Origin of the sequence: Duganella radicis (genome assembly GCF_009720825.1) — a bacterium.
In the GTDB taxonomy this organism is placed as follows: domain Bacteria; phylum Pseudomonadota; class Gammaproteobacteria; order Burkholderiales; family Burkholderiaceae_D; genus Rugamonas; species Rugamonas radicis.
The window spans coordinates 172573-230243 of the sequence record NZ_WNKY01000004.1 but is presented as its reverse complement, the minus strand read 5'-3'; the positions used below and the strand labels follow the sequence as shown (position 1 = coordinate 230243).

Genomic DNA, 57671 nt, shown 5'->3' with positions numbered 1-57671 from the left:
ACAACGGCGGATGCACCACCGCGAAGATGGCCGCGCTCATCACCATGGCCGGCAAGGCGCGCATTGAGCGCCGCAAGCCGCCGTAGATCAGGCCACGGAAGATGAATTCTTCACACAGCGGCGCAGCTACCACGGACAATGCCAGTATCCAGAGGCGCGAGCCGGAAGTGGCTGCCGCGGCCTTCTGGATTTCCGCCCACATCGCGGTGTGCTGTATCGCCGCCATGTAGCCCACACCGGCGGCGCAGGCCACCAGTGCCGCGATGGCGGCGCTGCGCAGCGACACGGCCCAGTCTACGCCACGCAGCATCGCCGGCACGCCGGCCGCCTTGCTGCGCCAGTACACCAGCCGCATCAGGCCATACACGGTCAGCCCGGCGATGCCAAAGGCGATGGTGATGGCTTGCGTGCTCACTTTGTCGAAGAACATCAGCACCAGCGCTTGCAGGATGAAGAAGGCGGTGGCGGCGATCAGGCCGTCGGCAGTGGAGACGCGCGCCGGCGGCGCGGCGGCCGGATCGAGCAGGTAGGGCAGCGAGTCGCGCGCCTTTTGCCACAAGGCCAGCGCCATCGATGCGGTCAGCACCAGCACCACCAGTTTCTGCGACCACACGCTGGTGTAGATCGACCAGGTGTAGAAGCTGGCCAGCAGCATGTAGAGGTAGACGTAGGTGGGCCGCACGCGGGTGCGCACGTCCACCGCTTGCGGATCGCAGGCGAACACGCCCAGTGAGACGGCGATCATGGAGTAGATCGGAATGCCGGCCGCCACACTCAGCGCCAGCACCAGCATGTCCCATTCGAATTCCGTGCTGTACCAGGCGGCGATGCCCAGCACGGCGGCAGGATAGATCAGAGTCAGTGTGCCCCACAGCTGCGCCTTTTCCTTCAACACGCTTTCGATCGAGCGCGGCACGGTGTACAGCAGCCACAGGACCTGGCCTTCGTTGTTCAGTGTCTGGAAGGCCGACAGCATCAGCATGTAGACGCCCAGGCCAAAGGCGATGGCGGCGGCCAGCGTGTGATGCTCGCCCAGTTCTGCAAGGCTATTCAGTTTGCCGTTGAAGACCATCTGGCTGCCGATGATGATCACCGGTAGCAGCAAAGTCTGGAACATGAAGTTGCGATCGCGGCTCAGCAGGCGCAGTTCGCGGCGTTTGATGGGTGACAGGAGGGCGGCCAGCAAGGCGCGCAGGCCGCGCGCGGGGACAGGCAGGGCGTCGGCGCGCGGCGCGGCGGTTTGCTGCTTGCCGCGCACGGTTTCGCGCGCGCCGGAATTGACCACGCCATGACGCAGCTGATGGCGCAGCAGTGCCATGCCGCCCCACATCAGCAAGATGACTTGCGCCAGCAGCAGGGCGGCACGCGCGGCAAATTGCGCCAGGTCCTGTGCCTGTATCGCTTGCAGCACCAGGCCGGGGGGCGTCCAGCCCACCCACGTCGGAAAGCCGCGTGCCCAGTCCATCGCGAAGCCACTCGCTTGTGGCATGCCCAGCGCCATGACGAAGTAGATCAGCGGCAGGTTGACCAGGCCCGCCACGGCTTGCATGTTGCGCAGTTGGGAGGCGGGGAGCCACATGCGCAGGCCGGTGTCGGCCAGCGTGTACAGCATGGCCGCCAACGGCAGCAGCACGGCTGCGGCCAGCAAGGCCACTGGCAGCGCGGTCCAGGTGTGGCCGGAATGCCAGGCGATCACGCCGAAGGCCGGCATCAGCGCAAAGTAGCCAAGGAAGTTGCTGGCGCTGCGTTCCAGCACCCGTCCCCAGAGCAGCGTGGCGCGCTCCACCGGCATGGTCACCAGCCATTCCAGATCCCAGTCCGGCTGGGTGATTTCCTTGTTCCCGAGCGGCATAACGACGGCGATGAGGAACAGGATGGTCACCTCCATCGTCAGTCCGTGCATCAGCGGCGCGGAGAAGGGCGCGGTGGCCAGTTCATCGAACGCCGCGTGCTGATCGATCTGTTGGTTGCCTTCCTTGTCCACATAACGGCATGCGCTGGCCGGGTCGAGCTGGCACTGCATGTTGAGCACCACGTTGTTGGACATGGTGGTGAACGAGAACGCCATCAATAGCGTCATCAGCGCGGTCAGTATCCACAGGTTGCTACGCTTGCCCGCGATGCCGTCGCGCGGTTTTTTCTTCTTGAAGAATATGCCGCTGTTGAACAACAGGTTGCGCTGGCGCGTCAGGCGCATCCTGGTCATCAACCAGATGGTACGCACCGCGCTCATTGCGCCGTCTCTTCAGCGGCTTCGTCGGTGATCTTCAGGAACACATCTTCCAGCGAGCCGCTGGCGGAGGATTCGGCGCGGATTTCATCCAGCGTGCCGGTGGCCACCAGCTCGCCGCGATGGATGATGCCGACGCGGTCGCACAGCTTCTCGGCCATGTCCAGCAAGTGGGTCGACACAAAAATGGTGACGCCGCGCGTGGCCGCCGCCAGCAGGCGTTCCTGCACATCGCGCGAGGCGCGCGGATCGAGGCCGTTGATCGGCTCATCGAGGATCAGCACCGCCGGATCGTGGATCAGCGCGCAGGCCAGGCCGAGGCGCTTCTTCATGCCGAGCGAGTAGTTGACGGCGTAGTCCTCGCCCGCTTCCTGCAAGCCGAATTCCGCCAGCAGGCGCGCGCTGCGCCCGGCCGCTTCGGCACGTGAAAAGCCGTGCATCTCGCCGACGAATTGCAGGATCTCGCGCCCGCGCAGGTAGTCGTAGAAGATGGGCGTGTCGGGCAGGTAGCCGACGCGGCGCTTCACTTCGGCCGGCTCGGCGTGGCAATCGAGTCCGTCGATCAGCACATGGCCACCGCTCGGCACCAGGATGCCCATCATCATGCGGATGGTGGTGGTCTTGCCGGCGCCGTTGGGACCGAGGAAGCCGAACACTTCGCCGCGCCGCACGGTCAGTGATAGCGGCTTGACAGCGTGGAAATCGCCGTAGACTTTGGACAGGCTTTGAAACTCGATCATGAGGACACCAGCAATGTTATGAATTTACTACATCATCATAACACCGCCGGCGCGCGGGCTATTGCTTTGGGTAGAGGCTCATGCCGAAGCGTTCGGTGCGCGGCATCCAGTTGCCGGTGATGTCGGCCGACGCCAGCACGCGTTCCGCGCGGCCGATCAGCAGGGCGCGCGGCACCAGGCCGATGTAGCGCGAGTCTTCGCTGTTGTCGCGGTTATCGCCCAGCATCATGTACTGGCCGGGCGGCACGACGATGGCGTCGAAATCGCGGCGCGCCTTTACCTGCGGGAGAAACTGGATGGCATGGCTGCGCTGGCCTAGCGATTCGTCGACGCGCACGGCGGCGATGTCGCCGATGCCTTTGATGCTTTCGGTGGTTTGGCCGATGGTGCTGTAGCCGGCCGGCTGGCCGTTGATGATGAGCTGCTCGTTGCGCATTTCAACGCGGTCGCCGGGCAGGGCGATCACGCGCTTGATCAGGCGCGTGCCGTTGACCGGCGAGGAGAAGGTGACGATGTCGCCGCGCTGCGGTTCGCCGGTCGGGCTGATGACGATGTCGGTCAGCGGCACTTTGACGTTGTAGGCCAGGCGGTTGACGAACACCACATCGCCTTCCAGCAGGTTGGGATGCATGGAGGCCGAGGGAATCGGATTCCAGTCGGCGACGGCGGTGCGGAAGATCCCGAACAGCATCAGGAACAGCAGAAACCCCTTGTTGGCGCGCACCCAGTTTTTCATGTCTTCTCCCAAGTGGTTGATGGCGAGTCAATAGAACGAGCGCTAATATTGTGGCCAGATTCTTAATCATGGCTTAGCTGCCGGAGCGATTATGAAACCCAACGATCTGCCATTCCCGCACGCGCTGGCCGCCGTCACGCACGCCAACCCTTACCCCTATTATGACGCGCTGGCGGCATCGCAGGACTGGCATTTCGATCCTTGTCTGGAGATGTGGGTAGCCGCCAGCGCGCCGCGTGTGGATGAGGTGATGGCGCACGCGGATTGCGCCGCGCCTTCGCCGGCCGCCATCGCCAGCGCCGATCCGCGTGTGGCGCGCGAGCGCGCGGAATTGATCGGCCGCCGCTTGTGGCGCGCGGACAAACTGTCGCAATGGATGACTTGCGTGCCGGAGCTGGCGATGGTCAGCGCGAGCGGCGGCGCGCACTTGCCGGCATTGGCTTACGAAGCGGCGGCTGGCCTGATCGGCAATGCCATACTGGCGCTGTTGCGCGAACCGGAAGAAGAGCGTAGCGGCATTGAGGAGATGGAGGCGTTGGTGTGCGCCGTCAGCCGCTTCGATCCACCGGTGCAGAACGCGCGCCGCATGGTTACGCGCGATTGCGAGATCGGTGGTGTGACGTTGAAAGCAGGGCAGAAGATTTTGCTGCTATTGGCCGCCGCCAGCCGCGATGCGCGCGGCGGCTGCGGCGGCTATGGTCTTGGCTTCGGCGTGGAGGATTGTCCGCATCACGCGCTGGCCTGTGCGCTGGCGGCGGGTGCCTTGCAGGGCATGCTGGGCGCCCTGCGAGGCCCGTCGTTGCAGGCGTGGTTGCAATCGCTGCGGTGGACCTATCGTGCTTCGTCCAGCCTGCGCATCCCGCAATTCATTTAGTGCGCGCTCTTTTGCACCAGCGCGCTGCCGACGCCGTGGCGATGGCCTTCGCTCACCGCCGTCACGGTGCCGTCGGGATTGAACACCAGCGCGTTGGCGGCGCCGATTTCTTCCGTTTCCTTGCTCCAGTGCTGGCCGGTTTTCTCCAGCGCCTGCGCCTGCGCGCTGCCGGCGAAGCCCGGTTCCACGTCGGTCGCCATGCCGTTGCGCTCCGACAGGCGCGGTGCGTTCACCGCATCCGGCATCGACATGCCCAGGTCGACGTAATTGAAAATGGTTTGCAGCACCGTGGTGATGATGGTGGCGCCGCCCGGACTGCCGATCGAGAACGCCGGCTTGCCATCCTTGAAGGCGATGGTCGGCGACATGCTGCTGCGTGGGCGCTTGCCCGCTTCCGGCACGTTGGGCGCGGGACCGGAGAAATCGAAGTCGGTCATCTCGTTATTCAGCAGGAAGCCGTAACCCGGCACCACGATGCCGCTGCCTCCCCACGATTCAATGGTGTAGGTGTAGGAGACGATATTGCCGTCCTTGTCGGACACGGTGAGGTGGGTGGTGTGCGCGCCTTCGGCAATCAGCTTGTTGGCGTTGGGGCGCAGCGGCACGCTCACGTCATTCTGGAATGGATAGGGATCGCCGGCCGGTGCCTGCACGCTGGCTTGCGCGGGATTGATCAGTTCACGGCGGCGCGCGGCGTAGTCCTTGCTCAGCAAGCCCGCCACCGGTGCATCGACAAATTCCGGGTCGGCCAGATAGGCATTGCGGTCGGCGAAGGCGAGGCGGCTGGCTTCAAGGTACAGGTGTTCGGCTTTGGCGCGCGGCAGCGACTTGAGGTCGTAGCCTTCCAGGATATTCAAAGCTTCGGCCACCGCCACGCCGCCGCTGCTCGGCAGCGGCATACCGTATAAATCATAGCCGCGATAAGTGCTGCGCACCGGCTGGCGCAGGCGCGCTTCGTAGTTGGACAGATCGGCCAGCGTGATGCTGCCGCCGTTGTTGTTGACCGCATCGGCAATCGCGCGCGCCATTTTGCCGGTGTAGAAAACCTTGACGCCGCCGGCCGCCAGTTCGCGGTAGGCCTTGGCCAGGTCCGGATTGCGTAGCGTGCTGCCGGCCGGTATGGCTTTGCCGTTGCGCAGGTACAGCGCGGCGGTGGCAGGGAACTTGGCGAATTTGCTTTCGTTGCCCTGTGCGAGATGCGCGAAGTTTTCGCTGACCTTGAAGCCTTGCGTGGCCACGTTGATGGCCGGCGCCAGCACCTGCTTGAACGACATCGAGCCGTAGCGGTCCAGCGCCTCGTGCCAGCCGCGCACCGTGCCCGGCACGCCGACCGAGCGGCCGCTGGCCACCACCGCTTCGAAATCGAGTTCCTTGCCGTCCTTGAGGAACACGGTCGGCGTAAAGCTGGCTGGCGCCGTTTCGCGGTGGTCGACGGTGATCACGCGCTTTTCCTTGGCCAGATAAATCACCATGAAACCGCCGCCGCCGATGCCGCAACTGAACGGATCGGTCACACCCAGTGTGGCGGCCGCCGCCACCGCCGCGTCAACCGCGTTGCCGCCCTGGTTGAGGATGGCGATCGCCGCTTGCGAGGCTGGCTCGCTGATGGTGGCGACGGCGCCGCCGGTGCCGGTGGCCACCGAGGTCTTGGCGGTGGCTGGCAAGGCCAGCGCAATCAGAATGGAGGAAACGAGGACGGTGCGGGAGAGCGTGGTGGTCATGTGGGCAAGGTTTAAGGTGAGTTAATGTTGCTCACCTTTAAGCTTACCTGATAATCGGGCGTGGTTTCATTTTTCGCCGGCACTTGCTGCGGCGTGAAGCCGGCCAGCGTGAAGCTGAGGCCGTTGCGCGTGACGCTGGGCGTGCCGTTCGGCATATTGTCCGACAGGACGAAGTTGCTGGCGCTGCCATCCGCCTGCTGGAGCGCGAAGCTGAAGCTGATATAGCCGGCCCAGACGCACACCACGCCGGTGCGGCAGCGGCTGTCGTTGACGCGCTCCAGCCGCAACACCGGAGCGGCCGCGGCCACGCTGGCGCCGCGCCCGGCCGCCGCGTTGGCGGCCGGCGTAATCACCACGCTGGCGCCCTGGCGCAGCACGTAGGTGGTGGTGAACGGCGCCGGCGCGGCCGCGCGCGGCGTGGCGGCGGTGCTGCCGCATGCATGCAGAACGGCCATGGCGGCCGCCAGCAAAGGCAGTACGATGAGCTGCCGCAAGATTGTGGTTTTCATCAGAGGGCTCCTGCATCCTTTGATGACAAGCTTAACAAAAAGACCACGAATGTGGCGCACGAACGGCACGCGGTCAGCGCCATGTCAAAGGACGGGCAAAAAAAATGCCGCGCGGCGCGGGCGCCGGCGGCATTCCGGGGACAGTGGCGATGCTTACACGTAAGCGGCCAGCGCGCCCTTCATTTTTTTCAGCGCGGCCGCTTCGATCTGGCGGATGCGCTCGGCCGAGACGCCGAATTCGTCCGCCAGCGTGTGCAGCGTGGCGCCCGAACCGTCGTCGTTGGCCAGCCAGCGCGCTTCAATGATGCGGCGCGAGCGGGCGTCCAGCTTGCCCAGCGCTTCTTCCAGGCCTTCCGATTGCAGGCGGGTCACCTGTTCGGCTTCCAGCACGCGGGTCGGTTCCGAGGCTTCGGACGACAGATAGGCGATCGGCGCGAACTTGTCATCTTCGTCATCGGTGGGCGATTCCAGCGCGATGTCGCGGCCGCTCAGGCGGGTTTCCATCTCGATCACTTCCTCGCGCTTGACGTCCAGCGTCTTGGCCAGCTGGTCGATCTGGGCCGGCGTCATGGCGTCCAGGCCTTGCTTGTGGCTGCGCAGGTTGAAGAACAGCTTGCGCTGGGCCTTGGTGGTGGCCACTTTGACCAGGCGCCAGTTTTTCAGGATGTACTCGTGCATCTCGGCCTTGATCCAGTGCATGGCGTACGACACCAGGCGCACACCCTGATCCGGGTCGAAGCGTTTCACGGCTTTCATCAGGCCGATATTGCCTTCCTGGATCAGATCGCCGTGCGGCAGGCCGTAGCCCAGATAGCCGCGCGCGATCGACACCACCAGGCGCAGGTGGGACATCACCAGTTGCTGGGCGGCGCCAAGGTCGGCTTGATCCTTGAGACGTTTCGCCAGCGAGATTTCTTCTTCGTGCGTCAGCATCGGCAGGCGATTAACGGCCGAAATGTAGGCATCCAGGTTCCCCAGGTTGCCACTGAACCCGAGTCCCAGAGCACTGTTTTTTGCAGGTACCACGGACATCATAGTCATTTTCGTTTCCTTCGCTTGAGATTGCTTACGAGCACTTTTGTACTCTGTCGAACATATATTAGCACTCTCCGTCGATGAGTGCCAATCATCCGAAATAAATGGGCCTGATAGCAATTCGCTATGGGGAGTGCTGTTGTATTTAGGATGCTCGATGGATCTTAGGGCTGGCTTAACCATGCTAAGCCCGGCAGATGCGCCATTCCGTGCGCGGACGCACGGAATGGGCGGATGGATTAGTTCAGGCGGGCGGTGTGGCGCTTGACCGAGAGGCGGGCGCCGATCAGGCCCAAGCCGGCGGACAGCGCCAGCAGGGCGGCCACGGCCAGTGGCGGCAGCGGCGCCAGCTGGAATTCCGAGGCGTACAGTTTTGCAAATTCGGCAATCGCGGTGTTCAGCGGGCGCAGCGCCAGCATCACCGCGCCCAGGGCGACGCCGCCCGCGCACAGGCCCAGCAGGGCGCCGGTGTAGTAGAACGGACGGTGGATGAAGCTGTCGGTGGCGCCGATCAGCTTGGACACCAGGATTTCCTCGCGCTGGGTCAGCACTTGCAGGCGGATGGTGTTGAAGATCACCGCCACCACCACCGTGCCCAGCGTGGCCGCCAGCAGCAGCAGGGCCAGGCGCAGGATGTTGAGCAGGGCGGCCAGGCGCTTGACCCAGGCGGAGTCGACCTGCACGGTATCGACACCCGGCAGCTGGCGGATCTGTTCGGCCAGCTGGTCGACATCGCCGCCAGCCTGGGCGTTGCGGAAGGCGTCCAGCTTCAGCACGTAGCTGTCCGGCAGCGGATTGTCGCCCAGGGTGGCCAGCACGTCGGCCAGGCCGTTCTTGTCCTTCAGATTCTCCAGCGCTTTTTCGCGCGGGGTGAAGATGATCTTGGCCTGCTTGTCCTTGACAGCCTGGCGCAGCGACACGGCCAGCCCTTCGGCCTGCTCGCGCGGCGCGTCCTGCTTGAGGAACACGCTGATTTCCGGATCGACCGACAGCGATTCCGACATCGGCCGCACGTTGTCGAGCAGGGTCACGCCCATGAAGGGCAGGGCCAGCGCGATTGCCACCACTAATATATTGAACAGGAAGCCGCCCGGCGAGCGGCGCAGGTGCACCAGCGCGGCGGCCAGCGCGTAGCGGTGTTGGCGCAACCAGTACGTCATGGCTGCACCCCCACCTGGCCCTGGTTGAGATGGATGACGCGGGCGGCGGCGTCCAGCATCACCTCGTCGTGGCTGGAGATCAGGCAGGTAACGCCGACCGAGTTGAAGGCTTTCAGCGCGTCCAGCACCTGGTTGGCGCTGGCGCGGTCGAGGTTGGCGGTCGGCTCGTCGGCCAGAATCACTTGCGGCCGGTTGACGATGGCGCGCGCGATCGACACCCGCTGCTGCTCGCCGCCGGACAGGGCCAGCGGCTGCGCCGCGGCGCGGTCGCCCAGGCCGACCTTGTCGAGGGCGGCGCGGGCGCGCTGCTCGGCCTGGCCGTGCGAGGCGCCGGTCACCAGCAGCGGCAGCATGACGTTGGCCAGCACCGTACGGTCGGTCAGCAGGCGCTGTTGCTGGAAGATCAGGCCGAGGTTGCGGCGCAGGAAGGGCACGGCCACCGGCTTGATGCGGCTGATGTCCTGGCCGTTGACGATCACCTGCCCGGAACTGGGGCGCTCCATGGCCGCGATCATCTTCATCAGGGTGGATTTGCCAGCGCCCGACGGGCCGGCGAGGAAAACCAGTTCGCCTTTGTTGACTGTCAATGACACGTCGCGCAGCGCCGTCACATCGGCAGAGTATTGTTTGGAGACGTTCCGGAATTCGATCATAGAGGTCTGATTATCCAAGCAGTGCTTCTACAAATTCGGCAGCCACGAAAGGCTGCAAGTCTTCGATCTTTTCGCCCACGCCGATGAAGTACACCGGCACCGGCCGCACGCGCGCGATGGCGGCCAGCACGCCGCCCTTGGCGGTGCCGTCCAGCTTGGTGATCACCAGGCCGGTCAGCTTGAGGGCGTCGTCGAAGGCTTTCACTTGCGCCAGCGCATTTTGCCCGGTATTGCCGTCGATCACCAGCAGCGTTTCGTGCGGTGCGCCGTCCATGCCCTTGCCGATCACGCGCTGGACCTTTTTCAATTCCTCCATCAGATGCAGCTGGGTCGGCAGGCGGCCGGCGGTGTCGACCATGACCACGTCCACGCCCTTGGCCTTGCCGGACTGCACGGCGTCAAACGAGACGGCGGCCGGGTCGCCCGAGGCCTGCGAAATCACGGTGATGTTGTTGCGCTGGCCCCAGACCATCAGTTGTTCGCGGGCGGCGGCGCGGAAGGTGTCGCCGGCGGCCAGCAGCACCGACTGGCCATGGGTCTGCATGTGCTTGGCCAGCTTGCCGATGGTGGTGGTCTTGCCGGCGCCGTTGACGCCGGAAATCATCATCACGGTCGGGGTGTGGCGGCCCAGCTCGAACGGGCGTTGCAGCGGGGTCAGCAGTTCGATCATCAGCTGCTTGAGCGCGACCTTGACGGCGGCGGCGTCCAGCAGCTTGTCTTCCTTGACCTTGCGCTTGAGGGCGTCCAGCAGGTAAGTGGTGGCGTCGACGCCGGCGTCGGACATCAGCAGCGCCGCTTCCAGCTCATCGTACAGATCGTCGTCGATCCTGGCGCCGACGAACAGGATGGACAGGTTGTTGGAGGTCTTGGACAGGCCGGCCTTCAGGCGCGACATCCACGATTGCTTCTGCGCCGGCTCTTCGATCGGCAGCAGGTCGGGCAGGGTGGCGGTTTCGGCGGGCGCGGCCGGGGCGGCGGGAACCGGGGCGACGACAGGCGCCGCAGGCGCTTCGGGAGCGACAGGTTTTTTCTTGAAGAAACTAAACATGGATATGTGTTTGGGTGTGCTGGCCAGCACGGAGTTTGCTTATTTTACCAGAGCGCCACGGCGGGCAGCTCTCCTCAGCCAGCCGACAGCACCGCATTGCGCGCGCGCCATTCGGCAATCGCGCCGGCCAGGTCGGCCAGTTCGAACACCCGCACATAGGACGGGCGGCGGCGCTTGAGGGCGGAATTGCTGCCGCCGGCCCACAGTTCGGCGCAACCGGCCAGGCGGGTGTGCAGCTCGGCCAGCCCATCCAGCGCCTGGCGCGGATTCATGGCCACCGAGAACGACAGCGCAATGATGTCCACCCGCTGCACGCGCGCCGCCTCGACAATATCGAGCAGCGGCGTCTGCACGCCCAGCGAAATGCAGTGCGCGCCTTCGGCCACGCACATGGCCTCGGCCATCAGCAGGCCCAGCCCGTGACGCTCCTGCGGCAGGGTGGTCAGCAGGATGCGCGGCGCGCCGACATTGCTGGCGTTGGCCTGCGGCATGGCGAAGATGGCGCTGCGCATCACCACCGTCAGCGACTCGGTATATAAGTGTTCCTCAAACGTGGCCAGCTGGCCGCTGGCCCAGGCCTCGCCGATCAGGGTGGTCAGCGGCGCCACCAGTTCGATCACAAAGCTCTTCAGGCCCATCATCAGCAGCGCCTGCGACAGCTTGCGGCGCAGCGCCTCCATCTGATGACTCTTGCACAGGTCCAGATAGGTTTGCAATTCCGGCGCCGGCGCCATGGCGCCGGTCTTGCCGGTGGCCTTACCGGTCAGCGCCTGCAACTCGTCGGTGCTGAACTGGATCACCTTGCCCGGACGGAAGCCGAGGTCGATCAGGCGCTTGACCAGCCGTAGCTTGTGCACCTGCTCGATCGGATACACGCGCTCGCCGTGGGGATCGCGCAAGGGTTGCGGGAAATCGTAACGGCGTTCCCACACGCGCAGGGTCTCCTTGGCCACGCCGGTGTCGCGTTCGACGTCGCTGATGGTGCTGGATGCAGATTGTGGGGGAACGATATTTGTCATCATGCATCTTCTGCCGCGACCGGTACCGCGGTCGCGTGGGTTGGCACAGGTTCGAGGTGCACAGGCATCCGGGCCTGGGCCCGCTGCGACCTGCATTTTACATTCGTTTTCCCTGCGAAAACACCGCGCCCGTGTGCCGTGATAACACGATCAACTTACCGCAAAGTGCTTGTCCACGACACACAGTTGACATCCAGAACTATTTCCCTGATTGCCGGATTTCCTCGTTAATTGTCCAAGACAAAATATTTTGACAACTTGAAAAAAATTGAAACACGGCTGTTGTACGCAACGGAATTTGTTGTCAGTGCAACCATTGCAGCAACTGCGGGCTCAGTGGCACGGTCAACGCCGCCAGCAAGGTTTGCAGCGTGATCAGCGCCGCCATCAGGCGCGTGTCGCCGCCCATCTGCCTGGCCATGATGTAGGCGTTGGGCGCGGTCGGCAGCGCGCAGTAGAAGCAGGCCGCCAGCGCCACCGGCGCCGACACGGCGAACAGCAGGCAGACCTTGGCCGCCAGCAGCGGCAGCAGCAGCAGCTTGAGCGCCGAGGTCAGGCCCAGCGCCACCGGCCGCAAACCCTGGAGCGAAAACACCAGGCCGCTGCCGACGCAGACCAATCCCAGGCACAGCGCCGCGCGGCCGAGAATGTCGAGCGTGTTGAACAGCATCGCCGGCAGCGGCAGGCCGGACAGGCTCCACAGCGCGCCGGCCAGGGTCGACAGGATGATCGGATTGGCCGCCAGCGCCCGCACGATGCGGCCGCCGTCGGCCCGCGTGCCGCTCCACCAGGACAGGGCGATGACCGAGATCACATTCACCGCCGGCAGGCACAGCGCCAGGGACAGCATCACCAGCGAGGCCGTGTGCTGGTCGAAGAACAGGGCCGAGACGGCGATGCCGAAATAGGTGTTGGGCCGGATCGCGCCCTGCACCACCGACGAGCGCGTCGGCGCCGGCAGGCCGCGCGCCGGCAACAGGGCCAGCAGCGTTGCCGCCACCGCCAGCGCGGTCGGCAGCAGCGTGGCCAGCGCCAGCTCGCCCACCTGCCCCGAGTGAAAGCTCAGCCTGGCGGTGCCGCTGAACAGCAGCGCCGGGAAGCAGATGTTGTAGGTGAACTTTTCAATCGACGGGAAGAAAGCGTCCGGCAACCAGCCGTAGCGGCGTATCGCCACCCCGAGCAGGATAATCAGGAACACTGGCAGGATGGCGTTCAGCATGCTCAATCCGCCGAAATGCCCGACGGGCCGACGCGTTCGGCGTTGGCGAGGTCGGAGATGCGGATGCGGATCAGGTGGCGCGCCGGGTCGGTGTAGACGCCGCGGCCGTGCAGCGCGTGGCGGTTGTCGGCCCACAGCAGCGTGTCGTCCGGCAATTGCTGGCAAAAGCGCGGCGCGCGGAACTCGATCACCTCGTTCAGCAGTTCCAGCGCCGCGCGCACGGCCGGCGTGTCGTGCTGCGGCCGCGCCGCCAGGCCCTTGACGATGGAGTCGTGGCGCCAGCGCATGGCCAGCATGCCATCGTGGCGCTGGAACACCGGCGCCAGATGGACTTCGACGCCGTCGTCGCTGGCGGCGTACACCGAGGGCACGCGGAACGGCAGCGGCGTCGCGCACAGCAGCGCGAAGGCGGCGCGGCCGGCTTCGCTGCGTTGCAGCTCGGCGTGGATATCGTCGACGTCGACCAGCAGCGTCTCGCCGCCATTGCAGCCGGCCGCGCTCACCACGTACAGCATGAACTGCTCCTCAGGCATCGGATAAAACGAAGAGTCGGTATGCATGTCGGCGTTGCCGACGCGCTCGGAGAAGGTGACGTAGCGGCTGTTCTGGCCGCTTTCCGGGCGGGCGCGGATGTCCCATGCCACGCGGTGGGTGCGCTGGTCGGTGGAGGTGGGGAAGCCCTGGCACAGCGCGATGGCGTACAGGATGGCGTTGCGTTGCGCCTCGCCGAGGCCGGTCAGGCCGAGGCCGGTGATGGCCAGGCCGCGCGCCTCGGCGTGGCCGATCAACTGGCTCAGGCGCTGTAGCGTGGGCACGGCGCGCAGCTCGCGCTGGAGCGCCGTCTCGTCGGGGTGCGGGTAAAAGCCGTTGTCGTTGAAGTCGCTGAAATAGCGGCGGACGATGGCCAGAATGGTGGCCTGATCGTCGCCCCAATCGCCCTCGTGCGCGGCGATCAGGAAGCGTTGCGGTTGCTGGAATGCTGCGCCCATCGTGAACCTCCTATGCAAAGAAAAAATTCCACACGGAAACATATTGACGCATAGTACGATGGAAAATGCTGCTGCGCAACAGCCGCGAATGTCTGCCGTGCCGGGGGGGCTGACGCGGCCCCGATGGTTCTCTTGGGAAACTATGTCTCGTATATTCCACCGTGGTTATTTTGATATTCCAAACAAATATATGTGGAAACTACGTAGACGCCGGTCAATATACGGTTAATTTGCCATTGAGAAATGTTGGTGATTTTTTGTGAATTTTCTAGGAGAATGCTGGTTTGGCGTTTGCCGGCCGACGTGCCGACATCAAGGCGGGCTTGCACCATTGCGGTGCAATATTATTCGCCTAGCTTAACTTTACTTAACGCAGAAGAATTTAAGGACCAAGATAATGAAATGGCTACATGACCTGAAGCTGGCCACAAAGCTGGGGGTGGCGTTTGCGGCGGTGCTGCTGCTGACGGCCGCGGTGGATGTGTTTGCGATCGTCAAGCTGGCGCAGGTGAACAACACCTCGACCGAGCTGTCGGCGCGCTGGATGCCGGCGATGCGCGTGGTGCAGGACCTGAAGGCGCAGATCGCCCGCATCCGCACCCGTGAATTCCAGTACATCATTTCCACCGAGCAGACCGAAATGGACAAGTACGACAAGGTCATCGCCAAGGATCTGGAAGACCTGGCCGGGATGCAAAAAGAATACGCCGGGCTGATCTCCACGCCGGAGGAAACCGCGCTGTACGGCGAGTTCCTGTCGATGTGGGATCGCTACATGGCGGAGGACCTCAAGATCCGCGCCGCCGCCCGCGTCAATGACGACGCCCAGGCCATCCTGCTGATCCGCGGCGAATCGAACAAGCTGATCGTCGCGCTGCGCGGACAGGTCGACAAACTGGTCAAGCTGTACGGCGAAGGCGCCGCCGCCGCCTCGCAGCACGGCGACGCGCTGTACGCGTCGGCGCGCTTCTGGATCATCACCTTGCTGATCGGCAGCGTGCTGCTGGGCGCGCTGGGCGCGGCGCTGATCACCCGCTGGCTGGTGCGGCGCCTGGGCGGCGAGCCGGATTACGCGGTCGCCATCGCCGGGCAAATCGCCGCCGGCCACCTGGCGGTGGAGGTCGACACCCGCCCGGGCGACGACCGCAGCCTGTTGTTTGCTATGAAATCGATGCGTGACAGTCTGGCCGACCTGGTCGGCCAGGTGCGCAGCGGCGCCGACACCATCGCCACCGCCTCGGCCCAGATCGCGGCGGGCAACAGCGACCTGTCGGCGCGTACCGAGCAGCAGGCGGCCACGCTGGAGGAGACCTCCGCCTCCATGGATGAGCTCAACAACGCGGTGCACCAGAACGCCGGCAGCGCCGCCGAGGCCAACCGGCTGGCGCTGAGCGCGTCCGCCGTGGCGCAGCAGGGCGGCGCCGTGGTGTCGAAAGTGGTGCAGACCATGGGCTCGATCAATGATTCGTCGCGCAAGATCGTCGACATCATCGGCGTGATCGACGGCATCGCCTTCCAGACCAATATCCTGGCGCTGAACGCGGCGGTCGAGGCGGCGCGGGCGGGCGAGCAGGGCCGCGGCTTCGCGGTGGTGGCCACCGAGGTGCGCAACCTGGCCCAGCGTTCGGCCGCCGCCGCCAAGGAAATCAAGGAATTGATCGGCGATTCGGTGGAGCAGGTCGAGGCCGGCAGCAAGCTGGTCGAGCAGGCCGGCGCCACCATGGAGGAAGTGGTGGTCAGCGTGCGCCGCGTGACCGAGATCATGACCGAGATTACCCGCGCCGGCGACCAGCAGCGTGCCGGGATCGAGCAGGTCCACGCCGCGATCGCCGGCATGGACGCCGTTACCCAGCAGAACGCGGCGCTGGTGGAGGAGGCCGCCGCCGCGTCGCACAGCATGCGGGAACAGACCTCGTCGCTGGCACAACTGGTGGCGGTGTTCCGCCTGGAAGGCGGCCACCACGGCACGCAACTGGCGCTGTCAGCGCCGCGCCGGCGTGCATGATTGAATCGGATTCATGGCCGCAGTGCACCAAAATGTCTCTAATCCGCAACAGGTAGCAATTTCTTACAAATCGGTACCCACATGCAACTTACGCCGCTTTTGACAGAATTTACTACACAACTAAAGCTGTAATACTAGGAGCAAAGTTGGTTTTGAGGCTATTTCGGTGGATAAAACTGCCGAACAAACGCCGGAGTTGTTAGCTTATTACCATTGGGTAGAGGCGAGCGTGGGGGGCGTTCAGTATAAAATAGCGTCAGAAATAGCAATGTGGCTATTTTTACTTGGTCCGACGAGCAGTGGTAACCCCACCGTGTTCATCGTGCGCAAACCCAGCCTGTTTCGCTTGATCGGCAGGAAATATTGCGATGCGGTAAAATACCGCTGCTTTGAAAAATGACAAGCTGTACTACGATTCAGTATGAATGGTTTTACACTTGTTGAAGTTTCTAAGCATCAGTATAGTGCCGCCTCCGGCGCTCCACGAGAGCGCCGCGACAAAGCCGGCGTAGATTTTATCGGCCGCAACACAGTGAACGCACCCCTAGACCGGGTGCACAGTGGCAGCTGGGGAGTTTGCCCTCACGCACAAACGGCTCAAGCCGAGAAGCACCGAACACGCCGTACTACTGGCTTATTTTTACAGCAACACAACTGAAGGAAACACGTAATGAAAAAATCCCTTATCGCTATCGCCGTACTGGCAGCTACCAGCTCCGCAGCATTTGCTCAATCGAACGTCACCATCTACGGTATCCTGGATGCAGGCATCACCGCGGAACGCGGCGGCGCAGCTGGCAGCGTCAGCAAAGTCACCAGCGGCGCCGCTTCGGCCTCGCGTATTGGCTTCAAAGGCACCGAAGATCTGGGTGGCGGTCTGAGCGCGATCTTCAAACTGGAAACCGGCGCGCGTATCGACGACGGCACCCTGGACAACACCACCAGCACCCTGTTCAACCGTGAAGCCTACGTTGGCCTGTCGTCGAAAACCGCCGGCAGCCTGACCCTGGGCCGTCAGTACACCCCGTACTACGAAACCCTGCGCGACGTTGGCGATCCATTCGCCATGGGCTACGCTGGCACCGCTAAAAACCTGTTCCCAGTTGCCAGCTTCATGACCCGCAACTCGAACGCCGTGGTGTACAAATCGCCTAACCTGGAAGGCTTCACCGCCGCTGTTTCGTACAGCCTGGGCGAAGTTGCTGGCGACGCATCGGCTACCCGTCAAGTTGGCGGCTCGCTGGGCTACAACAACGGTCCTCTGAACGTTGCCGTTGCTTACAACAGCAAAAACAACGACACCGCCACCGTGAAAACCGCCGGCGTGGGCCACAACGCCCTGATCGCTGCCAACTACGACTTCAAAGTCGTGAAAGTCTTCGGCGCCTTCTCGAAAGACAAAGGCCTGAACAGCGCTCCTCTGAACGGCCCGGCTACCGCCTACGGCTACACCTTCACCGCTTCGCAAGACAGCAGCGACGCCCTGATCGGTCTGAGCGCGCCAGTGTCGGCCGCCGGCACCGTGATGGCTTCGTACATCCGCAAGAACGACAAGGAAGTGGCTAACCGTGACGCCGACCAGTGGGCAATCGGCTACAACTACGCTCTGTCGAAGCGCACCAGCACCTACGTTGCGTACGCCAAGATCAAGAACAAGAACGGCGCTGGCTACACCGTTGGTAACAACAGCGAAGCCGGTTCGGGCGACAAAGCCTTCAACCTGGGCCTGCGTCACTCGTTCTAATCTGATTTTTAATCAGGTTTGAATCCACAACGGCTGCCTGGTGCAGCCGTTGTTCTTTTCTGAAAGCGATCATGACTCGACGAGCCATATTTGCCGGCGTCATCCTGCTGGTGTCGTGCGCGGTGCTGGCGGCCCCGAAAAAGCCGGCCAAACCGGGCGCGCTGCCACGCTACGGCATGCTGGTGTTTTCAGATTTATGCATGCACCCCGACAGCGGCGAGTTCGGCGGCCAGCGCATCACCTTGCAGCGCTTTGCCGAAGTCGATACCGTGCTGTACGAATTTACCGCCGGCGGCCTGAGCTGGCCGGTGGTGGCCAGCGACGTGACCATCGATCCGCGCGGCCAGCAGTTTTATTTCACGGTGCAGCCACCGGACGAGGATGAGCGCACCATCAGCGGCCATTTGGCCGACAACGGCAAGACGCTGGTACTGGACGGCGGCTATTGCGAAGACCAGTCGGTGCCGATGCGCCTGCCGCTGGTGACAGATTTCAGCCGCAAGGCCGGCACCTGCCGCGCCTGCCCCGCGCCGAAAGTGAAGCAGCCGCCTGAAGAAGAAAAGCCGGTGATCGACACCGGCTCCACGGTCACCGCCAGCCGGTGATTAGCCGGCGGCCTTGGCCGCCTCGGCCGTCTTGCGGATGGTCTCCAGCGTCGCGCCCGGCGTGATCAGGTTGCCGTCGTAGCGCAGCTCGATCACGGCCGGCAGCTGCTTGTCGCGCGTGAAGGCGAGGGCGCGCTCCAGCGCCGGCGCGAACGCCTCGGTGTTGTCGACCACCTCGCCGGCGCCGCCGTACGCCACGGCCAGCGCGGCGAAGTCCGGATTGTGCAGCGTGGTGCCGGACACCCGGCCTGGATACGCGCGCTCCTGGTGCATGCGGATGGTGCCGAACATGGCGTTGTTGAACACGATGATGATCACGCCCGCCTGGTACTGCACGGCGGTGGCGAGTTCCTGGCCGTTCATCATGTACTCGCCGTCGCCGGCAAAGGTGATCACGGTGCGGGCCGGATCGATGATCTTGGCGGCCACGCCGGCCGGCACGCTGTAGCCCATGGCGCCACTGGTCGGCGCCAGCTGGGTGCGCATGCCGCCATAGCTGTGGAAGCGGTGCGCCCAGGTGGCGTAATTGCCGGCGCCGTTGGTGATGATGACATCGTGCGGCGCCAGCTTGTCGATCTGCCGCACCACTTGCCACAAGTCGAGCGGCGCCTTGCCGTCCTTGAAAATGGCCGGCTGTTGCTGCCATGCGGCGTAGTCGGCGCGCGCTTCCGCCACGCTGCCTTGCCAGGCGCTGGCATCCACCGGCGCCATGGCCGCCAGCATGGACGCCACTTGCGGCATGCCGCTGTTGATCATCAATTCCGCCTGATAGACGCTGCCCAGTTCCTCCGCATCGGCGTGCACGTGGATCAGGCGCTGTGCCGGCACCGGCGCTTGCAGCAGGGCGTAGCCGCTGGTGGTCATCTCGCCGAGGCGCGGGCCGATGGCGAGGATGACGTCTGCCTCGCGCACGCGTGCCGCCAGTTTCGGGTTGATGCCGATGCCGACGTCGCCCACATAATGAGGATGCGCATTGTCCAGCAGATCCTGGAAGCGGAAAGCGCACGACACCGGCAGATGATTGGCTTCGGCGAAGCGCTGCATGTCGGCGCAGGCCTGCTCGTTCCAGCCGCCGCCGCCCAGCAGGACCAGCGGCTTTTTGGCGCCGGCCAGCATGCTGCGCACGGTGTCGATCTGCGCGGCCGATGGCGAGGCTTGCACCGGCTGGTAGCGGCGGGTGTCGGCCACGCTGGCTTTGGTGACCAGCATGTCCTCCGGCAGGGCCAGCACCACCGGGCCGGGGCGGCCGCTGGTGGCGATCTGGAAGGCGCGCGCGATGTATTCCGGGATGCGGTCGGCGCGGTCGATCTGGGTCACCCACTTGGCCATCTGGCCATACATGCGGCGGTAGTCGATTTCCTGGAAGGCTTCGCGGTCGATAAAGTCGCCGCCGACCTGGCCGATAAACAGAATCATCGGAGTCGAGTCCTGGAAAGCCGTGTGCACGCCGATCGAGGCATTGGTGGCGCCGGGGCCGCGGGTGACGAAGCAGATGCCCGGCTTGCCGGTCATTTTGCCGTAGGCGTCGGCCATGAACGCGGCGCCGCCTTCCTGGCGGTTGATGATGAAGCGGATAGCGGAATCGTGCAAGGCGTCGAGCACGTCCAGATAGCTTTCGCCGGGTACGCCGAAAGCGGTGTCCACGCCGTGGATCTTCAGGGCGTCGACCAGGATCTGGCCGCCGGTGCGGGATGGTTGCGTCATTATTGTGGGCCTCGTGGGTGAATTATCCGAGCATTCTACGGCGGTGCGCGGGGGGCGGCTTTTGGAATGGCGACACCAAATTTCAGATTTGGAGGCGCGGGCTGGTACAATAGCGGCCGATGCAAGCCAGACAGCCGCTGGCCAGCGCGTAATGCCTGGCGGGAGGAAGGTCCGGACTCCATAGAGCGGGGTGACGGTTAACGGCCGTCCGTCGAAAGGCCTTCGGGCTATAAGGCGAGGAATAGGGCCACAGAGACGAGCGTATTAAGTTACGGTGAAACGCGGTAACCTCCACCTGGTGCAATTCCAAATAGGCACGCGATGATGTTGCTCGCGGAGCGTGCGGGTAGGAAGCTTGAGCGCTGGAGCAATCCAGCGCCTAGAGGAATGGCTGTCATAGCGCAGGTTCGCCTGCGCCGTAACAAAATCCGGCCTATCGGCTTGCTTCAACTAATTACACGAGATGAAAAAATTCATACTCGCCCTCGATCAGGGTACGACCAGTTCCCGCGCCATCCTGTTTGACCATCGGGGGCAGATCTGCGGCAGCGCGGCGCAGGAATTTCCCCAGCATTTCCCCCATCCCGGCTGGGTCGAGCACGACCCGATGGATATCTGGCACAGCCAGCTCAACGTCGCCCGCAAGGTCTTGCACGACAACCAGATCGATCCGCACCATGTGCTGGCGATCGGCGTCACCAACCAGCGTGAAACCACCGTGGTGTGGGACCGCAAGACCGGCGAGCCGATCGCCCCGGCCATCGTCTGGCAGGACCGCCGCACGGCCGAGTTGTGCGACGCCCTGCGCGCCGACGGCAAGGCCAAAAAGATCAGCGACAGCTCCGGGCTGGAGCTGGACGCCTATTTTTCCGCCACCAAGCTGAAATGGCTGCTCGATAACGTGCCTGGCGCGCGCGCGAAGGCCGAGCAGGGCGGGCTGGCGTTTGGCACGGTCGACAGCTGGCTGGTGTACAAACTGACCGGCAAGCACGTGACCGACGTCAGCAACGCCGCCCGCACCATGCTGTTCAACATCCACCTGATGCGCTGGGACTACGACCTGCTGCACCTGTTCGGCATACCGGAGGCGGTGCTGCCGCAGATCGTCTCGTCGAGCGAAGAGGTGGGCAATACCCATCACAGCCTGTTCGGCGCGGCGATTCCGGTGGCCGGCATCGCCGGCGACCAGCAGGCCGCGACCTTCGGCCAGGCCTGCCACCAGCCGGGCATGGTGAAAAATACCTACGGCACCGGCTGCTTCATGCTGATGCACCTCGGCCGCCATCCGGTGGCCTCCCACAACCGCCTGCTGACCACGGTGGGCTGGCGCGTCGACGGCGAGACCGACTACCTGCTGGAAGGCAGCGTCTTCATGGGCGGCGCCACGGTGCAGTGGCTGCGCGACGGCTTGGGCATCATCCAATCCTCGGCCGAGGTGGAGGCGCTGGCGGCCAGCGTGCCGGACAGCGATGGCGTGTTCATGGTGCCGGCCTTCGTCGGCTTGGGGGCGCCGCACTGGGACGCGTATGCGCGCGGCGCGTTGTTCGGATTAAGCCGCGGCAGCACCCGCGCCCACATCGCCCGCGCCGCGCTGGAAGCCATCGCCTACCAGAGCGCCGAGCTGATGGCGGCGATGCAAAAAGACGCCTCGACGCCGTTGGTGGAGGTGCGCGCCGATGGCGGCGCCGCCCGCAACGACCTGCTGATGCAATTCCAGGCCGACCTGCTGGGCGTGCCGGTGGTCCGTCCGGAAGTCACCGAAACCACCGCCTTGGGCGCCGCCTACCTGGCGGGGCTGGCGGTCGGCTTCTGGGACAGCCAGGAAGAAATCGCCGCCCAATGGAGTTGCGAACGCCGCTTCGACCCCACCATGTCCGCCGACCGCCGCGCCGAACTCCTGGCCAAATGGTCGCGCGCCGTTGAGCGTTCTAAAACCTGGGAAATCTAAATTCAGGGTCAGCTCTGTCATTTGGACAGTCGCGCTATTTATTTGATCTTTCTCAATACGCAAATTAAGGGCTTTTAGCGTATTGATTTGGATCAAAGGACGTAAGCCTGTGTCCAAATGACAGAGCTGACCCTGAATTCGGGTTTTGGAGCGCGTATAATGCCGTGTGAAGGCCCGCGATGCAGTGCAAAATTTGTATAGACAATTTGTGCGGCTGGCGTTGTACCGAAGTAAACATTGAAGTTCGTTGTGGCTGTTTTGTGAAGGTTCCTCATTCCTCTTGAGCGCGCTGCTGGTGCGCCATCTGGCATTTCTCCTCTCGATTACCCGCGTTTTCCACCTTCCATCCCCTGTTGTCGATTTAATACTGCAATGTTGGTCCTTTGCAACTTTATGCTTTTAATTCAATTTTTTTATCGTGGCCTTTTCAGCGCCAAACACATGGGTACAACTGAGGTTACACCTTCACAACCTTTCATAAGTGCTTAATTTATTGGGTTATTTTATTTCTAGCTGGCTTCAAGGAATCGCGCTAAGTCCTTAATTTCATTACTAAAATCCCCGTTTCGATTGGCTGAAACCGCTTGACCACTATTCTTGCATCCTCTAAAGTGGGCATCTGTGTGAAAAAGTGTCTTTTTGTGGGAAATTTTGCCTGACTTAGCGGACAGGGAAGATGAAAACAACGAGCCAGTTTTTTATGCTCCGCTAACCATACAGAGGTAAAAGGTCCTAACGTGTTTCAAGGCGCGTCCGCAATCAATCTCGATGCCAAAGGCAGGATGTCCATCCCTGCCAAGCATCGTGACGCGCTCTCGATCCAGTGCGAAGGCCGCCTCACGCTGACGCGCCACCCCGACGGCTGCGTCATGCTGTTCCCCCGTCCTGTGTGGGAACAACATCGTCAACAGATCGCCGCATGGCCCATGCAAGCGCGCGCCTGGCAGCGCATTTTCCTCGGTTACGCCACCGATGTGGAAATGGACACCGCCGGCCGCATCCTCATCTCGCCCGAACTCCGCGCCGCCGTCGGCCTGGATAAAGAGGTCATGATGATGGGCATGGGCTCGCACTTCGAGATCTGGGACGCCGCCAAGATGGCGGAAAAAGAGCAGCAGGCCATGGAAGCCGGCACCCCCGATGTACTCGCCAATTTTTCCTTCTAAGGCCCCACCATCATGACCACGACAACGGTGCCTGAATTCCAGCATCGCACGGTGCTGTTAGACGAAGCGGTTGATGCGCTGGCGCTGCATGGCGCGCGCGCCAACGGCGTGTTCGTCGACGGCACCTTCGGCCGTGGCGGCCATTCGCGCCTGATCCTGTCGAAGCTGGGTGCCAATGCCCGCCTGATCGCGTTCGACAAGGACCCGCAAGCCATCGCCACCGCCGAACAAATCAAGGACCCACGCTTCACCATCGTCCACGACAGCTTCGCCACCATGCGTGAAGCGCTGGCGGAGCGCGGCCTCAAACAGGTGGACGGCATCCTGCTCGACCTCGGCATCTCCTCGCCGCAGGTGGACGATGCCGCGCGCGGCTTCAGCTTCCGCAACGACGGCCCGCTCGACATGCGCATGGACACCACGCGCGGCATGTCGGCGGCGCAGTGGCTCGCCACTGAAACCGAACAGACACTGGAAAAGGTGATAAAAGAATATGGGGAAGAACGGTTTGCTTTTCAGATTGCAAAGGCGATTGTTGCTCGCCGGGCAGTCGAGCCAATTTCAAGCACACGACAGCTTGCCGGCATCGTGGCAGGCGCGGTCAAGACTCGGGAGAAGGGCAAGGACCCGGCCACCCGCACATTTCAGGCTATCCGGATTTTCATCAATAAAGAGCTTGAAGACCTTGAAGTCGGTTTGAACCACGCCTACGACAGCCTGGCGCCGGGCGGCATCCTTGCCATCATCAGCTTCCACTCGCTGGAAGACCGCATGGTGAAGCGCTTCTTCGCCTCCAAGGCCAACGTCGAGCAGCCCGATCGCCGCCTGCCGATCCGCGCGGTCGACCTGCCGCAGCCGGAGCTCAAGCTGCTGTCCAAGATGAAGCCATCCGACCAGGAGGTGGACGAGAATCCGCGCGCCCGTTCGGCGGTGATGCGTGTCGCGCGCCGCCTTCCAATTCCGGAGGGCGCATGAGCGGCAAGATCAATCTGGTGTTGACGATATTGCTGGTCGCTTGCGGCCTGTCGCTGGTTAACGCCCAATACCAGGCGCGCCATTTGTTCATCGAACTGGAATGCACGCAGTCGCAGGCGCGCCAGCTGGATATCGAATGGGCGCAGCTCCAGCTGGATCAGTCCACGCTGGGCAAGCACGCGCGCATCGAGGAAATCGCGCGCCGCGATCTGAACATGACGCCGTTGACCGCGGCGCGCACGCAATACCTGACGCCGGAGGCCTCCAAATGAGCCGCGGCAGCAATATGAACACCTCGCGCGTGGCCGCCTCCAAGGGCGTGGCCTTCTCCAAGAGCCCAGTGCTGGCAGTGCGTCTGCCAACCTGGCGTTCGCGCGTTGTGCTGTTCGTATTGTTTGCCGCCTTTGCCGCATTGGCCGGCCGTGCCCTGTGGCTGCAAGGCCTGTCGACCCAGTTCCTGCAAAAGCAGGGCGAGATCCGTTATGCGCGCACGCTGGAACTGCCGGCCACGCGCGGCAAGATCACCGACCGCGATGGCCAGGTGCTGGCGTCGTCGGTGCCGGTGAAAGCCATCTGGGCGATCCCTGACGATGTGCAGGAAGCCCCGCCGGCCAAGCTGAAACAGCTGGCCAGGCTGCTGGAGATGAGCGACGCCGAGCTGCAAAAGAAGCTCGACTCCGACCGCAACTTCGTCTACCTGAAACGCCAGGTGGAGCAGGATGTGGCCGACCAGATCACCAAGCTGGGCATCGAAGGCATCCAGACCCGCAAGGAATACAAGCGCTTCTATCCGCAGGGCGAGGTGACTACCCACGTGGTGGGCTTCACCAACGTGGAAGATCAGGGCCAGGAATCGATGGAGCTGGCGCAGCAGAAGACGCTGCAAGGCGTCACCGGCAGCCGCCGCGTGATCAAGGACCGCCTGGGCCGCATCGTCGAGGATATCGAGTCGGTGCGCGAGCCGCACGACGGCAAGGACCTGACCCTGTCGATCGACAGCAAGATCCAGTACATCGCCTTCACGCAGGTGAAGGACGCGGTGGAGAAATTCCACGCCAAGGCCGGCGCCGCCGTGGTGCTGGACGTGCACAGCGGCGAAGTGCTGGCGCTGGCCAACTGGCCGACCTACAACCCGAACGACCGCTCCAAGCTGACCGGCGAGCAGCTGCGCAACCGCGTGATGACCGATACCTTCGAGCCGGGTTCCTCGCTCAAGCCGTTCACCGTGGGCCTGGCGCTGGATGAGGGCCGCGTCAAGCCGCACACCATGTTCGACACCGGCAACGGCGCCATGGTGATCGCCGACCGCGTGATTCACGACACCCACCCGCATTACATGATCGACGTGCAGGGTATCATCCAGAAGTCGTCCAACATCGGCACCTCCAAGATCGCGCTGGGCATGCCGGCCGAGGATATGTGGGAGATGTTCACCAAGGTCGGCTTCGGCCAGCAGCCGAAGTGGGGCTTCCCCGGCGCGGTGGCCGGCCGTGTGCGTCCTTATAAATCCTGGCGTCCTATCGAGCAGGCCAACATGAGCTTCGGCCAGGGTATCTCGGTATCGCTGATCCAGCTGGCGCGCGCCTACATGATCTATGCCCGCAATGGCGACATCATCCCGCTGTCGTTCCAGAAGCTGCATGAAGCGCCGCACGGCACGCAAGTGGTGAGCGCCAAGACCGCCGCCGAAATGCGCGAGATGCTGGAGATGGTGACGCAGCCAGGCGGCTCCGCCGTGAAAGCACAGGTGCCGGGCTACCGCGTCGGCGGCAAGACCGGTACGGCGCAGAAGGTGGTCAACGGCCGCTATTCGCAATCCAAATATATCGGTAACTTCGTCGGCATGGCGCCGATGTCGGACCCACGTTTCATCATCGCCGTCATGATCGACGAACCGGGTGGTCCGGTGCACGTCGGCGGCGACGTGGCGGGCCCGGTGTTCTCGGCTCTGGCGGCGCAGGCACTGCGCGCCAAGAACGTGGCGCCGGACTCGGACCTGACCCATATCATCATTCCTGAATCAGCAGCACAGGGGAACATGTGACGACTTCTACTTTCGACCCATTGGCTACCGCGGCCGCGATCCGCAAGCTGGCGCCGAACGCGCAGCTGGCTTCGGATTCGCGCCGCATCAAGCTGGGCGATGTGTTCTTTGCGTTTGCACCAAGCGCCGGCGACGCCGGCGATGGGCGCAGCTTCATCGAAAGCGCCATCGAGCAGGGCGCGGCGTTGATCGTGCTCGACCCGGCCGGCTTCACCTGGAACGACAAGTGGACCGTGCCTTATCTGACGGTGGATAGCCTGAAGGCCAATGCCGGCGTGATCGCCCATGCCTTCTACCAGCAACCGGATGCCGCCATGTTTACCGTCGGTGTCACCGGCACCAACGGCAAGACCTCCAGCGCCGTGTGGCTGGGCCATGCGCTGTCGCGCGCCGGCGAACCGGCGGCGGTGGTCGGCACGCTGGGCGTGGGCGTGTTCCGTCCACGCGGCGATGTGGAATACGACGTTACCGGCTACACCACGCCGGACGCGGTGCTGCTGGCGCGTACGCTGGCCGACCTGCGCGAGCAGGGCGCGGCTTCGCTGGCGATTGAAGTGTCGTCCATCGGCCTGGATCAGGGCCGCGTAGCGGGCATGCACTTCGACGTGGCGCTGTTCACCAACCTGACCCGCGATCACCTGGATTACCACGGCACCATGGAGGCCTACGAGGCGGCCAAGGTCAAGCTGTTCGAGTGGCCGGGCCTGAAAACGGCGGTCATCAATCTGGACGACCCGGCCGGCCTGCGCCTGATCGCGCATCTGAAATCGCGCGCTCCGCTGGGCGGCAATATCCCGCTGATCGGCTACACCCTGCAAGACGCCGCCGCGCAGCCGGACATCGAGGGCGTTCTGATGCTGCGTGCCAGCCAGCTGCGCGCGGGCCGCGGCGGCGGCACTGAATTCCATCTGGACTGCATGCTGGGCGTGGCGCAAGTGCGCACGCATCTCGTCGGCGCCTTCAACATCAGCAACGTGCTGGGCGTGATGGGCGCGGTGATCGCCAAAGGCATGGGTCTGCGCGCCGCGATTGAAGCCGTGGAAGGACTGGAGCCGGCGCCGGGCCGCATGCAGCAAGTCGGCGGCCACGATGCACCGCTGATCGTGATCGACTACGCGCACACGCCGGACGCGCTGGAGAAAACCCTGGCCGCGCTGCGTCCGGTGGCGAATGACCGCGGCGGCCAGCTGTGGTGTGTGTTCGGCTGCGGCGGTGACCGCGATCCGGGCAAGCGTCCGCAGATGGGCAAGATCGCGCAGGCGGCGGACCATGTGCTGGTCACCAGCGACAATCCGCGCAGCGAAGATCCGCACTCGATCATCGAGCAGATTTTGGCCGGCATGGACCAGAACAACCCGGCATCGACGGTGCAGGCGCTGGACGACCGCGCCGCCGCTATCCTGTCGGCGATCAAGCACGCCGGCAAGCCGGATGTGATTCTGCTGGCAGGCAAAGGTCACGAGCCGTACCAGGAAATCAAAGGCAAGAAGCTGCCTTTCTCCGACGCCGATCACGCGCAACTGGCGCTGTCGGCCCGCTTAACCATGATGAGGACGAATTAATGCGTGCAGCAGTCGCACACATTCTGCCTTCTCTGACCGGCGCACGCTTAGTGAACGCCGGCGATGTTGTATTCAACGGCGTGTCGACCGACAGTCGTAGCGTAGCCGCAGGCGCGTTGTTCGTTGCCCTGCGCGGCGAAGTGTTCGACGCCCACAACTTCCTGCCGCAAGTGGCGGAGAAGGGCGTTGCCGCCGTCGTTGTGGAGGAAGTGCCGGAAGGCTTCACCCTGCCGGCCATCGTTGTACCGAATACTTTGGTGGCGCTTGGTCAGATCGCCAACTGGTGGCGCAAGCAGTTTGCCGTGCCGGTCATCGGCGTCACTGGCAGCAATGGCAAGACCACCGTCAAGGAAATGATCTCCGCCATCCTCGCCGCAGCGTATGGCGAAGAAGGCCGTCTCGCCACGCGCGGCAACCTGAATAACGAAATCGGCGTGCCGCTCACGCTGTTCCGCATGGACGCGCAACAGCAGGCGGCAGTGATCGAGATGGGCATGAACCATCCGGGCGAAATCGGCCGCCTGGCCGTCATCGCCGGCGCCAACATCGCCATGGTCAACAACGCCCAGCGCGAGCATCAGGAATTCATGCACACCGTGGAAGCGGTGGCGCGCGAGAACGGTTCGGTGCTGTCCGCGCTGCCAACCGACGGCGTGGCCGTGTTCCCGTATGGCGACGAGTTCACCCAGATCTGGGAAGAGCTGTCGGCCGGCCGCCGTCTGCTGCGTTTTGGCTTCACCAAGGAGGCGGAAGTGAGCTGCACTTTCCGCGCCAGCGATTTCGAAAGCGAGATGTTCATCACCATCTGCGAGAGCGAGGCGGACACGCAGCAGTTCTTCGTGCGCCTGCAAGCGGCTGGTGAACACAATGTGCGCAACGCGCTGGCGGCGGTGGCATGCACCTACGCCGCCGGCGTGTCGCTGGAAAAGATCAAGCTGGGCCTCGATACCTTCGCGCCGGTCAGCGGCCGCTTGCAGAAGAAGCAGGCGGTCAATGGCGCCGTGGTGATCGACGATACCTACAACGCCAATCCGGATTCGGTGCGCGCCGCCATCGACGTGCTGTCGAAAGCCGCTGCGCCACGCGTGCTGGTGCTGGGCGACATGGGCGAAGTCGGCACGCAGGGCCGCGAGTTCCACGAAGAGATCGGCGCTTACGCGCAGGACAAGGGCATCGAAACGGTGCTGGTAACAGGCGAACTGGCCGCGCATATCCAAGGTGCCAAGGTTCGTCATTTTGAAAACTTTGGCGATTTGTTGTCTGCGGTGGACGCGGCGGCATCGCCTGATGCAACTGTATTAATCAAGGGCTCCCGCTTCATGAAGATGGAGCGGGTCGTGCAGCATTTGATTGGGTCGCAACAAGCTAACAAGGAAGGTCACTAATCATGCTGCTCTGGCTAGCACAATTTTTCCAGCAGGACGTCGGGTTACTCCGCGTGTTCAATTTCATCACGTTCCGCGCGGTGTTCGCCACCGCGACGGCGCTGTTCATCGGCCTGGCCGCCGGCCCGTTCGTGATCCGCAAGCTGACCGCCATGAAGTACGGCCAGGCAGTGCGCACCGATGGTCCGCAGACGCACCTGAAAAAACACGGCACGCCGACCATGGGTGGTGTGCTGATCCTGATTTCGATTGCGGTCGCCACGCTGCTGTGGTGCGATCTGTCGAACCGCCTGATCTGGCCAGTGCTGATCGTGACGCTGGGCTTTGGCGCCGTGGGCTGGGTGGATGACTACCGCAAGGTGGTGTACCAGGACCCGGAAGGCATGCGCTCGCGCGAGAAGTATTTCTGGCAGTCGCTGGTCGGTATCGCCGCCGCGCTGTATCTGGGCTTCTCTGTGTCGGCCACCAGCACCGCGCAAGTGTTTGAGCTGTTCTTTGCCTGGGTGCGTTCCGGCTTTGAGATGGACCTGCCGCCGAAGGCCGACTTGATTGTGCCGTTCTTTAAAACCATCAGCTATCCGCTGGGCGTCTGGGGCTTCATCGCGCTGACCTACTGTGTCATCGTTGGCTCGTCCAACGCCGTTAACTTCACCGACGGTCTGGATGGACTGGCCATCATGCCGACGATTATGGTGGGTTCGGCGCTGGGCCTGTTCGCTTACCTGACCGGTAGCGCCACGTATTCGAAGTATCTGTTCATTCCGCACATTCCGGGTGCGGGCGAGTTGATCATCTTCTGTGGCGCGCTGGCCGGCGCCGGCCTGGCCTTCCTGTGGTTTAACACGCATCCGGCGCAAGTGTTCATGGGCGATGTCGGCGCGCTGGCGCTGGGTGGTGCCCTGGGAACTATCGCGGTGATTGTGCGTCAAGAGATTGTGTTGTTCATCATGGGCGGCATCTTCGTTGCGGAGACGGTGTCGGTGATGATTCAGGTGAGCTGGTTCAAGTACACCAAGAAGCGCTATGGCACCGGCCGTCGCGTGTTCCTGATGGCGCCACTGCACCACCACTTTGAACAAAAAGGCTGGAAAGAGACCCAGGTCGTCGTGCGCTTCTGGATTATCACGATGATTCTGGTACTGGTTGGACTCTCGACGTTGAAACTGCGCTGATGATTTACGAAGGCAAAAACGCACTGGTGTTAGGGCTGGGTGAATCCGGCCTGGCGATGGCGCTGTGGCTGGCCCGCAGCGGCGCGCGCGTGCGCGTGGCCGATACGCGCGAGGTGCCGGATCGTCTGCCTGCACTGCGGGCCGCCGTGCCGGAAGCTGAATTCGTCGCCGGCCCATTCGGTGCATCGCTGCTGGAAGGTGTGAACTTCGTCGCTGTCAGCCCTGGCCTGGCGCCAGGCCGCGAGCTGAAAGAAATCGCGCCGGCCGCCGCTGCCGCAGGCATCGAGGTATGGGGCGAGATCGAACTGTTCGCGCAGGCGCTGGAGTGGCTGAAAGAGTCGCGCGGCTACGCACCGAAAATCATCGCCATCACCGGCACCAACGGCAAGACCACCGTCACCACGCTGGTCGGCCAACTGTGCGAGCGCGCCGGCAAGACCGTACGCGTGGCCGGCAACATCAGCCCCGCCGCATTGGACGTGCTGCGCGAAGTGCTTGACGCCGCTCCCGCGGCGGACGTACCCGACGCCGTGCACGCCGATGCTGCCGCGCCAGCCGCCGCGTCGCCGTCCGCGCTGCCGGACATCTGGGTACTCGAACTCTCGTCCTTCCAATTGCAGACAACGTTCACGCTGGAAACCGACGCGGCGACCGTGTTGAACGTGACGCAGGACCACCTGGACTGGCACGGCGACATGCCATCCTACGCCGCCGCCAAGCACCGCATCTTTGCCGCCAACACCGTGCGCGTGTTGAACCGCGACGACGCCACCACCATGCGCATGGCCAGCGCCACCGGCCATAACGTCACCTTCGGCACTGATGCGCCAACCTTGCAGGACGACCTTGGCCTGAACAACGAGCGCGGCGTGCTGTGGCTGGCCACCGCCGTCCCGGCCGAAGAAGAGGGCGAGCCGAAGAAACGCAAAAAGAACGATCCACCGCCACCACCCGTGGAGTGCATCGTCAAGAATCTGATGCCGGCCGACGCGCTGCAAATTCGCGGCATCCACAACGCCGCCAACGCGCTGGCCGCGCTGGCCCTGTGCCGCGCCATCGACCTGCCACTGGCGCCGCTGCTGCACGGCCTGCGCGAATACCGCGGCCAGCCGCACCGCGTGGAACTGGTCAGCGCCATCAACGACGTTGAATACTACGACGACAGCAAAGGCACCAACGTCGGCGCCACCGTGGCCGCACTGAATGGCCTGGGCAAAGCCTTCACCGGCGAAAACCAGCGCCTGCTGGTGATCCTCGGCGGCGACGGCAAAGGCCAGGACTTCGCGCCACTGGCCGAACCACTGGCCCGCTACGCCCGCGCGGCACTGCTGATCGGCCGCGACGCCCCGCAAATCCGCGCCACGCTGGAGCAATCCGCGCGCGAACAGGGTACCGGGTTGGCCTATCAGTTGGAAGACTGCGGCACCGACCTGCCGCACGCCGTCAAGCGCGCCGCTGAACTGGCGCAAGCCGGCGACGCCGTGCTGTTGTCGCCTGCGTGCGCCAGCATGGATATGTTCAAGAACTACGCGCATCGCGCCCAGGTGTTCATCGACACCGTGCGCGATATCGCGCTCGACGCGGGACAGGAGATCTGACCATGGCGCTCCAACTGCCATTCCGCTTTGGCTCCAAGTCGGCTGAAACGCCGATGGAGAGCCGCGCGCGGCAGTCGAAGATGATGGAGTACGATCAGCCCTTGGTCTGGGTCACGCTGTTGCTCATGCTGCTCGGGATGGTGATGGTCTACTCGGCCTCGATTTCGCTGCCGGACTCGCCGAAGTTCGCCAACTACGTGCGCTGGCAGAACACCTACTTCCTGCAACGCCAGGCCATGTTCATCGCCGTCTCGCTGATCGCCGGCCTGTTCGTGTTCCGCGTGCGCGTGGCCGATCTGCAAAAGGCCGCGCCGTATCTGTTCATCGGCACGCTGGTGCTGCTGGTGCTGGTGCTGATTCCCGGCGTGGGGGTGGTGGTCAACGGCGGCCGCCGCTGGCTGTCGCTCAAGGTATTCAACGTGCAGCCCTCGGAACTGATGAAGGTCGTCGCCGTGCTGTACGCCGCCGACTACACCGTGCGCAAGCAGGAATACATGCACAAGCTGACCAAGGGCTTCATGCCGATGGCGGCGGCGGTCGGCTTTGTCGGCCTGCTGCTGCTGCTGGAGCCGGACCTCGGCGCCTTCGGCGTGATCGTCTGCATCGCCATGGGGATCCTGTTCCTGGGCGGGATCAACGCCATCTGGTTCGGCGGCATTGGCGCCGTGCTGGTGGTGATCTTTGGTTCCATCATCGCGCTGTCCAAATTCCGGCGCGAGCGCTACTTCGCTTATCTGAATCCGTGGGAAGAAGACAATGCGCTGAACAAGGCATACCAGCTGACCCACTCGCTGATCGCTTTCGGGCGCGGCGAGATTTTTGGCGTTGGGCTGGGCGGCAGCGTGGAAAAACTGCACTACCTGCCGGAAGCGCACACCGACTTCCTGCTGGCGGTGATCGGCGAAGAACTGGGCCTGGCCGGTGTGCTGGTGGTGATCGCGATGTTCTACTGGATCATCAAGCGCGCCTTCGACATCGGCCGCCAGGCCATCGCCATCGATCAGACCTTTGCCGGCCTGACGGCCAAAGGCATCGGCATCTGGATCGGCGTGCAGACGTTTATTAACATGGGTGTGAACCTGGGCTTACTGCCAACCAAGGGCTTGACCCTGCCGCTGATGAGCTATGGCGGCACGGGCGTTGTAATTAACTGCATCGGACTCGCGATCCTGCTCCGGATCGACTACGAGAACCGGGTCCTGATGCGTGGTGGCAGACTATGAAACGATTAATGATTATGGCGGCCGGTACGGGCGGTCATATTTTCCCTGGCCTGGCGATCGCGCAAACCATGCGCGCGCGCGGCTGGGAAGTGAGCTGGCTGGGCACGTCCACCGGCATGGAACAGGATCTGGTGCCGAAGAGCGGCATCGCCATGGACAGCATCAACTTCACCGGCATGCGCGGTAAAGGTTTGAAGCATACCGTGAGCGGCGCCCTGAAAATGGTGAAGGCGTTTGCCGACTGCTTCGGCTTCATCGGCCGCCGCAAGCCGGACGTGGTAATGGGCATGGGTGGCTATGTGACGGTGCCGGGCGGCTTCATGGCCCGTCTGCGCGGCGCGCCGCTGGTGCTGGTGAACGCCGATGCGGCGCTGCTGCTGTCGAATAAGACGCTGGTGCCTGCGGCGAGCCGCGTGTGCTTCGGCTTCCCGGCCAATTTCGGCAGCGCGGCTGGCAAGGCGGTCGTCACGGGTAATCCGGTGCGCAAGGAGATCCTCGACATGTCGCCGCCGGCACAGCGTTTCGCCGGCCGCGAAGGTCCGCTGCGCATTCTGGTGGTGGGCGGCAGTCTTGGCGCCAAGGCGCTGAACGATGCGCTGCCGGCGGCGCTGGCGCTGATCCCGGAAGCACAGCGTCCGCAGGTGACCCACCAGTCGGGCAAGAAGAATATCGATGCGCTGCGCGCGGCGTATCAGCAGTCCGGCGTGACGGCCAATGTGGTCGACTTCATCGACGACATGGCGGCAGCCTACAGCGCAGCGGATCTGGTGATCTGCCGTGCCGGCGCGATTACCGTGTCCGAGCTGACGGCGGCTGGCGTGGCCAGCGTGCTGGTGCCTTTCGTTGCATCGACCACCAGCCACCAGCGCGACAACGCGCAGTGGATGGCGAAACAAAAGGCGGCAATTCATATGCCGCAAACGGAGTTGAGCGCGCAATCGGTTGCGACGCTGTTGGAAACGCTGACCCGCGCATCCTGCCTGGCCATGGCCACGGCGGCGCGCGAGGCCGGCAAACGCGATGCGAATGACGCCATCGCGCAAGTATTGGAGCAGTTGGCATGAAGCATAAAGTACAGAACATACACTTCGTCGGTATCGGCGGCAGCGGCATGAGCGGCATTGCAGAGGTGCTGCTCACGCTGGGCTACACTGTGTCCGGCTCGGACCTGGGCAGCAACGCTGTCACCCAGCGCCTGGCCGACATGGGCGCGACTGTGTATCAGGGACACGCGGCAGAAAACATCGGCAAGGCCGATGCCGTCGTGACCTCGACCGCTGTACAGCAGGACAATCCTGAAGTCGTCGCGGCACGCAGCCGTAAAATTCCCATCGTCCCGCGCGCGGTGATGCTGGGCGAGTTGATGCGCCTGAAGCGCGGCATCGCCATCGCCGGCACGCACGGCAAAACCACCACCACCAGCTTGGTGGCTTCGGTACTGGCGCAGGGCGGGCTCGATCCGACCTTCGTCATCGGCGGCCGCCTGACCGCCGCCGGCGCCAACGCCAAGCTGGGTACCGGCGAATACCTCGTCGCCGAAGCCGACGAGTCGGACGCTTCGTTCCTGAACCTGACGCCGATGATCGAAGTCATTACGAACATCGACGCCGACCACATGGAAACCTACGAGCACGATTTCGAAAAGCTCAAGCAGGCCTTCGTCCACTTCACGCACCGCCTGCCGTTCTACGGCCGCGCCATGCTGTGCATCGACGATCCGCATGTGCGTTCCATCCTGCCGCACGTGACCAAGCCGGTCACCACCTACGGCTTTGCCGAAGACGCCGAAGTGCGCGCCGTGAACGCGCGCGCGGTCGGCGTGGAAATGCACTTCACTGTCAAGCAGGAGGGCTATCCGGATCTGGATGTGGTGCTGAATCAGCCAGGCCTGCACAACGTGCAGAACGCCTGCTCCGCCGTGGCCATCGCCCGCGAGATCGGCATTGCGGACCACGCCACGCAAGCCGGCCTGGCAGGCTTCGCCGGCGTGGGCCGCCGCTTCACCAAGTATGGCGACGTGGCGATTCCAGGCGGTGGCAGGTTCACGCTGGTGGACGATTTCGGCCACCACCCGCTGGAAATGGAAGTGACCATGGCCGCCGCGCGCGCCGCCTATCCGGGCCGCCGTCTGGTGCTGGCGTTCCAGCCGCACCGCTTCAGCCGCACGCGCGACCTGTTTGAAGATTTCGTCAAAGTCCTCGGCACGCCGGACGTGCTGGTGCTGGGCGAGGTGTACGCCGCCGGTGAAGCGCCGATTGTCGCCGCCGACGGCCGCGCGCTGGCGCATGCGCTGCTTGCACGCGGCAAGACCGAACCAATTTTTGTTGAGGCCATCGGCGACATGCCGGAGACCATCATGGGCGTGGTGCGCGACGGCGATGTCGTGATGACCATGGGCGCAGGCTCGATCAGCGGCGTCCCAGCCAAACTGACTAATTATCCAAAGGTCTGAATCGTGAGTACCCTGAATCCACAAGACGCGAAAGAAGCAGCGGCATTCGGCAAGGTCGGCGTGCTGTTTGGCGGCCGTTCCGCCGAGCGCGAAGTGTCGAACATGTCCGGCAGCGGCGTGCTGGCCGCGCTGCAAAGCAAGGGCGTCGATGCCCACGCCTTCGATCCGGGCCAACGCTCGCTGGCCGAACTGGCGGCGGAAAAATTCGACCGCGTGTTCATCGCGCTGCACGGCCGCTTCGGCGAAGACGGCAGCCTGCAAGGCGCGCTGGAACTGCTGGGCATTCCTTACACCGGCAGCGGCGTTACCGCCAGCTCGGTGGGCATGGACAAGATCACCACCAAGATCGTATGGCTGCACCATGGCCTGCCGACGCCGCGCTACGCGGTGTTGAACGCGCAGTCGGACCTCGGCGCCGCCGCTGCCGACCTGGGCCTGCCGCTGATCGTCAAGCCGCCGCATGAAGGTTCGACCATCGGCATCACCAAAGTGACCGAAGCCGCCGGCTTCCAGGCCGCCTACGACAAGGCCGCCGCGCTGGACGACTCGGTGCTGGCCGAGGAATTTGTCACCGGCCGCGAATTCACCGTCGCCATTCTGGGCAGCGGCGCCGCTGCGCGCGCTTTGCCCGTCGTGGAGATCGTGGCGCCGGAAGGCAATTACGACTACCAGAACAAATACTTCACGGACGATACCAAGTACTTCTGCCCGGCCGCGCTGCCAGACGCGCTGGCGGCGGAGATGCGGCGTATCGCCGTGGAAGCTTACCGCGCACTCGGTTGCGAGGGCTGGGGACGCGTCGACGTGCTGCTGCGCGAACGCGACCAGAAGCCTTTCCTGCTGGAGGTGAACACTTCGCCCGGCATGACCAGCCACTCGCTGGTGCCGATGGCGGCGCGCGCGGAAGGCATCAGCTATGAAGACTTGTGCGTTGAGATTCTGCGCAGCGCGCGTCTGAAGATGAAGGGATAAGCGGTAGATGTGGCATGACGTGAAGGCTTTGAATGCGACCGCCAGCGGCTTGTTCGCGCTGACCGTGTTGACATGCATAGCATCCGGCGTGTGGTGGGTGTCGCAGCGTCCGATGTTCAACCTGCGCACGATACGTATTGAAACGATTAGCAGTGACGAAGAACTGAAGCATGTGAATCACCTGACGCTGCGTAACAACGCGTTGGGCCGGATCAAGGGCAACTTCTTCACCACCAACCTGGACGCGGTGCGCCAGGCGTTTGAGTCGGTGCCCTGGGTACGCCGCGCAACCGTGCGGCGCGAATGGCCGGACCAGTTGATCGTGGCGCTGGAAGAGCATGAGGCGCTGGGGACGTGGGGCGAGGATGGCCGGCTGTTGTCGACCAAGGGCGATGTGTTCACCGCCAACCTGGCCGAGGCGGAAGAGGATCACGCGCTGCCGGAGTTTGAAGGACCGGACGGCAGCGAGAAGGAAGTGCTGTCGCGTTACGACGAGCTGCGCAAGTGGTTTGCGCCGCTCCAGCTGGTGCCGCAAGCGTTGTCGCTTTCGAGCCGGTATGCGTGGACGGTGAAGCTGAATAATGGAATGAGCGTGGCGCTGGGACGGGAACAGACCAGCACCACGTTGAAGGAGAGGGTGGACCGGCTGGTGGGGATTTATCCGCAACTGGTGGAGCACCTGCCGAATATAGACACGATAGACATGCGGTACCAGAACGGTTTGGCGCTGAGCGCGCAGGGCTTGAAGATTCCTGCGGAAGGCGCGAAACCAAAATCGTTAGTGAAGAAAAAACCGGACACCAAGCATAACTAGCAGGCAGAAAAGAAATGACTAAAGACGCTAAAAACCTGATCGTCGGCCTCGATATCGGCACCTCCAAGGTGGTGGCCGTGGTGGCCGAGGTGATGGGCGATGGACGCCACGAAGTGATTGGCCTGGGCCAGCACGAGTCCAGGGGCTTGAAGAAGGGCGTGGTGGTCAACATCGAGGCGACCGTGGAGTCGATCCAGCGCGCCCTGGAAGAAGCGGAGCTGATGGCCGACTGCAAGATCCGCAACGTGTACGCGGGCATCGCCGGCAGCCATATCCGCAGCTTCAATTCCAGCGGCATGGTGGCGATCAAGGACAAGGAAGTGACGGCGACCGACGTGGCGCGCGTCATTGAAACGGCAAAGGCGGTTAACATTCCGACCGATCAGCAGCTGCTGCATACGGTGCCGCAAGAGTTCATCGTCGACAGCCAGGAAGATGTGCGCGAGCCGATCGGCATGAGCGGCATCCGCCTTGAGGTGAAAGTGCACATCGTGACCGGCGCGGTGTCGGCGGTGCAGAACATCGTCAAGTGCGTGCGCCGCTGCGGCCTGGAAGTGTCGGACCTGATCCTGCAACCGATGGCTTCCGCCGACGCGGTGCTGACCGGCGACGAGAAAGAACTGGGTGTGGTGCTGATCGACATCGGCGGCGGCACCACGGACGTCGCCGTGTTCTCGGACGGCGCGATCCGCCACACCGCCGTGATCCCGATCGCCGGCGACCAGATCACCAACGACATCGCCATGGCGCTGCGCACCCCGACCACCGAAGCGGAAGAGATCAAGATCCGCTACGGCGTGGCCAAGCAGGTGCTGGCCGATCCGGGCGAATCGCTGGAGGTGCCGGGCCTGGGCGACCGCGGCCCGCGCAACCTGTCGCGCCAGGCGCTGGCCGCCGTGATCGAGCCGCGCGTGGAAGAGCTGTTCGCGATGGTGCACCAGGTGGTGCGCGAGTCGGGCTACGAGGGCGTGCTGTCGTCGGGCATCGTGCTGACCGGCGGCACCGCGATCATGCCGGGCATGGTCGAAATGGCGGAAGACATCTTCCTCAAGCCGGCGCGCCTGGGCACGCCGGATTACCGTGGCCAGCTGGCCGACGTGGTGCGCAGCCCGCGCTACGCGACCGTGCTTGGCCTGCTGTTGGAAGCGAAAAAGCAGTACCTGCGTGGCCACATCGTCACGCGGCAGGATGGATCGGTTAAGGCAGTTTGGCAGCGCATGAAGGAATGGTTCCTCGGCAATTTCTGAGGTAGTACGAAAGATCTGAATTTTTTATATTAAACCGCAGTTTTCAATCCCCAGTTCTCCTACAATTATGAGGACTGGCGCTTGAAAACCGCATTCTGATAGGGAGTTACATCATGGAGTTCGATATGGTCGATAACGCAGCTTTGGGCACTGTCATCAAGGTCGTCGGCGTCGGCGGTGCGGGTGGCAATGCGGTGCAGCACATGATCAACAAAGGCATGTCGGGCGTGGAGTTCATCGCCGCGAATACCGACGCGCAGGCACTGGCGACGTCCAAGGCCGACAACATCATCCAGATCGGCGACACCGGCCTGGGCGCCGGCATGAAGCCAGACGTCGGCCGCAAGCTGGCGGAAGAATCGCGTGCGCGCATCGAAGACGCGCTGCGCGGCGCGCACATGGTCTTCATCGCTGCCGGCATGGGCGGCGGCACCGGCACCGGCGCCGCGCCGATCGTGGCCGAAGTGGCCAAGGCACAGGGTGCGCTGACCGTGGCCGTGGTGTCGAAGCCGTTCTCGCACGAAGGCCAGAAGTGCATGGACATCGCCGACGAAGGTCTGGAGCAGCTGTCGGCCAACGTCGACTCGCTGATCGTGATCCTGAACGAGAAGCTGGAAGAGATCTACGAAGACGAATCGCTGATCGAATGGCTGCAACACGCCGACGATGTGCTGAACAACGCGGTTGCCGGTATCGCCGAGATCATCAACGTGCCGGGCCACATCAACGTCGACTTCAACGACGTCAAGACCATCATGGGCGAGCAGGGCAAGGCCATGATGGGCACCGCCACCGCGTCGGGCGTGGACCGCGCGCGCATCGCCGCCGAACAAGCCGTGGCTTCGCCGCTGCTGGACGGCGTGGACCTGTCGGGCGCACGCGGCGTGCTGGTGAACGTCACCGCATCGCGCGGCCTGAAAGGCAAGGAGATCAAGGAAGTCATGGCCGCTGTGCGCGCGTTCGCGGCGCCGGATGCGTCGATCGCGCAAGGTATCGCCTACGACGACGACATGGGCGACAACATCCGCGTGACCGTGGTGGCTACTGGTCTGGGCAAGGCCAAGAAGCACGTGCAGCTGGTTCCTCAGCAAATGCTGCGCACCGGCACCCACAACAGCCCGATGATGCCATCGGCCGCCATGGGCGGCGCGGCTGCGGCGCAAGGCCTGTCGATGGGCGCGGCCGGCGGCGCATCGCCCGCCTTCGACGGCATGAAGGCGCCCGCCGTATGGCGTCGCGAGTCGGCCTCGGAGCAAGTGCGCGCGATGGAGAAAAACGGCATGGAAACCTACGACATTCCAGCTTTCCTGCGCAAACAAGCCGATTAAGGCATACTTCGGGTTCTATCCGAGGGAAGAGCCGCACCTTGGTGCGGCTTTTTTATATTCATAAAAGGAGTTTATCCATGACCATCAAGATTGGTGACAAGCTGCCGGAAGGCACCCTGTCCGAATTCATCGAAACCGAAACCGAAGGCTGCTCGCTGGGCCCGAACACCTTCAACGTGCAGGATCTGGTCAAAGGTAAGAAGATCGCCATCTTCGGCCTGCCAGGTGCTTACACCCCAACCTGCTCGGCGCAGCACGTGCCGGGTTACGTGAAGCACGCCGCCGAGCTGAAAGCCAAGGGCGTGGACGAGATCTGGTGCATCTCGGTCAACGATGCGTTCGTAATGGGCGCATGGGGCCGCGACCAGAAAGCCACCGGCGTCGTGCGCATGATGGCTGACGGTAACGCCGCCTACTCCAAGGCGCTGGGCCTGGACGCCGACTTCAGCAAGTTCGGCATGGGCACCCGCTCGCAGCGCTACTCGCTGCTGGCGGTGGACGGCGTGGTCACCCAGCTGAACATCGAACAAGGCGGCAAATTCGAAGTCTCCAACGCTGAAACCCTGCTGGGTCAGCTGTAATCAATCGCCAACCGGCGGACGACAAAAACGGCGCTTCGGCGCCGTTTTGCTTTGGAGGGCTTGTTGTGCGGCAGGCGTAAGATAGTGACCTGCCATGCTTCGCAACATGGCATCGGAGCTTTAGTCCACTTTTAATTCGCAGCAATAATTGGCGTGAGAAGTCGTTTTATGATTGCGCTCTATACAGCGACTGGGGGGATAGGATGAAACTCATGAATTTGACCGAGCTACAGAAAGCTTATGCGTCCGGTGGCATATCTGCTGTGACCTTGTTTGCGGCAGGGGAGGTGTTTGAGCATGGCTTCCAGGCTTCGGCTTGCTAACGCATGATGAATGGATGACCAATAAAGTCGAGATCTCTTTGACTAGACTGCATGACGGCTCCAACCGTATATATTCGGCTGAAGAATGGACGGCCATTCGTGCTGCGAAAAAGGCACGTCGCGGTGCCTCATGAAACAGGTCATCCGGAGTGCGAGCTAGCTCGCTGATCTGGATGCCATCGAGCGCTATGTCGCTCGCACCAAACCCGTGGCGGCTGCAAAACTGTTTGATCGAATTGATGACCAAGTTGAGCAGCTTGCCGATCCCAATTTTCCCCGCAGGCGAGGCCGTGTTCACGGCACATACTTCAACGCGTGTCGCCGCGGACAAGGAACGCAAGTCTCAGTAGATATCGCCACTCGCGTGCGCGGCCTTGAACAGCGTTGAGTCGATGGTGAAGGAGTCGTCGGGCTGCACGGCGAAGTAGTGACGCGTTTCTTCTGGCGCGGTGTGGAGCAGGCTGCGGATGGCGGTCACGCGTTCGGCCGGCGTGCGCATGCGGGCGGTCCAGTCGTCGAATTTCATTTGCAGTTTCCAGTCGTCGACGCGCTCGGCGGCGAATCCGGCGTCAGCCAGCATCCGCATCCATTCCGAAGGGCGGTAGTCGCGCACGTGCGAGCCATCGCGCAATAACTCGACGGCCTGCAAGGTGGTGTCGTGCAGCGGCGTTTCCGGCGCGGTAATGTCGATGATGACCAGTACACCTTTCGGCTTCAACACGCGCCTCACTTCGCGCAGCGCGGCCGGTACATCGAGCCAGTGGTGCGCCGAGAAGCGCGTCACCACCATGCAGAACGAGGCGTCGGCAAACGGCAGGCTGGCGACGTTGCCTTGCTGCGTGTCGATATTTTGCAAGCCGCGCTCTTGTGCCGCACGGGCCACTACCGCCAGCATCTCGGGCGACAAGTCGAACGCCGTCACCGACTCCGCCACCGGCGCCACCGCAAAGCTGGCGTGACCGGCGCCGCAGCCGAGGTCCAGCACCACCGGCCGCTTGGGCACGGCCGCCGCAATCTCGCGCAGCTTGGCCAGATCGGCGCCTTGCGAGTGGACGGTGCTGGTCAAATACGCGCTGGCGGTATTGCCAAACTGCTGGGCGACGACGGCTGGCTGCTGCATGATCTTTCTCCTCAAGATGGGTAAGTCAGTGCAGAATAGAGGGACTGCTATCCTGTAACAAGACAAGGACTTATTCCGGTATGAGCACTACCACCCTCGGCGAATTCATCCGCACCCACCGCGAACGCACCACGCCGGCCAGCGTCGGCCTGCCCGGTGGCGGACGCCGCCGCACGCCCGGCCTGCGGCGCGAAGAACTGGCGCAACTGTGCGATGTCAGCCCGACCTGGCTGACGTGGCTGGAGCAAGGCAGGGAAGTGGCGGCCTCCGGCAAACTGCTGGCGCGCATGGCCGACGTGCTGCACCTCACCGCCGCCGAACGCAGCTACCTGTTCAGCCTGGCCGAGCGCCTCGATCCGCAGCATGGTGAGGATGACGCCGAGGGCGGTGAATCGCTGGACGCCATCGTCGCCGCCATCGACGCGCCGGCCTATATGCTGGACCGTCAATGGGACGCGGTGGCGTGGAACGAACACGCGCTGGCCCTGTTCGGCGGCTGGCTGGATGTGGAACAGGCCGCGCCGGCAAGGCCCAATCTGCTGCGCTTCATGTTCCGCAGCCCCGCCGCGCGCGGCCTGATCGTCGATTGGGAAGACCGCGCGCACCGCCTGGTGGCCGAATTCCGCGCCGACATCGGCAAGCACGCCGGCGAGCCGTTACTGGCCGCGTTGATCGCCGAACTATCGCAAGACAGCCCGGAGTTCAAAGCCCTGTGGCATTCACAGGACGTGGTCAGCCGCGAAGGCGGCCAGCGCCGCTTCCACCATCCCCGCGCCGGTGAACTCGTCTTTAACCAAGTCACGCTGCGCCTCGCCCAACGTCACGATTTCAAACTGGTGATGCTGCTGCCATGAACGGTCGGGGCAGCATGCTGTCCTTACACCAGACGGGAGCCGCCGTCGACATGGAGCGTGGCGCCGTTCATGTAGTTGTTGGTCATCAGGAATAGCGCCGCCGCGCCTGCCTCGTCGGCATGGCCCAGCCGCTGTAGTGGCAGCGCCGATTGCAGGCTGACGACATAAGCGTCGCGGTTGTCGCCCAGGGACTTGTCCCACAGCGGTGTCTTGATCGGGCCGGGCGACAGCGTGTTGACGCGGCGTGGCGCCAGTTCAAGCGCCAGGCCGCGCGCCAGGGCTTCCATCGCGGCGCTGGCGGCGCCAAGCATGGCGGTGCCGTGGGCGTTCGGACGATCGGCCAGGGCGCCGGAAATGAAGGTGATCGATGCGTCCGCAGCAAGCCGGTCGCCCAGCGTGCGGATCACATGCACGGCCGCCCACAAGCGTTCATCGAAGGCCCGGTGCAGCACTGGCAATTCCGCATCCAGCACTTTGCCGACCACAAAGCTGCCTGCCAGCAGGACCAGGTGATCCACCCGCGGCAGATCGGCCAGGCCACGTTCGATGTCGGCCTCGCTGGTCACATCGAGGACCCGGTGGCCGGCAAAGCCGTGCTCAGCCTGGGCGGCGGCGGCGCGTTCGGCGTTCATGCCGGCGACAATCACCGCCGCGCCCGCGGCCTTTGCCTGAATCGCGGCCGACAGGCCGATACCGGAAGTGCCGCCGATGATCAGCACGGTTTTGCCGGACAACGATGACGGGATAACAGACGAGATATTCATTTCAGCTCCTTGAGAAGTGAAGCGCGCAGTGCGCTGACAGAAGCCAGAGTAAAGTGATGCCACCGGTTTGACAATTGGCTTGAAATTCGTTTTAATCATTCCATTATGGAACAAATTGGATTGGACAGGCTGACTGGCCTGATTGCTTTTGCCCGTGCCGCATCGCTGGGCAGCTACACGGCGGCCGCGCGCTCGCTGGCGATTTCGCCATCCGCCGTCAGCAAAAGCGTGCAACGGCTTGAGCAGCAGCTGGGCCTGCCGCTATTCACCCGCACCACGCGCTCGCTGACGCTGACGACGGAGGGGCGGGATTTGCACGAGCGCGCCTTGCGGCTGTTGCGGGAGGCGGAGGACATCGAGCAGGCGGTGTTGACGGCCAAGGCCGCGCCGTCGGGCGTGCTGCGGGTCGCCGCCGCGCTGCCAGTCGGCACGCATATCCTGGCGCCGAACCTTGCGCGCCTGAAGGCGCGCTTTCCGCAATTGTCGATCGATTTGCGCCTTGGCGATGAGTTTGTGGATCTGATCGAGGAAGGGATTGACGTCGCGATCCGTGTGGGCGAGCTGGCCGATTCGCGGCTGATCTCGCGCCGGCTGGCCTCGCACCGCCTGTGCGCGTTTGCCTCGCCGGCCTATCTGGCCGCGCGTGGCACGCCGCGTCATCCGGATGACCTGGCGCAGCACGATTGCGTGAACTTCCGATTTCAAAGCTCGGGCCAGGTATTGCGCTGGCCGTTCATGGTGGGCGGCCGCGTGATCGAGATGACGCCGCGCAGCTGGGCCATCGCCAATACCAGCGATGCGATTGCCGAGCTGCTGGTAAGCCAGGGCGGCATCGGCATTTCGCCGACCTACGTCGCCGCGCGCTATGTGGCACGTGGCGAGCTGTTGCCGGTATTGAGCGAATTCGCGATCGACCGCGCGCCGATTACCGCGCTGTGGCCGCAAAGCCGTCGCAACAATCCCAACGTCCGGGCCTTCCTCGGCTTTCTGGAAGAAGTGTTTCCGGCCCAGCCATCATGGGATGCCGTGATCGCCGCCGCTGCCAATGGGCAGGCCGCGCTGCCGTAGCCGAGTGCCGCGCAGTGGCTGCCCGGGCGGCGCGCCAGGCACCCCAACCTCAAGCTGTATAATGACAAGGATGGCGCCACCCGCGCCGTCCTGGCTCCCAACGTCGCCATGATGACGTTTTTCCTTCCAGGAGCTTCCCCTGTCCAGCCGCCAAGAAAACCTGCACGCGATTTACGCGATGCTGATCGCCGTTGCCATGTTCTCCTTCATGGATACCACCATGAAGCTGCTGTCCGAACACTATCCCGCCCGCCAGGTCACGGCGCTGCGCGCACTGAGCTCGCTGCCGCTGCTGTGCGGCTACATGCTGTATCGCGGCGCCTTCAAGGGCATCACGCGCGTGCGCTGGCCCATGCATTTGCTGCGCAGCGCGCTCGGCGTCGGCATGCTGACCATGTTCGCGTTCGGCCTCAGCATGCTGTCGCTGGCCGAGGCGTATTCCATCTTCTTCATCGCGCCGGCGCTGATCACCGCGCTGTCGGTGTTCGTGCTGAAGGAAAAGGTCTTCCTGGGCCAATGGGTGGCCATCGTGGTCGGACTGGTGGGCGTGATCGTGGTGCTGCGGCCGGAAGGCACGGGCTTCCTGTCGATCGGCGGCCTGGCCATCCTCGGCTCGGCGTTCTGCTACGCCACCACCGCCATCGTCAGCCGCGTGCTGGCGCGCACCGATTCCAACGAGTCGATGATGTTCTGGTATCTGATTCTCATGGCCTGCGGCGGCCTGGCCATGTCGGTGCAAAACTGGGTGCCGGTGCGCGCGCAGGATGCGTGGGTGCTGCTGGCGCTGGCCCTGTCCGGCTTCTTCGGCCAGTTGGCCATCACCCGCGCGTTCAGCACCGGCAAGGCTTCGGTGGTGGCGCCGTTTGAATATTCGGCGCTGGCCTGGGGCGTGGCGATCGACTGGATTCTCTGGCAGACCCTGCCGGATGGCTATACCCTGCTGGGCGCCGGCATCATCATCGCCAGCGGCATTTATCTGGTCCGGCGCGAGGCGGTCCATGCCGAGGCCGAGCATCCGTAATCACGCTATAATCGGCGGATGTTAAAACAACGCACTATCAAAGAATTGGTCCGCACCACGGGTGTCGGCCTGCACTCCGGCACCAAGGTCGAACTGACCTTGCGTCCGGCCGCGCCGGATACCGGCATTGTGTTCCGCCGCGTCGACTTGCAGCCCATGGTGGAGTTCCCCTCCAGCGCCATGGCGGTGGGCGATACCCGCATGGCTTCGGTGCTGGTCAAGGATGGCGCCCGCGTGTCGACCGTCGAACACCTGATGTCGGCCTGCGCCGGCCTCGGGATTGACAATCTGTACATTGAAGTCAGCGCCGAGGAAATTCCGATCATGGATGGCTCGGCCTCGTCCTTCGTCTTCCTGTTGCAACAGGCGGGCGTGCTGGAGCAGCCGGCCGCCAAGAAATTCATCCGCGTGCTCAAGCCAGTGGAAATCCGCGAAGGCACGGGCGACAAGGAGAAATGGGCGCGCCTGCTGCCGCATGACGGCTTCAAGCTCGACTTCTTCATCGAATTCAACCACCCGGCGGTGGATGGCACGCAGCAGCGCGCGCACGTCGATTTCGGCGATGTCTCCTACGTGCACGACGTGGCGCGCGCCCGCACCTTCGGTTTCATGCAGGACGTGGAAATGCTGCGCGGGATCGGCCTGGCGCGCGGCGGTTCGCTGGAAAACGCCATCGTGATGGACGAGTACCGCATCCTGAATTCGGACGGCCTGCGCTATGAAGACGAGTTCGTGCGCCACAAGATCCTGGACGCGATCGGCGACCTGTATCTGGTCGGCCACCCGCTGCTGGCCAGCTATGAGGCGCACAAGTCCGGCCACGCGCTGAACAACCAGCTGCTGCTGGAACTGCTCAAGCATCCGGATGCCTATGAAATCGTCACGTTTGAAAGCAATGACGTGGCGCCGCAATCCTACGTGCGCCAGATGGCGCGTGAGTGGGCGCTAACTTAATTAGCCGCCCCCGGCGCGGCGACGGGCCACCATGGCCTTGACCGCGTCGATCAGCGCGCTGTTCTGCGGGCTGGCCTCCAGCTCGGCGCTGAGCTGGTCGAAAGCCTCGACGGCGGCCGGCGGCAGTTCCAGCGCCCGCATCTTTTCCTTGATCTCGGCCGGCTTGGCCATCTGCACCTTCAACTTCACGCCCTGTACCTGCCAGCCGCGCTGCGCCAGCGTGTCTTGCAACTTCGGCAATTGCTGCTTCAGCTTGGCCGCCAGCGCCGTGGTCGGCAACGACAGCACCAGCTGGCCGTCTTCGAAGGCCAGGATTTCGCAATGCTTGAACATGGCCGGCAGGCACTGGGCGCAGTCCTTTTGCAGGCGCGCCATGCGCTCGACCGCCGGCAGCAACGCGGCCATGCGGTCGTTGCGGCGCAGGAAATCGGTGGCGCCCACCGCGGTCGGGCGCTTGAGCGAGATATTGGAGGAGTTGAAACGCATGCGGCGAAACATATCACAGCGCCCCAAACTCGTCACCACCGGGTAAAATCGATTGATTTTGTGACATTGTGTATGGTTGGGCTATTGTTATATCGGCCAATAACCCAATGTAGCTCCGGACGCGTGATAAAATCACCGTCTTTTGTCGTAGTCGAACCCTTTACCGGCCTAATTAAGCATGTCTTTTCTGACCAAGATTTTCGGCAGCCGCAACCAGCGCCTGCTCAAGCAATACCAAAAAACGGTACGCGAGATCAATGCGCTCGAACCGGCCATGGAGAAACTGTCGGACGCAGAGCTGCAAGCCAAGACGCCGGCCTTCAAGGAACGCATCGCCAACGGCGAGACGCTGGACCAGATCCTGCCGGAAGCGTTTGCCGTCTGCCGTGAAGCGTCCAAGCGCGTCATGAAGATGCGCCACTTCGACGTGCAGATGATCGGCGGTATGGTTCTGCACTACGGCAAAATCGCTGAAATGGGCACCGGCGAGGGCAAGACCCTGACCGCGACCCTGCCGGCCTACCTGAACGCGCTGTCCGGCAAGGGCGTGCACATCGTGACGGTCAATGACTACCTGGCCCAGCGCGACGCCGACACCATGTCCAAGCTGTATGGCTGGCTGGGCCTGAGCACCGGCATCAATCTGTCGCAGATGGCGCACGCCGACAAGCAGCAGGCCTACGCCTCGGACATCACCTACGGCACCAACAACGAATTCGGCTTCGACTACCTGCGCGACAACATGGTGTTCGACGCCAAGGACCGCGTGCAGCGCGTGCTGAACTTCGGCATCGTCGATGAAGTTGACTCGATCCTGATCGACGAAGCCCGTACCCCGCTGATCATCTCCGGCCAGGCCGAGAACCACACCGACCTGTACTACAAGATCAATGAAGTGCCGCGCCTGCTGACGCTGCAAATCGGCGAAGACACGCCGGACGGCAAGGGCAAGGTCGAAGTGCCGGGCGACTACACCAAGGACGAGAAATCGCACCAGGTGCTGCTGACCGAAGCCGGCCACGAAAAAGCCGAAGCCATCCTGACCAAGATGGGCCTGCTGCCGGAAGGCGCCTCGCTGTACGACTCGGCCAACATCACGCTGGTGCACCACCTGTACGCGGCGCTGCGCGCGCACGCGCTGTACTTCAAGGATCAGCACTACGTGGTGCAGAACAATGAAGTGGTGATCGTCGACGAATTCACCGGCCGCCTGATGACCGGCCGCCGCTGGTCGGACGGCCTGCACCAGGCGGTCGAAGCGAAAGAGGGCGTGAAGATCCAGAACGAGAACCAGACCCTGGCCTCGATCACCTTCCAGAACTACTTCCGCATGTACGCCAAGCTGGCCGGCATGACCGGTACGGCCGATACCGAAGCCTACGAATTCCAGGAAATCTACGGTCTGGAAACCGTGGTGATTCCGCCTAACCGTCCATCGCAGCGCAAGGACCGCCAGGACCAGGTGTACAAGTCGGCGCAGGAAAAGTACAACGCCATGATGCTGGAAATCCGCGAGTGCTACGAGCGCGGCCAGCCGGTGCTGGTGGGGACCACCTCGATTGAAAACTCCGAGCTGCTGTCGGGCATCCTGACCAAGGCTGGCCTGCCGCACAACGTGCTGAACGCGAAGCAGCACGCGCGTGAAGCGGAGATCATCGCCCAGGCAGGTTCGCCGAAAGCCATCACCATCGCCACCAACATGGCCGGTCGCGGTACCGACATCGTGTTGGGCGGTAACGTGGAAAAACAAATCCAGTTCATCGAAGCCAATCCTGAACTGAGCGATGCCCAGAAAGCCGAGCAGGCGCAAAAACTGCGCGACGGCTGGCAGGCGCTGCACGAGCAAGTGGTGGCCGCCGGCGGCCTGCACATCGTCGGCACCGAACGCCACGAATCGCGCCGCGTGGACAACCAGCTGCGTGGCCGTGCCGCGCGCCAGGGTGACCCGGGCATGTCGCGCTTCTTCCTGTCGCTGGACGACCCGCTGCTGCGCATCTTCGCCGGCGACCGCGTGCGCGCCGTGATGGACCGCCTGAAAATGCCGGAAGGCGAGCCGATTGAAGCAGGCATCGTTTCGCGTTCCATCGAATCGGCGCAGCGCAAGGTCGAAGCCCGCAACTTCGACATCCGTAAGCAACTGCTGGAATACGACGACGTCGCCAACGACCAGCGTAAAGTCATCTACCAGCAGCGTAACGAGCTGCTGGAAGCGACCGATATTTCGGAACTGATCCAGTCGCTGCGCCACGGCGCCTTCACCGATCTGGTGCGCGAATACGTGCCGGCGGAATCGGTGGAAGAGCAGTGGAACATCAAGGGCCTGGAAGCCGCGCTGGCTGCCGAGTGGCAGATCGACGTGCCGCTGAGCGCCATGCTGGAAAAAGAGCCGGACCTGAACGACGAGGAAATCCTGGAACGCGTGCTGGCCGCGGCCGATGCGCTGTACCAGTCGAAAGTGGACATCGTCGGCAAGGAATCGTTCGGCGGCTTCGAGCGCAACGTCATGCTGCAATCGGTGGACTCGCACTGGCGCGAACACCTGGCGGCGCTGGATCACCTGCGTCAGGGCATTCACCTGCGCGGCTATGCGCAGAAGAACCCCAAGCAGGAATACAAGCGCGAGGCGTTCGAACTGTTTGGCCAGATGCTGGACATGATCAAGAACGAAGTGGTCAAGCTGATCATGACCGTGCGCATCCAGTCGCGCGAAGAGATCGACGCGGCGGAAGCGGCGATGCAGCAGTCGCACGTTGAGAACGTCAGCTACCAGCACGCCGACTTCAACCCGAACGCCGCACCGGAAGACCTGCTGGCGCCGCCGCAATTCACCGGCCTGCCGCCAGAGCTGCAAGGCCTGAGCGGCGAACAGCTGATGGAGCTGGGCCTGAAAGTCGGCCGCAACGATCCATGCCCATGCGGCAGCGGCAAGAAGTACAAGGCGTGCCACGGCAAGCTGGCTTAAGCCGCCGGGATGCACCGCTAAAAACCGCAAAGCGTGAGCTTTGCGGTTTTTTTATTTGGGTGATCGATATTCAAACTGGCATCGATATGCTTGAAAAAGTTATTGGTCTTCATGTACTTACGGTAGTAATGTTAGCGCAAACAATTTCAATATCGCTAACATGGAGACTAACGTGGCGAAATATAAGACCGGGCGCGGCGCATGGTTGCTGGCCGCGCTGATGCCCTTGCTGGCCCACGCCGACCCGCGCGCCGAGGCCGATAAACTGGCGCGCAGCCTCGTCACGCAAATGACGATGGACGAGAAAATCGACCAACTGTTGAATGTGGCGCCGGCGATTCCGCGTCTTTCCATTCCCGCTTACAACTGGTGGACCGAGTCGCTGCATGGCGCGCTCGGGCCGCTGCCGACCACCAACTTCCCGGAACCGATCGGCCTGGCCGCCAGCTTCGATGCGCCGCTGGTGGGACAAGTGGCGGCCGCCATCAGCGTCGAGGTGCGCGCGCTGCATACGCTGGGGCGCGAGACCGGCCACCTCGGCCGCATCGGTACCGGCCTCAATACCTGGTCGCCCAACATCAACATCTTCCGCGATCCGCGCTGGGGACGCGGGCAGGAGACCTATGGCGAAGATCCGCACCTGACCGCGGCGCTGGGCGCGGCCTTCATCCAGGGCATGCAGGGCGCCAATCCGGAGCTGCCGGACGTGGTGGCCACGCCCAAGCATTTCGCCGTGCACAGCGGGCCGGAGTCGACCCGCCATCATGCCGATGTCACGGTCTCGGCGCATGATCTGGAGGACACCTATCTGCCGGCCTTCCGCGCCGCCATTGTCGACGCCAGGGCCGGTTCCATCATGTGCGCCTACAACCGCATCAATGGCCAGCCGGCCTGCGCCAGCGACGAACTGATGAAGCAGCACCTACGTGGCGCCTGGGGCTTCAAGGGTTATGTTGTGTCGGACTGCGACGCCGTCACCGATATCGCGGAACAGCACAAGTACGCCACCGATCCGGCCGCCGCCGTGGCGGTCGCGCTCAAGGCCGGCACCGACAACGAGTGCAACACCAAGACGCTGGGCGACACGCCCAACCTCGGCGCGCGCTACCGCGAAGCCTGGCAGCGCGGCCTGATCAGCATGGCCGATATCGATCAGGCGCTGGTGCGTTTGTTCTCCGCACGCTACCGCAATGGCGACCTGGCCGGTCTGGCGCAGCGCAGCGGCGGCAAGCCGGTGCCGGTCAGCGCCATCGGCACAGCCGCACATCAGCAACTGGCACTGGAATCGGCCGCCAGGAGCCTGGTGCTGCTCAAGAACGACGGCGTGCTGCCACTCAAGCCAGGCCTGAAGCTGGCCGTGATCGGCCCGCTCGGCGATGCTACCCGCGTGTTGCGCGGGAATTACTCGTCGACCCAATCGGCGCCGCCGGTGTCGGTGGTGGAGGGCTTGCGCAGCGTGCTGCCGAAGGCGCGGATCAAGCTGGTGCCGGCCGGCGCTTCCATCACCGATGGCGATCCGGTGCCCACCTCGGCGCTGCGTACGCCGGACGGCAAGCCGGGCCTGCGCGCCGCATACTTCAACCGCAAGGACGGTCAGTACGACCAGACGCCAGCCGCCACCCGCATCGAACCGGGATTGGAATCGCACGCGTTGGCAGTGAAGGCCGTGGCCGACCAGCACAAGGTGCAATGGAGCGGCTATCTGGTGGTGCCGGAAAGCGGCACCTACCGCCTTGGCGTCAGCGGCGTGAAAGGCACGCTGACGGTGGGCGGCAAGCCGGCGGTGGAAGCCACCGCCTATTCGCGATGGGCCGAGCCGTTGCAACTGCATGAGGTGAAGCTGGAAAAAGGCCAGCGCTACCCGCTGAGCTTCCACGCTGAAACCGGCGGCACCGGCGTGCCCGGCCTATTCTGGAAGCGCATCTCCAACGATGCCGCGGCCGACCTGAAAGCCGGCGCCGCCGATGCCGACGTCATTGTGGCCGTGGTGGGCCTGACCTCCGACCTCGAAGGCGAGGAGATGGCGATCAAAACCGAAGGCTTCTCGGGCGGCGACAAGACCTCGCTCGACCTGCCTGCCGACCAGCGCCGCCTGCTGGAGCAGGCCAAGGCGCTTGGCAAGCCGCTGGTGGTGGTGCTGATGAACGGCAGCGCGCTCGATCTGTCGTGGGCCAAGGACAATGCCTCCGCCATTCTGGAAGCCTGGTATCCGGGCCAGGCCGGCGGGCTGGCGGTCGCCAACGTGCTAACCGGCCGCACCGATCCGGGTGGCCGCCTGCCGCTGACCTTCTACCGCAATCTCGACGACCTGCCGCCGTTCGACAACTACGCCATGCAGGGCCGCACTTACCGCTATTACGCCGGCACGCCGGTGTATGCCTTCGGCGCCGGCCTGAGCTACACCAGTTTCAGCTACCAGCCCTTGCAGGTCACGCCGGTGCATGGCGCGGCCGAAAACGGTGTCGTGGTCACTACCGAGATCCGCAACACCGGCCAGCGCGAAGGCGACGAGGTGGCGCAGCTGTACCTGACGCCGCCGGCGTTCGAAGGCGCGCCACGGCTGGCGCTGCGCGGCTTCCAGCGCGTGTCGCTGAAACCGGGAGAACGCCGCACGGTCAGTTTCCGCCTGTCGCCACGCGACCTGAGTTTCGTCACGCGCGACGGCGTGCGGCAATTGATGCCCGGCCAGTACAAGCTGAGTGTCGGCTCGGGACAGCCGGCGGCCGGCGTGGCAGGGCAGGAAAGCACCCTGGTGCTGAATCAGGCAGTCGTACTCGATAAATAAAAGGAGACCCACGATGATCATGAAACTAGCTGTAGCGCTGGCGCTGGCAAGCACGCTGGCCACACCTGCCATGGCGCTGGATGACACCATGACGCCGATCGCCATTCCGGCGCAGCCCAACGCCATCACCCTGAATACCGGCCCGCTGCCGGACGCCAAGGCGGCGGAAAGCTGGCATCGCCAGTACGGCAGCGTGTTTGCCCGCAACGTCACGGTGGCCACGTTGACGCCTTTCCTGCCGGAGGCGTCCAAGGCCACCGGCGCGGCGGTGATCGTGGCGCCGGGCGGCGGCTTCCGCACACTGTCGATGAATAACGAAGGCTGGGACGTGGCGACCGCGTTGGCCAAACAAGGTGTGGCCGCCTTCGTGCTGAAATACCGGCTGGTGCAAACGCCGGCCGACATGGAAGGCTTCAACCGCGAGATGACCAAGCTGTTCTCGGCGGGGCCGCGCGTGGCCAGCACATCACCGAAAGAAGAGCCATCGGTCACGTTCGCGCCGCAGATCGCCGACGCCCGCGCCGCCTTCGCGCTGGTACGTGCGCGTGCCAAAGAGTGGCATGTGGACCCCGGCCGCGTCGGCATGATCGGCTTTTCCGCCGGCGCCATGCTGACCATGGCGACCGCGCTGTACGGGCAGGACGCCAGGCCGGCCTTCATCGCCAACATCTACGGCCCACTGTCGGCCATGACGCCGCCGGCCGACGCGCCGCCGCTGTTCGTGGCGCTGGCCGCCGACGATCCATTCTTCGGCAACAGCGGCTACGGTTTGATCGACAGCTGGCGCGCCGCCAGGCGGCCGGTCGAGTTCCACTTGTTCGAGCAGGGCGGTCACGGTTTCGGCATGTATCCGAAGACCACCACCAGCACCGGCTGGTTCGACGCCTACTCGCGCTGGCTGGCCATGCACGGTTATCTGGCGCGCAAGAACTAGGCGCGCTGCGGGGCGGTGCGCGGCAGCAGCATGCGCACCGCCGTGCCGATGCCGGGCGCGGAGTCGATGGTGATGCGCCCGCCCAGGATGCCGGTCACGATGTTGTAGACGATGTTCATGCCCAGGCCGGTCCCGCCTTGTCCCATCTTGGTGGTGAAGAAGGGATCGAACACGCGCTTGAGCACGTCCTCCGTCATGCCGCGGCCATCGTCGCTGAACATCAGTTCAATGATGTCCTCGTCCACCGCCTCGGCGCGCACGGTGATGGTGCCGCCGTCGCTGTTTTCAAACGCGTGGCTGATGGCGTTGTTGATCAGGTTATTCAGGATCTGGTACAAGCCGCCCGGATAGGAATCGAGCACCAATCCCTCCGGGATTTGCAGCACCACTTCGCACGGCACGCGGCGCAGGCGCGGCATGTAGGTGGCGATGGTGTCCTGCACCGCCGACAGCAAATTGAATGTGCGCCGCTGGTCGTTGGTCTGGTCCACCGCAATCTGCTTGAACGATGAAATCAGCTCGGCCGCCTTGTGCAGCGAGCCGGAAATCAGTTCGCTGGCCATGCGCACTTCTTCCAGGTGGGCGGTCAGCTGCGAGCGGCGCAGGGCGCCGGCGGCGACGTGGGTTTCGAATTCATGCACGCGGTCGCGCAGGGCGGTGGAGGCCAGCAGGCTGTTGCCGATCGGCGTGTTCAGCTCGTGCGCGATGCCGGCCACCAGCGATCCCAGCGACGCCATCTTCTCGGACGCCAGCAATTCATCCTGCGTATGTTGCAGCGTTGCCAGCGCCGCGCTCAGGTCGGCGTTGGCGCGTTCCAGCGCAGCCGAGCGTTCGCGCACGCGGCTTTCCAGCGAGACATTGAGGTCTTTCAGTTCGCGCTTGGCGTTCAGTTCCTCGGTCAGGTCCAGCAGCGCCCAGATGATGGCGCCGTTGCCGTCCAGCGTCAGCGAGGACGACCAGATCGCCACGCTGCCGACGCTGCCATCCGGCAACAGCACGCCGGCAATCGCGCCATGTACGGCGCCGTCGTCGCGGTACATTTGCCAGATGCGTTCGCGCTCGACCGGGCTGGCCCAGAACGGCACCTCGTCGCTGCGCTTGCCGATCAATTCGGTGGCGGCCGGGCCGAAGGTTTGAATCAGCGCGCGGTTGGCGGCCATGATGCGGCCGTCGCGGTCGGACACGGTCAGCGGCAGCGGCGCCATGTCGAACAGGGTCTTGAAGCGCGCCTCCGATTCCGACAACCGTTGCTGTGATTGTTCCAGCGCGGCGATACGCTCGCGCAGTGCCGCGCTCATGGCGTTCAGCGTGCGCGTGAAGACGGCGAGCTCATCGTCGCCATGCACCGGCAGCGCCTTGCTGTAGTCGCCCATGGCGATCTGCCGCGAATCGCCGGTCAGCGCCTCCAGCCGCCGGCCTATGCCTTGCGTGAAGATGTAGAACATGAACATGCCGACCGCGAAGCCGATCAGCGAAATCAAGCCGCCTTGCACCAGCACCTCATCGCGTGCCCGTTGCAGATCCCGGGTGGTGAGGCCGAAGTTGATGCTGCCGATGCGGTTATCCTTCAGCAGCAGCGGCGAACGCGCGTGCAGGGTGGTGTCGCTGATGATGGTGCGCACGCCTTTGAAGCTGGCGCCGCCGCCTTCGCGCAGCACGGCCGGCAGTGGCATGTCGCGCTTGCCGACGGCGATGATGGGACGTTCGTGTTCGTCGAGGACGGTGAGGTAGCGCAGGAAACTGTCGTCCGGATCGGACAGCATTTCCGCCAGATAGCTGTTCAGCTCGGGCAGGCGCCCGCGCACGGCGTAGGGACTGAGGGAGAGGTTGAGCGTTACCGCGTATTCCTGCGCCACCCGTTCGGCGTTGGTGTGCACCGCATGGTTCATCAGGCGCTGGCTGTTCCAGATCAGCACACCGACCACCAGCGCCTGGATGACGGCGCTGAGCATCAGGAACCGCGCGCGTAACGAAAGACTCAAAACGTTCACTCCTTGTATGGCGAAGGCCAGGAGCTTACGCGCCTGCCGCGCCGGTAAGCGCGACAGGCTGGCAGGGCGCCCCGGGTTAAGGCAGGCTCAGGATCACTTTTACAGTATCGTCAACTGCCGCTTTCTCAATATACCCGATTGCCTTGGGATCGGCAGCAACTGCTTTCTTCACCTCGGCGCTGTTCGGATATTCCTTCGGCGGCGTGGCCTTGCCGGTGAACACCAGCTTGGACCACAGGGCCTTCACCTGCGCGGCGTCCTTGTCGGCCACCTTGTTGTAGAACTCGTTGCGGATGGCCGAACCGTCGGCCTGGTCCACCGGCGTGAACAGGTTGGATTTGCCGAGGAAGAATTGCGACGCCTGTTCCGAGAACATGCGGGTGGCCGGGTTCTGCTTGCTGACGATGACGACGATTTCCGCCGCCGATGCCTGCACGGTGATGGCCGCCAGTGCGGACAGCACGAGAGCGCTTGCGATGTTTTTCATGGTGGTAGTCTCCCGATCAGAATACGAAGTCCAGGCCGGCGGCGACCACGGTGACGTCTTTGTTGTAGCCGGCGGCCGGCACGTTGATCAGCTGGCCCGACTTGGCGCCCGGCTTGACGCGGTCCACCTGTACTTTCAGGGCCAGCGATTTGGCGAAGTCCCAGCGCACGCCGACGATGTCGGTGCTCTGCTCGGGAGCGGCCAGCAGGTTGGCAACGCCGGCGTTCAGGGCCGGGATCCTGGCCAGCGCGGCCGGCGCGGTGACCGAGCTGCCGGCGCCCTTGGCCGAAGCGTGGGCGTAGTAGGGCAGCACCTTGCCGAAGCGGTAGCCCAGCATGGCGTACCAGGCGTTGGTGTCCGGCAGGTAGACCTTGTCCTTGGCGCGGCGCTGGGCGTATTCAGCCTGGCCAACCACGTTGTTCCAGTCCATGGTGCCGCCGATCGAGGTGAAGGCGATCTTCTTGCCGGTGCTGAAGGTGATGTCCGACGCCAGCTGGCCGAAGCCGAGGCCGGTCAGGGTGTTGGTCAGGCCGTTGACCGGTTGCAGGTCGTTGATCTTCATGTCGGCGCGCGCGTGGGCGAAGCGCAGCAGGAAAGGACCGTATTCGCCGGCCACGCTGAAGCCGGCGGCGGGCGCGCGGTAGGTGGCGGTCGAGCCGGCGCCCGAGGACACGAACAGCTTGCCGCGGCTGACGCCGGCGAAGGCTTGCGCGGTCACGTTCAGGTCGCCGATGGCGTGCTGATAGTTGATGTCGGCGCCGTCCGAGTTTTCGATCGGGGCCTGGCCGTACATCTCGATCGGCGGACGCATCATGGTGTTGGCGTAGCCGACGTTCTGGTAGTCCGAGATCAGGAAGGTCGGTACCACCACGCGGCCCACGCGCACCGAGACTTCATCGTTGATGCGGGCTTTCAGGAAGGCCCAGGTCAGGTCGGTGGTGAAGCTGTGCTCGGTGGCCTTGCGGGTCAGCACCTGCGCGGTGCCGGACAGCCAGTCGTTGATCTTGTAGGTGGCTTGCAGGCCGAGGTTGGTGTCCAGGCCGAGGCGGGCGCTGTCGCCGACGCCGTCCGCCTGGTTGTAACGGGCGAATTTTGCGTCGTCGGTATTGCTCTTCGCCACGCCCAGCGTGCCGAACCCACTGATGCTCAGGTTGCCGTCATCCAGGACGCCAGCGTGCGCCTGCATGGCGGCGGTGGCGGCGAGTACGGCAGCTACTAACAGTTGCTTTTTCATTGGTTCAATCCCAGGAGTTATTGTGGTGTGACGGGGTTGCCGTCGGTGTGAGAGTCTGGTCAATGCGGGGGTAGGGCATCGGGGTGCGACTTTAGACTAATTTCCGCATGGCATGTAACAGAAAAACGTTAAACCGAACGACTGTACTAATTTTTGTGGCTTTTATGCCTTATCTGATGTGTGAAGTACAATAGCAGCTCCCTCTTTCCACCCACGAGATCACGAATATG

General features: G+C 63.6%; 50 protein-coding genes and 1 other RNA gene (2 of these 51 only partly in view). 32 read left to right on the top strand and 19 right to left on the bottom strand.

Annotated elements, in window-relative coordinates:
* The 3 genes in view from GM676_RS07110 to lepB are tightly spaced (at most 58 nt apart) and all read right to left on the bottom strand, a layout consistent with a single transcriptional unit that may run on beyond the window.
* On the bottom strand, positions 1 to 2233 hold the 5' portion of the coding sequence (locus tag GM676_RS07110) for a CPBP family intramembrane glutamic endopeptidase (RefSeq protein WP_155462728.1). It extends 131 nt beyond the left edge of the window; only the first 2233 of its 2364 coding nucleotides appear in the window; its start codon is at positions 2231 to 2233; its stop codon lies off the left edge, out of view.
* On the bottom strand, positions 2230 to 2970 hold the full coding sequence (locus tag GM676_RS07105; RefSeq protein WP_155462727.1) for an ABC transporter ATP-binding protein: 741 nt from the start codon (positions 2968 to 2970) through the stop codon (positions 2230 to 2232). Before GM676_RS07105 ends, GM676_RS07110 begins: the two co-directional genes overlap by 4 nt.
* A 58-nt stretch (positions 2971 to 3028) precedes the next feature.
* Positions 3029 to 3706 (bottom strand): signal peptidase I, encoded by a 678-nt coding sequence (lepB, locus tag GM676_RS07100; RefSeq protein ID WP_155462726.1) that lies wholly within the window; start codon positions 3704 to 3706, stop codon positions 3029 to 3031.
* A 91-nt stretch (positions 3707 to 3797) separates the two neighbouring features.
* Between lepB and GM676_RS07095 the strand changes: the two genes are divergently transcribed.
* Positions 3798 to 4580, top strand: a complete 783-nt coding sequence (locus GM676_RS07095; protein WP_155462725.1) for a cytochrome P450 family protein — start codon at positions 3798 to 3800, stop codon at positions 4578 to 4580.
* On the opposite strand, the gene ggt is transcribed toward GM676_RS07095, so the two are convergent.
* The 9 genes from ggt to GM676_RS07050 form a co-directional block, all read right to left on the bottom strand.
* Complete coding sequence (gene ggt, locus GM676_RS07090) at positions 4577 to 6301, bottom strand: gamma-glutamyltransferase (protein WP_155462724.1); 1725 nt, start codon at positions 6299 to 6301, stop codon at positions 4577 to 4579. The two genes, GM676_RS07095 and ggt, sit on opposite strands and share 4 nt — an antisense overlap.
* An 11-nt stretch (positions 6302 to 6312) precedes the next feature.
* A complete protein-coding gene (locus GM676_RS07085; protein WP_155462723.1) occupies positions 6313 to 6810 on the bottom strand; it encodes a hypothetical protein in 498 nt (165 codons plus the stop codon).
* Between the two features lie 153 nt (positions 6811 to 6963).
* On the bottom strand, positions 6964 to 7851 hold the full coding sequence (gene rpoH, locus GM676_RS07080; RefSeq protein WP_371866139.1) for an RNA polymerase sigma factor RpoH: 888 nt from the start codon (positions 7849 to 7851) through the stop codon (positions 6964 to 6966).
* A gap of 233 nt (positions 7852 to 8084) precedes the next feature.
* Positions 8085 to 9005 carry a permease-like cell division protein FtsX gene (gene ftsX, locus GM676_RS07075; RefSeq protein ID WP_155462722.1) on the bottom strand — a complete coding sequence of 307 codons (921 nt, stop codon included), beginning with the start codon at positions 9003 to 9005 and terminating at the stop codon, positions 8085 to 8087.
* A complete protein-coding gene (locus GM676_RS07070; protein ID WP_155462721.1) occupies positions 9002 to 9658 on the bottom strand; it encodes a cell division ATP-binding protein FtsE in 657 nt (218 codons plus the stop codon). Before GM676_RS07070 ends, ftsX begins: the two co-directional genes overlap by 4 nt.
* A gap of 10 nt (positions 9659 to 9668) precedes the next feature.
* Positions 9669 to 10706, bottom strand: a complete 1038-nt coding sequence (gene ftsY, locus GM676_RS07065; RefSeq protein ID WP_155462720.1) for a signal recognition particle-docking protein FtsY — start codon at positions 10704 to 10706, stop codon at positions 9669 to 9671.
* 74 nt (positions 10707 to 10780) lie between these two features.
* The gene (locus GM676_RS07060; protein ID WP_155462763.1) at positions 10781 to 11725 is read right to left on the bottom strand and encodes a MerR family transcriptional regulator; all 945 of its coding nucleotides are present in this window, start codon (positions 11723 to 11725) and stop codon (positions 10781 to 10783) included.
* Between the two features lie 304 nt (positions 11726 to 12029).
* Entirely contained in the window at positions 12030 to 12944 is a 915-nt protein-coding gene (locus GM676_RS07055; RefSeq protein ID WP_155462719.1) for an AEC family transporter, read from the bottom strand.
* A 2-nt stretch (positions 12945 to 12946) separates the two neighbouring features.
* Positions 12947 to 13933 (bottom strand): TauD/TfdA family dioxygenase, encoded by a 987-nt coding sequence (locus tag GM676_RS07050; RefSeq protein WP_170304240.1) that lies wholly within the window; start codon positions 13931 to 13933, stop codon positions 12947 to 12949.
* Positions 13934 to 14330: 397 nt separating this feature from the next.
* Between GM676_RS07050 and GM676_RS32755 the strand changes: the two genes are divergently transcribed.
* The 4 genes from GM676_RS32755 (at position 14331) to GM676_RS07030 (ending at position 18287) form a co-directional block, all read left to right on the top strand.
* The gene (locus tag GM676_RS32755) at positions 14331 to 15938 is read left to right on the top strand and encodes a methyl-accepting chemotaxis protein (protein WP_155462717.1); all 1608 of its coding nucleotides are present in this window, start codon (positions 14331 to 14333) and stop codon (positions 15936 to 15938) included.
* A 166-nt stretch (positions 15939 to 16104) separates the two neighbouring features.
* Positions 16105 to 16338 carry a hypothetical protein gene (locus tag GM676_RS07040; RefSeq protein WP_155462716.1) on the top strand — a complete coding sequence of 78 codons (234 nt, stop codon included), beginning with the start codon at positions 16105 to 16107 and terminating at the stop codon, positions 16336 to 16338.
* Positions 16339 to 16608: 270 nt separating this feature from the next.
* Positions 16609 to 17682 carry a porin gene (locus tag GM676_RS07035; protein WP_155462715.1) on the top strand — a complete coding sequence of 358 codons (1074 nt, stop codon included), beginning with the start codon at positions 16609 to 16611 and terminating at the stop codon, positions 17680 to 17682.
* A 71-nt stretch (positions 17683 to 17753) separates the two neighbouring features.
* Positions 17754 to 18287, top strand: coding sequence for a hypothetical protein (locus GM676_RS07030; protein WP_155462714.1), 534 nt, complete (start codon positions 17754 to 17756; stop codon positions 18285 to 18287).
* Here GM676_RS07030 and GM676_RS07025 read toward each other — a convergent pair whose 3' ends face one another.
* On the bottom strand, positions 18288 to 19991 hold the full coding sequence (locus GM676_RS07025; RefSeq protein WP_155462713.1) for a thiamine pyrophosphate-binding protein: 1704 nt from the start codon (positions 19989 to 19991) through the stop codon (positions 18288 to 18290).
* 118 nt (positions 19992 to 20109) lie between these two features.
* Between GM676_RS07025 and rnpB the strand changes: the two genes are divergently transcribed.
* The 19 genes from rnpB to GM676_RS32915 all read left to right on the top strand — a co-directional run bounded on the left by rnpB (position 20110) and on the right by GM676_RS32915 (position 41169).
* Positions 20110 to 20443, top strand: an RNA gene (gene rnpB / locus GM676_RS07020) — RNase P RNA component class A.
* A gap of 11 nt (positions 20444 to 20454) precedes the next feature.
* Positions 20455 to 21939, top strand: coding sequence for a glycerol kinase GlpK (glpK, locus tag GM676_RS07015; RefSeq protein WP_155462712.1), 1485 nt, complete (start codon positions 20455 to 20457; stop codon positions 21937 to 21939).
* A 737-nt stretch (positions 21940 to 22676) separates the two neighbouring features.
* Positions 22677 to 23105: a division/cell wall cluster transcriptional repressor MraZ gene (gene mraZ / locus GM676_RS07010; protein ID WP_371866138.1), complete on the top strand. Its 429-nt coding sequence runs from the start codon at positions 22677 to 22679 to the stop codon at positions 23103 to 23105.
* Between the two features lie 12 nt (positions 23106 to 23117).
* The gene (gene rsmH / locus GM676_RS07005) at positions 23118 to 24080 is read left to right on the top strand and encodes a 16S rRNA (cytosine(1402)-N(4))-methyltransferase RsmH (RefSeq protein ID WP_155462710.1); all 963 of its coding nucleotides are present in this window, start codon (positions 23118 to 23120) and stop codon (positions 24078 to 24080) included.
* Positions 24077 to 24352, top strand: a complete 276-nt coding sequence (ftsL, locus tag GM676_RS07000; RefSeq protein ID WP_155462709.1) for a cell division protein FtsL — start codon at positions 24077 to 24079, stop codon at positions 24350 to 24352. Before rsmH ends, ftsL begins: the two co-directional genes overlap by 4 nt.
* The gene (locus GM676_RS06995; RefSeq protein WP_155462708.1) at positions 24349 to 26124 is read left to right on the top strand and encodes a peptidoglycan D,D-transpeptidase FtsI family protein; all 1776 of its coding nucleotides are present in this window, start codon (positions 24349 to 24351) and stop codon (positions 26122 to 26124) included. Before ftsL ends, GM676_RS06995 begins: the two co-directional genes overlap by 4 nt.
* Entirely contained in the window at positions 26121 to 27686 is a 1566-nt protein-coding gene (locus GM676_RS06990; protein WP_371866137.1) for a UDP-N-acetylmuramoyl-L-alanyl-D-glutamate--2,6-diaminopimelate ligase, read from the top strand. The genes GM676_RS06995 and GM676_RS06990 overlap by 4 nt, the downstream gene beginning before the upstream one ends.
* Positions 27686 to 29071, top strand: coding sequence for a UDP-N-acetylmuramoyl-tripeptide--D-alanyl-D-alanine ligase (locus tag GM676_RS06985; RefSeq protein WP_155462707.1), 1386 nt, complete (start codon positions 27686 to 27688; stop codon positions 29069 to 29071). The genes GM676_RS06990 and GM676_RS06985 overlap by 1 nt, the downstream gene beginning before the upstream one ends.
* 2 nt (positions 29072 to 29073) lie before the next feature.
* Positions 29074 to 30243 (top strand): phospho-N-acetylmuramoyl-pentapeptide-transferase, encoded by a 1170-nt coding sequence (gene mraY / locus GM676_RS06980; protein WP_155462706.1) that lies wholly within the window; start codon positions 29074 to 29076, stop codon positions 30241 to 30243.
* Positions 30243 to 31841: a UDP-N-acetylmuramoyl-L-alanine--D-glutamate ligase gene (gene murD, locus GM676_RS06975; protein ID WP_155462705.1), complete on the top strand. Its 1599-nt coding sequence runs from the start codon at positions 30243 to 30245 to the stop codon at positions 31839 to 31841. The genes mraY and murD overlap by 1 nt, the downstream gene beginning before the upstream one ends.
* Positions 31842 to 31843: 2 nt before the next feature.
* A complete protein-coding gene (gene ftsW, locus GM676_RS06970) occupies positions 31844 to 33064 on the top strand; it encodes a putative lipid II flippase FtsW (protein ID WP_155462704.1) in 1221 nt (406 codons plus the stop codon).
* Positions 33061 to 34128, top strand: a complete 1068-nt coding sequence (murG, locus tag GM676_RS06965) for an undecaprenyldiphospho-muramoylpentapeptide beta-N-acetylglucosaminyltransferase (RefSeq protein ID WP_155462703.1) — start codon at positions 33061 to 33063, stop codon at positions 34126 to 34128. The genes ftsW and murG overlap by 4 nt, the downstream gene beginning before the upstream one ends.
* Complete coding sequence (gene murC, locus GM676_RS06960) at positions 34125 to 35516, top strand: UDP-N-acetylmuramate--L-alanine ligase (protein WP_155462702.1); 1392 nt, start codon at positions 34125 to 34127, stop codon at positions 35514 to 35516. Before murG ends, murC begins: the two co-directional genes overlap by 4 nt.
* Before the next feature lie 3 nt (positions 35517 to 35519).
* Positions 35520 to 36488 carry a D-alanine--D-alanine ligase gene (locus GM676_RS06955; protein ID WP_371866136.1) on the top strand — a complete coding sequence of 323 codons (969 nt, stop codon included), beginning with the start codon at positions 35520 to 35522 and terminating at the stop codon, positions 36486 to 36488.
* Positions 36489 to 36495: 7 nt separating this feature from the next.
* A complete protein-coding gene (locus GM676_RS06950) occupies positions 36496 to 37302 on the top strand; it encodes a cell division protein FtsQ/DivIB (RefSeq protein ID WP_155462701.1) in 807 nt (268 codons plus the stop codon).
* Positions 37303 to 37316: 14 nt separating this feature from the next.
* Positions 37317 to 38549 carry a cell division protein FtsA gene (ftsA, locus tag GM676_RS06945; RefSeq protein ID WP_155462700.1) on the top strand — a complete coding sequence of 411 codons (1233 nt, stop codon included), beginning with the start codon at positions 37317 to 37319 and terminating at the stop codon, positions 38547 to 38549.
* A gap of 113 nt (positions 38550 to 38662) precedes the next feature.
* Positions 38663 to 39877 (top strand): cell division protein FtsZ, encoded by a 1215-nt coding sequence (ftsZ, locus tag GM676_RS06940; RefSeq protein ID WP_155462699.1) that lies wholly within the window; start codon positions 38663 to 38665, stop codon positions 39875 to 39877.
* A gap of 77 nt (positions 39878 to 39954) precedes the next feature.
* Positions 39955 to 40458, top strand: a complete 504-nt coding sequence (locus tag GM676_RS06935) for a peroxiredoxin (RefSeq protein WP_155462698.1) — start codon at positions 39955 to 39957, stop codon at positions 40456 to 40458.
* Between the two features lie 492 nt (positions 40459 to 40950).
* Positions 40951 to 41169 carry a hypothetical protein gene (locus GM676_RS32915; protein WP_155462760.1) on the top strand — a complete coding sequence of 73 codons (219 nt, stop codon included), beginning with the start codon at positions 40951 to 40953 and terminating at the stop codon, positions 41167 to 41169.
* Here GM676_RS32915 and GM676_RS06925 read toward each other — a convergent pair.
* A complete protein-coding gene (locus GM676_RS06925; protein WP_155462697.1) occupies positions 41125 to 41901 on the bottom strand; it encodes a class I SAM-dependent methyltransferase in 777 nt (258 codons plus the stop codon). The two genes, GM676_RS32915 and GM676_RS06925, sit on opposite strands and share 45 nt — an antisense overlap.
* Positions 41902 to 41981: 80 nt before the next feature.
* Between GM676_RS06925 and GM676_RS06920 the strand changes: the two genes are divergently transcribed.
* Positions 41982 to 42755, top strand: coding sequence for a helix-turn-helix transcriptional regulator (locus GM676_RS06920; protein ID WP_155462696.1), 774 nt, complete (start codon positions 41982 to 41984; stop codon positions 42753 to 42755).
* 23 nt (positions 42756 to 42778) lie between these two features.
* Here GM676_RS06920 and GM676_RS06915 read toward each other — a convergent pair whose 3' ends face one another.
* Positions 42779 to 43519, bottom strand: a complete 741-nt coding sequence (locus tag GM676_RS06915) for an SDR family oxidoreductase (RefSeq protein WP_155462695.1) — start codon at positions 43517 to 43519, stop codon at positions 42779 to 42781.
* Between the two features lie 120 nt (positions 43520 to 43639).
* On the opposite strand from GM676_RS06915, the gene GM676_RS06910 reads away from it, so the two are divergent.
* The 3 genes from GM676_RS06910 (at position 43640) to lpxC (ending at position 46562) form a co-directional block, all read left to right on the top strand.
* Positions 43640 to 44587, top strand: a complete 948-nt coding sequence (locus tag GM676_RS06910) for a LysR family transcriptional regulator (protein ID WP_229262568.1) — start codon at positions 43640 to 43642, stop codon at positions 44585 to 44587.
* A 178-nt stretch (positions 44588 to 44765) separates the two neighbouring features.
* The gene (locus tag GM676_RS06905; protein ID WP_155462693.1) at positions 44766 to 45608 is read left to right on the top strand and encodes a DMT family transporter; all 843 of its coding nucleotides are present in this window, start codon (positions 44766 to 44768) and stop codon (positions 45606 to 45608) included.
* Between the two features lie 18 nt (positions 45609 to 45626).
* Positions 45627 to 46562, top strand: a complete 936-nt coding sequence (gene lpxC, locus GM676_RS06900) for a UDP-3-O-acyl-N-acetylglucosamine deacetylase (protein WP_155462692.1) — start codon at positions 45627 to 45629, stop codon at positions 46560 to 46562.
* On the opposite strand, the gene GM676_RS06895 is transcribed toward lpxC, so the two are convergent.
* Complete coding sequence (locus GM676_RS06895) at positions 46563 to 47048, bottom strand: DciA family protein (RefSeq protein WP_229262567.1); 486 nt, start codon at positions 47046 to 47048, stop codon at positions 46563 to 46565.
* A 178-nt stretch (positions 47049 to 47226) separates the two neighbouring features.
* Between GM676_RS06895 and secA the strand changes: the two genes are divergently transcribed.
* The 3 genes from secA to GM676_RS06880 all read left to right on the top strand — a co-directional run bounded on the left by secA (position 47227) and on the right by GM676_RS06880 (position 53729).
* The gene (secA, locus tag GM676_RS06890) at positions 47227 to 50010 is read left to right on the top strand and encodes a preprotein translocase subunit SecA (RefSeq protein ID WP_155462690.1); all 2784 of its coding nucleotides are present in this window, start codon (positions 47227 to 47229) and stop codon (positions 50008 to 50010) included.
* 172 nt (positions 50011 to 50182) lie between these two features.
* On the top strand, positions 50183 to 52795 hold the full coding sequence (locus GM676_RS06885; protein WP_211923169.1) for a glycoside hydrolase family 3 C-terminal domain-containing protein: 2613 nt from the start codon (positions 50183 to 50185) through the stop codon (positions 52793 to 52795).
* 13 nt (positions 52796 to 52808) lie between these two features.
* Positions 52809 to 53729: an alpha/beta hydrolase gene (locus tag GM676_RS06880; RefSeq protein ID WP_155462688.1), complete on the top strand. Its 921-nt coding sequence runs from the start codon at positions 52809 to 52811 to the stop codon at positions 53727 to 53729.
* Here the strand turns inward: GM676_RS06880 and GM676_RS06875 are convergent.
* From GM676_RS06875 to GM676_RS06865, 3 genes are all read right to left on the bottom strand, one after another.
* Positions 53726 to 55711, bottom strand: coding sequence for an ATP-binding protein (locus tag GM676_RS06875; protein ID WP_155462687.1), 1986 nt, complete (start codon positions 55709 to 55711; stop codon positions 53726 to 53728). The two genes, GM676_RS06880 and GM676_RS06875, sit on opposite strands and share 4 nt — an antisense overlap.
* An 85-nt stretch (positions 55712 to 55796) precedes the next feature.
* Positions 55797 to 56207, bottom strand: a complete 411-nt coding sequence (locus tag GM676_RS06870; RefSeq protein ID WP_155462686.1) for a type 2 periplasmic-binding domain-containing protein — start codon at positions 56205 to 56207, stop codon at positions 55797 to 55799.
* Between the two features lie 16 nt (positions 56208 to 56223).
* Positions 56224 to 57441, bottom strand: a complete 1218-nt coding sequence (locus GM676_RS06865; RefSeq protein WP_155462685.1) for a porin — start codon at positions 57439 to 57441, stop codon at positions 56224 to 56226.
* Positions 57442 to 57668: 227 nt separating this feature from the next.
* On the opposite strand from GM676_RS06865, the gene argJ reads away from it, so the two are divergent.
* Positions 57669 to 57671, top strand: the beginning of a protein-coding gene (gene argJ, locus GM676_RS06860; RefSeq protein ID WP_155462684.1) for a bifunctional glutamate N-acetyltransferase/amino-acid acetyltransferase ArgJ. Its footprint extends 1236 nt past the window's final position; the window shows 3 of its 1239 coding nt (coding positions 1-3); its start codon is at positions 57669 to 57671; the stop codon falls past the right edge of the window.

Bases quoted from the DNA above. Each gene is read 5' to 3' on its own strand.
- ftsY (WP_155462720.1), bottom strand. From the start codon at position 10,706: ATGTTTAGTTTCTTCAAGAAAAAACCTGTCGCTCCCGAAGCGCCTGCG.
- GM676_RS07035 (WP_155462715.1), top strand. From the start codon at position 16,609: ATGAAAAAATCCCTTATCGCTATCGCCGTACTGGCAGCTACCAGCTCC.
- ftsX (WP_155462722.1), bottom strand. From the start codon at position 9,005: ATGACGTACTGGTTGCGCCAACACCGCTACGCGCTGGCCGCCGCGCTG.
- ftsW (WP_155462704.1), top strand. From the start codon at position 31,844: ATGGCGCTCCAACTGCCATTCCGCTTTGGCTCCAAGTCGGCTGAAACG.
- lpxC (WP_155462692.1), top strand. From the start codon at position 45,627: ATGTTAAAACAACGCACTATCAAAGAATTGGTCCGCACCACGGGTGTC.
- GM676_RS06920 (WP_155462696.1), top strand. From the start codon at position 41,982: ATGAGCACTACCACCCTCGGCGAATTCATCCGCACCCACCGCGAACGC.
- rpoH (WP_371866139.1), bottom strand. From the start codon at position 7,851: ATGACTATGATGTCCGTGGTACCTGCAAAAAACAGTGCTCTGGGACTC.
- GM676_RS07060 (WP_155462763.1), bottom strand. From the start codon at position 11,725: ATGACAAATATCGTTCCCCCACAATCTGCATCCAGCACCATCAGCGAC.
- secA (WP_155462690.1), top strand. From the start codon at position 47,227: ATGTCTTTTCTGACCAAGATTTTCGGCAGCCGCAACCAGCGCCTGCTC.
- GM676_RS06880 (WP_155462688.1), top strand. From the start codon at position 52,809: ATGATCATGAAACTAGCTGTAGCGCTGGCGCTGGCAAGCACGCTGGCC.
- GM676_RS07030 (WP_155462714.1), top strand. From the start codon at position 17,754: ATGACTCGACGAGCCATATTTGCCGGCGTCATCCTGCTGGTGTCGTGC.
- ftsL (WP_155462709.1), top strand. From the start codon at position 24,077: ATGAGCGGCAAGATCAATCTGGTGTTGACGATATTGCTGGTCGCTTGC.
- GM676_RS07095 (WP_155462725.1), top strand. From the start codon at position 3,798: ATGAAACCCAACGATCTGCCATTCCCGCACGCGCTGGCCGCCGTCACG.
- GM676_RS32755 (WP_155462717.1), top strand. From the start codon at position 14,331: ATGAAATGGCTACATGACCTGAAGCTGGCCACAAAGCTGGGGGTGGCG.
- GM676_RS06950 (WP_155462701.1), top strand. From the start codon at position 36,496: ATGTGGCATGACGTGAAGGCTTTGAATGCGACCGCCAGCGGCTTGTTC.
- GM676_RS06865 (WP_155462685.1), bottom strand. From the start codon at position 57,441: ATGAAAAAGCAACTGTTAGTAGCTGCCGTACTCGCCGCCACCGCCGCC.
- GM676_RS07105 (WP_155462727.1), bottom strand. From the start codon at position 2,970: ATGATCGAGTTTCAAAGCCTGTCCAAAGTCTACGGCGATTTCCACGCT.
- murD (WP_155462705.1), top strand. From the start codon at position 30,243: ATGATTTACGAAGGCAAAAACGCACTGGTGTTAGGGCTGGGTGAATCC.
- GM676_RS06925 (WP_155462697.1), bottom strand. From the start codon at position 41,901: ATGCAGCAGCCAGCCGTCGTCGCCCAGCAGTTTGGCAATACCGCCAGC.
- GM676_RS07070 (WP_155462721.1), bottom strand. From the start codon at position 9,658: ATGATCGAATTCCGGAACGTCTCCAAACAATACTCTGCCGATGTGACG.
- mraY (WP_155462706.1), top strand. From the start codon at position 29,074: ATGCTGCTCTGGCTAGCACAATTTTTCCAGCAGGACGTCGGGTTACTC.
- GM676_RS07050 (WP_170304240.1), bottom strand. From the start codon at position 13,933: ATGGGCGCAGCATTCCAGCAACCGCAACGCTTCCTGATCGCCGCGCAC.
- glpK (WP_155462712.1), top strand. From the start codon at position 20,455: ATGAAAAAATTCATACTCGCCCTCGATCAGGGTACGACCAGTTCCCGC.
- ftsA (WP_155462700.1), top strand. From the start codon at position 37,317: ATGACTAAAGACGCTAAAAACCTGATCGTCGGCCTCGATATCGGCACC.
- GM676_RS07055 (WP_155462719.1), bottom strand. From the start codon at position 12,944: ATGCTGAACGCCATCCTGCCAGTGTTCCTGATTATCCTGCTCGGGGTG.
- GM676_RS06985 (WP_155462707.1), top strand. From the start codon at position 27,686: ATGCGTGCAGCAGTCGCACACATTCTGCCTTCTCTGACCGGCGCACGC.
- ftsZ (WP_155462699.1), top strand. From the start codon at position 38,663: ATGGAGTTCGATATGGTCGATAACGCAGCTTTGGGCACTGTCATCAAG.
- murG (WP_155462703.1), top strand. From the start codon at position 33,061: ATGAAACGATTAATGATTATGGCGGCCGGTACGGGCGGTCATATTTTC.
- rsmH (WP_155462710.1), top strand. From the start codon at position 23,118: ATGACCACGACAACGGTGCCTGAATTCCAGCATCGCACGGTGCTGTTA.
- lepB (WP_155462726.1), bottom strand. From the start codon at position 3,706: ATGAAAAACTGGGTGCGCGCCAACAAGGGGTTTCTGCTGTTCCTGATG.
- GM676_RS06915 (WP_155462695.1), bottom strand. From the start codon at position 43,519: ATGAATATCTCGTCTGTTATCCCGTCATCGTTGTCCGGCAAAACCGTG.
- GM676_RS06905 (WP_155462693.1), top strand. From the start codon at position 44,766: ATGCTGATCGCCGTTGCCATGTTCTCCTTCATGGATACCACCATGAAG.
- GM676_RS06935 (WP_155462698.1), top strand. From the start codon at position 39,955: ATGACCATCAAGATTGGTGACAAGCTGCCGGAAGGCACCCTGTCCGAA.
- GM676_RS06895 (WP_229262567.1), bottom strand. From the start codon at position 47,048: ATGCGTTTCAACTCCTCCAATATCTCGCTCAAGCGCCCGACCGCGGTG.
- ggt (WP_155462724.1), bottom strand. From the start codon at position 6,301: ATGACCACCACGCTCTCCCGCACCGTCCTCGTTTCCTCCATTCTGATT.
- GM676_RS06995 (WP_155462708.1), top strand. From the start codon at position 24,349: ATGAGCCGCGGCAGCAATATGAACACCTCGCGCGTGGCCGCCTCCAAG.
- GM676_RS07025 (WP_155462713.1), bottom strand. From the start codon at position 19,991: ATGACGCAACCATCCCGCACCGGCGGCCAGATCCTGGTCGACGCCCTG.
- GM676_RS06870 (WP_155462686.1), bottom strand. From the start codon at position 56,207: ATGAAAAACATCGCAAGCGCTCTCGTGCTGTCCGCACTGGCGGCCATC.
- murC (WP_155462702.1), top strand. From the start codon at position 34,125: ATGAAGCATAAAGTACAGAACATACACTTCGTCGGTATCGGCGGCAGC.
- GM676_RS07085 (WP_155462723.1), bottom strand. From the start codon at position 6,810: ATGAAAACCACAATCTTGCGGCAGCTCATCGTACTGCCTTTGCTGGCG.